The sequence below is a fragment of the bacterium genome, from assembly GCA_035281585.1.
In the GTDB taxonomy this organism is placed as follows: domain Bacteria; phylum UBA10199; class UBA10199; order DSSB01; family DSSB01; genus DATEDP01.
This window is the reverse complement of record DATEDP010000033.1, coordinates 1-53,653: the sequence shown is the minus strand read 5'-3', so window position 1 is coordinate 53,653 and position 53,653 is coordinate 1. Positions and strand designations below refer to the sequence as shown.

General features: G+C 62.5%; 45 protein-coding genes. 30 read left to right on the top strand and 15 right to left on the bottom strand.

Annotated elements, in window-relative coordinates:
* The coding region (locus tag VJR29_02410; GenBank protein ID HKY62245.1) for a hypothetical protein at positions 1-593 on the bottom strand (593 nt) is incomplete at its 3' end.
* A gap of 143 nt (positions 594-736) precedes the next feature.
* On the opposite strand from VJR29_02410, the gene lexA reads away from it, so the two are divergent.
* From lexA to VJR29_02390, 4 genes are all read left to right on the top strand, one after another.
* Positions 737-1,345 carry a transcriptional repressor LexA gene (gene lexA / locus VJR29_02405; protein ID HKY62244.1) on the top strand — a complete coding sequence of 203 codons (609 nt, stop codon included), beginning with the start codon at positions 737-739 and terminating at the stop codon, positions 1,343-1,345.
* Positions 1,346-1,430: 85 nt separating this feature from the next.
* Entirely contained in the window at positions 1,431-2,732 is a 1,302-nt protein-coding gene (locus VJR29_02400) for a hypothetical protein (protein ID HKY62243.1), read from the top strand.
* Positions 2,733-2,744: 12 nt separating this feature from the next.
* The gene (locus VJR29_02395) at positions 2,745-5,684 is read left to right on the top strand and encodes a DNA polymerase III subunit alpha (GenBank protein HKY62242.1); all 2,940 of its coding nucleotides are present in this window, start codon (positions 2,745-2,747) and stop codon (positions 5,682-5,684) included.
* Between the two features lie 42 nt (positions 5,685-5,726).
* The gene (locus tag VJR29_02390) at positions 5,727-8,873 is read left to right on the top strand and encodes a thioester reductase domain-containing protein (GenBank protein ID HKY62241.1); all 3,147 of its coding nucleotides are present in this window, start codon (positions 5,727-5,729) and stop codon (positions 8,871-8,873) included.
* A gap of 4 nt (positions 8,874-8,877) precedes the next feature.
* Here the strand turns inward: VJR29_02390 and VJR29_02385 are convergent, their stop codons facing one another.
* Together VJR29_02385 and VJR29_02380 are read right to left on the bottom strand one after the other, a co-directional pair.
* Entirely contained in the window at positions 8,878-9,351 is a 474-nt protein-coding gene (locus VJR29_02385; protein HKY62240.1) for a VOC family protein, read from the bottom strand.
* Between the two features lie 11 nt (positions 9,352-9,362).
* Positions 9,363-10,487, bottom strand: coding sequence for a PQQ-dependent sugar dehydrogenase (locus tag VJR29_02380; GenBank protein ID HKY62239.1), 1,125 nt, complete (start codon positions 10,485-10,487; stop codon positions 9,363-9,365).
* Between the two features lie 67 nt (positions 10,488-10,554).
* Between VJR29_02380 and VJR29_02375 the strand changes: the two genes are divergently transcribed.
* The gene (locus VJR29_02375) at positions 10,555-11,412 is read left to right on the top strand and encodes a neutral zinc metallopeptidase (protein HKY62238.1); all 858 of its coding nucleotides are present in this window, start codon (positions 10,555-10,557) and stop codon (positions 11,410-11,412) included.
* Positions 11,413-11,521: 109 nt separating this feature from the next.
* Here VJR29_02375 and VJR29_02370 read toward each other — a convergent pair whose 3' ends face one another.
* On the bottom strand, positions 11,522-12,181 hold the full coding sequence (locus tag VJR29_02370; protein HKY62237.1) for a TetR/AcrR family transcriptional regulator: 660 nt from the start codon (positions 12,179-12,181) through the stop codon (positions 11,522-11,524).
* A gap of 79 nt (positions 12,182-12,260) precedes the next feature.
* Here VJR29_02370 and VJR29_02365 point away from each other — a divergent pair, with 79 nt between their 5' ends.
* From VJR29_02365 to VJR29_02335, 7 genes are all read left to right on the top strand, one after another.
* A complete protein-coding gene (locus VJR29_02365; protein ID HKY62236.1) occupies positions 12,261-13,400 on the top strand; it encodes an ABC transporter permease in 1,140 nt (379 codons plus the stop codon).
* Positions 13,401-13,402: 2 nt separating this feature from the next.
* Entirely contained in the window at positions 13,403-14,140 is a 738-nt protein-coding gene (locus VJR29_02360; GenBank protein ID HKY62235.1) for an ABC transporter ATP-binding protein, read from the top strand.
* Complete coding sequence (locus tag VJR29_02355; protein HKY62234.1) at positions 14,118-15,044, top strand: efflux RND transporter periplasmic adaptor subunit; 927 nt, start codon at positions 14,118-14,120, stop codon at positions 15,042-15,044. Before VJR29_02360 ends, VJR29_02355 begins: the two co-directional genes overlap by 23 nt.
* Positions 15,041-16,444, top strand: coding sequence for an efflux transporter outer membrane subunit (locus VJR29_02350; GenBank protein HKY62233.1), 1,404 nt, complete (start codon positions 15,041-15,043; stop codon positions 16,442-16,444). Before VJR29_02355 ends, VJR29_02350 begins: the two co-directional genes overlap by 4 nt.
* Before the next feature lie 36 nt (positions 16,445-16,480).
* The gene (locus VJR29_02345) at positions 16,481-17,092 is read left to right on the top strand and encodes a type IV toxin-antitoxin system AbiEi family antitoxin domain-containing protein (GenBank protein HKY62232.1); all 612 of its coding nucleotides are present in this window, start codon (positions 16,481-16,483) and stop codon (positions 17,090-17,092) included.
* A complete protein-coding gene (locus VJR29_02340) occupies positions 17,089-17,820 on the top strand; it encodes a nucleotidyl transferase AbiEii/AbiGii toxin family protein (GenBank protein ID HKY62231.1) in 732 nt (243 codons plus the stop codon). Before VJR29_02345 ends, VJR29_02340 begins: the two co-directional genes overlap by 4 nt.
* Before the next feature lie 78 nt (positions 17,821-17,898).
* Positions 17,899-19,800, top strand: a complete 1,902-nt coding sequence (locus VJR29_02335) for a hypothetical protein (protein HKY62230.1) — start codon at positions 17,899-17,901, stop codon at positions 19,798-19,800.
* On the opposite strand, the gene VJR29_02330 is transcribed toward VJR29_02335, so the two are convergent.
* Entirely contained in the window at positions 19,749-21,065 is a 1,317-nt protein-coding gene (locus VJR29_02330; GenBank protein HKY62229.1) for a DEAD/DEAH box helicase, read from the bottom strand. The genes VJR29_02335 and VJR29_02330 overlap by 52 nt on opposite strands.
* 47 nt (positions 21,066-21,112) lie before the next feature.
* Here VJR29_02330 and VJR29_02325 point away from each other — a divergent pair, with 47 nt between their 5' ends.
* The 6 genes from VJR29_02325 (at position 21,113) to VJR29_02300 (ending at position 26,770) form a co-directional block, all read left to right on the top strand.
* Complete coding sequence (locus VJR29_02325; protein ID HKY62228.1) at positions 21,113-21,748, top strand: class I SAM-dependent methyltransferase; 636 nt, start codon at positions 21,113-21,115, stop codon at positions 21,746-21,748.
* Complete coding sequence (locus VJR29_02320) at positions 21,735-22,454, top strand: 2OG-Fe(II) oxygenase (GenBank protein ID HKY62227.1); 720 nt, start codon at positions 21,735-21,737, stop codon at positions 22,452-22,454. The genes VJR29_02325 and VJR29_02320 overlap by 14 nt, the downstream gene beginning before the upstream one ends.
* A gap of 34 nt (positions 22,455-22,488) precedes the next feature.
* Entirely contained in the window at positions 22,489-24,270 is a 1,782-nt protein-coding gene (locus VJR29_02315; protein ID HKY62226.1) for a DNA topoisomerase VI subunit B, read from the top strand.
* On the top strand, positions 24,270-25,412 hold the full coding sequence (locus tag VJR29_02310) for a DNA topoisomerase VI (GenBank protein ID HKY62225.1): 1,143 nt from the start codon (positions 24,270-24,272) through the stop codon (positions 25,410-25,412). Before VJR29_02315 ends, VJR29_02310 begins: the two co-directional genes overlap by 1 nt.
* A 122-nt stretch (positions 25,413-25,534) precedes the next feature.
* Positions 25,535-25,789 (top strand): hypothetical protein, encoded by a 255-nt coding sequence (locus tag VJR29_02305; protein ID HKY62224.1) that lies wholly within the window; start codon positions 25,535-25,537, stop codon positions 25,787-25,789.
* A 102-nt stretch (positions 25,790-25,891) separates the two neighbouring features.
* Complete coding sequence (locus VJR29_02300; GenBank protein HKY62223.1) at positions 25,892-26,770, top strand: pirin family protein; 879 nt, start codon at positions 25,892-25,894, stop codon at positions 26,768-26,770.
* On the opposite strand, the gene VJR29_02295 is transcribed toward VJR29_02300, so the two are convergent.
* The 3 genes from VJR29_02295 to VJR29_02285 are packed head-to-tail and all read right to left on the bottom strand — an operon-like array spanning position 26,767 to position 29,048.
* Complete coding sequence (locus VJR29_02295; GenBank protein ID HKY62222.1) at positions 26,767-27,588, bottom strand: hypothetical protein; 822 nt, start codon at positions 27,586-27,588, stop codon at positions 26,767-26,769. The genes VJR29_02300 and VJR29_02295 overlap by 4 nt on opposite strands.
* The gene (locus tag VJR29_02290; protein ID HKY62221.1) at positions 27,588-28,364 is read right to left on the bottom strand and encodes a hypothetical protein; all 777 of its coding nucleotides are present in this window, start codon (positions 28,362-28,364) and stop codon (positions 27,588-27,590) included. Before VJR29_02290 ends, VJR29_02295 begins: the two co-directional genes overlap by 1 nt.
* 60 nt (positions 28,365-28,424) lie before the next feature.
* The gene (locus VJR29_02285) at positions 28,425-29,048 is read right to left on the bottom strand and encodes a TetR/AcrR family transcriptional regulator (protein HKY62220.1); all 624 of its coding nucleotides are present in this window, start codon (positions 29,046-29,048) and stop codon (positions 28,425-28,427) included.
* Positions 29,049-29,219: 171 nt separating this feature from the next.
* On the opposite strand from VJR29_02285, the gene VJR29_02280 reads away from it, so the two are divergent.
* The 4 genes from VJR29_02280 to VJR29_02265 all read left to right on the top strand — a co-directional run bounded on the left by VJR29_02280 (position 29,220) and on the right by VJR29_02265 (position 32,261).
* On the top strand, positions 29,220-30,122 hold the full coding sequence (locus VJR29_02280; GenBank protein ID HKY62219.1) for a diiron oxygenase: 903 nt from the start codon (positions 29,220-29,222) through the stop codon (positions 30,120-30,122).
* A 31-nt stretch (positions 30,123-30,153) separates the two neighbouring features.
* On the top strand, positions 30,154-30,729 hold the full coding sequence (locus VJR29_02275; protein HKY62218.1) for an OsmC family protein: 576 nt from the start codon (positions 30,154-30,156) through the stop codon (positions 30,727-30,729).
* Between the two features lie 96 nt (positions 30,730-30,825).
* A complete protein-coding gene (locus tag VJR29_02270) occupies positions 30,826-31,236 on the top strand; it encodes a DUF5684 domain-containing protein (protein HKY62217.1) in 411 nt (136 codons plus the stop codon).
* Between the two features lie 32 nt (positions 31,237-31,268).
* Positions 31,269-32,261 (top strand): hypothetical protein, encoded by a 993-nt coding sequence (locus VJR29_02265; protein HKY62216.1) that lies wholly within the window; start codon positions 31,269-31,271, stop codon positions 32,259-32,261.
* Here VJR29_02265 and lnt read toward each other — a convergent pair.
* Positions 32,203-33,741, bottom strand: a complete 1,539-nt coding sequence (gene lnt / locus VJR29_02260; GenBank protein ID HKY62215.1) for an apolipoprotein N-acyltransferase — start codon at positions 33,739-33,741, stop codon at positions 32,203-32,205. The two genes, VJR29_02265 and lnt, sit on opposite strands and share 59 nt — an antisense overlap.
* Positions 33,742-33,841: 100 nt before the next feature.
* Here lnt and VJR29_02255 point away from each other — a divergent pair, with 100 nt between their 5' ends.
* The 4 genes from VJR29_02255 to VJR29_02240 all read left to right on the top strand — a co-directional run bounded on the left by VJR29_02255 (position 33,842) and on the right by VJR29_02240 (position 39,177).
* Complete coding sequence (locus VJR29_02255; protein HKY62214.1) at positions 33,842-35,389, top strand: choice-of-anchor Q domain-containing protein; 1,548 nt, start codon at positions 33,842-33,844, stop codon at positions 35,387-35,389.
* A gap of 36 nt (positions 35,390-35,425) precedes the next feature.
* Complete coding sequence (locus tag VJR29_02250) at positions 35,426-36,994, top strand: choice-of-anchor Q domain-containing protein (protein HKY62213.1); 1,569 nt, start codon at positions 35,426-35,428, stop codon at positions 36,992-36,994.
* 20 nt (positions 36,995-37,014) lie between these two features.
* Entirely contained in the window at positions 37,015-38,616 is a 1,602-nt protein-coding gene (locus VJR29_02245; protein HKY62212.1) for a choice-of-anchor Q domain-containing protein, read from the top strand.
* Between the two features lie 72 nt (positions 38,617-38,688).
* Positions 38,689-39,177: a hypothetical protein gene (locus VJR29_02240; GenBank protein HKY62211.1), complete on the top strand. Its 489-nt coding sequence runs from the start codon at positions 38,689-38,691 to the stop codon at positions 39,175-39,177.
* 64 nt (positions 39,178-39,241) lie between these two features.
* On the opposite strand, the gene VJR29_02235 is transcribed toward VJR29_02240, so the two are convergent.
* From VJR29_02235 to VJR29_02225, 3 genes are all read right to left on the bottom strand, one after another.
* On the bottom strand, positions 39,242-40,924 hold the full coding sequence (locus tag VJR29_02235) for a right-handed parallel beta-helix repeat-containing protein (GenBank protein HKY62210.1): 1,683 nt from the start codon (positions 40,922-40,924) through the stop codon (positions 39,242-39,244).
* Between the two features lie 37 nt (positions 40,925-40,961).
* Positions 40,962-42,662, bottom strand: coding sequence for a choice-of-anchor Q domain-containing protein (locus VJR29_02230; protein HKY62209.1), 1,701 nt, complete (start codon positions 42,660-42,662; stop codon positions 40,962-40,964).
* 75 nt (positions 42,663-42,737) lie between these two features.
* Entirely contained in the window at positions 42,738-44,726 is a 1,989-nt protein-coding gene (locus VJR29_02225) for a S8 family serine peptidase (protein ID HKY62208.1), read from the bottom strand.
* A 54-nt stretch (positions 44,727-44,780) separates the two neighbouring features.
* On the opposite strand from VJR29_02225, the gene VJR29_02220 reads away from it, so the two are divergent.
* Genes VJR29_02220 through VJR29_02210 form a run of 3 tightly spaced genes read left to right on the top strand, consistent with a single transcriptional unit; the run spans position 44,781 to position 48,894 of the window.
* The gene (locus VJR29_02220; GenBank protein ID HKY62207.1) at positions 44,781-45,881 is read left to right on the top strand and encodes a metallophosphoesterase; all 1,101 of its coding nucleotides are present in this window, start codon (positions 44,781-44,783) and stop codon (positions 45,879-45,881) included.
* A gap of 17 nt (positions 45,882-45,898) precedes the next feature.
* Positions 45,899-47,200 carry a hypothetical protein gene (locus VJR29_02215; GenBank protein ID HKY62206.1) on the top strand — a complete coding sequence of 434 codons (1,302 nt, stop codon included), beginning with the start codon at positions 45,899-45,901 and terminating at the stop codon, positions 47,198-47,200.
* Complete coding sequence (locus VJR29_02210) at positions 47,197-48,894, top strand: hypothetical protein (GenBank protein ID HKY62205.1); 1,698 nt, start codon at positions 47,197-47,199, stop codon at positions 48,892-48,894. Before VJR29_02215 ends, VJR29_02210 begins: the two co-directional genes overlap by 4 nt.
* Positions 48,895-49,004: 110 nt before the next feature.
* On the opposite strand, the gene VJR29_02205 is transcribed toward VJR29_02210, so the two are convergent.
* The 3 genes from VJR29_02205 to VJR29_02195 are packed head-to-tail and all read right to left on the bottom strand — an operon-like array spanning position 49,005 to position 53,128.
* On the bottom strand, positions 49,005-51,293 hold the full coding sequence (locus tag VJR29_02205) for an Npt1/Npt2 family nucleotide transporter (protein ID HKY62204.1): 2,289 nt from the start codon (positions 51,291-51,293) through the stop codon (positions 49,005-49,007).
* Between the two features lie 44 nt (positions 51,294-51,337).
* Positions 51,338-52,879 (bottom strand): protein kinase, encoded by a 1,542-nt coding sequence (locus VJR29_02200; GenBank protein HKY62203.1) that lies wholly within the window; start codon positions 52,877-52,879, stop codon positions 51,338-51,340.
* A gap of 21 nt (positions 52,880-52,900) precedes the next feature.
* Complete coding sequence (locus tag VJR29_02195; GenBank protein ID HKY62202.1) at positions 52,901-53,128, bottom strand: hypothetical protein; 228 nt, start codon at positions 53,126-53,128, stop codon at positions 52,901-52,903.
* 107 nt (positions 53,129-53,235) lie between these two features.
* On the opposite strand from VJR29_02195, the gene VJR29_02190 reads away from it, so the two are divergent.
* Complete coding sequence (locus tag VJR29_02190) at positions 53,236-53,418, top strand: hypothetical protein (GenBank protein ID HKY62201.1); 183 nt, start codon at positions 53,236-53,238, stop codon at positions 53,416-53,418.
* Positions 53,419-53,653 lie beyond the last annotated feature (235 nt).

Genomic DNA, 53,653 nt, shown 5'->3' with positions numbered 1-53,653 from the left:
GGCGGTTGAATCCGGGCGAAATTGCGGATCACCGTCGAGCGGGCCTCGCGGACCTGGCCGAGCTTCTCGACGACCAGCCGGGTGAATTGACGGAGGTCTCGGTCCATCATCAATAAATAGGAGCGCATCGCGCCGGGAATGTCGCCCATCAGGATCTGAGCCAAGACCATGTGGATCTTCATTTGGTGGTCTCTTTCCTTGGAGCGCATCTTGCGCAGCAATTCCTGAGTTTCGGGATCGGAGGAGCGGGCGAAGGCCGCCATGCCCTTGCGGGCATATTTCAAGTCGGCGTCGCTCGGAGTCCAGCCGTGCTCGGCTTGGATTTGGCGCCGGATCTCGGCGTCGCTCAGGCATTCGCCGCTGAGCTTCTTGAGCTTGGAAAACCCGGGAACCGAAGCGGGCGGAGCCAAGCCGGCGCCGCCGGCCATTGCCGGTCGGGAAGGGCGGGGCAGAGAGCCGGCCGGCTGAAAGGCGGCCGAGGCCTCGGGCGGAAGAGTCGAAATCTTGGCGGTCGGGAGGGTTCGGCGCAGGGCCAGGCCTTCGCCCAAGGGAATGGAGCGTTTCGATTTCTTCGAGGAAATGGCTTCGATCATGAGAGCCCCCTTTGAAGGGAATATCGGTTTTCCTCCCAGGAGAAGTTTTCACCCTTGTTTATTATATAATAATTTCAACAAGTTATAATGGCACTCGAAGCTCAGTCTTGACTTACGCAAAATGTACGCCATAGGATGGGCTTATGACGCTCACTCCCAAACAGCAGGATCTTCTCACTTTCGTGCAGACCTTCCTAGAGGACCGTGGCTTCGCGCCGAGCCAGCGGGAAATCGCCGAGCATTTCGGCTTTCGCTCGCTCGGCACGGTGCAAAACTACCTCAAGGCCCTTGAAGCCAAGGGCTATCTGGCCAAGGCCAAGCATCAGAGCCGGGCCTTGCGCTTGAGCGAGGTCACCGACATCGATCAGTCGGCGATCGCGATTCCCTTGCTCGGCCGGGTGGCGGCGGGCCAGCCGATCGAGGCTATCGAAAATCGGCGCACGGTCGAGGTTCCGCCGGCCCTGCTTCGGGGCGGCGAAAATTTCGCCCTCGAGGTCCGCGGCGACTCGATGATTGAAGAGGGAATTCGCGAGGGCGACTTGGTGGTGGTGCGGCGCCAGCAACACGCCGAGAACGGCCAAATCGTCATCGCGATGCTCGACGGCGAAGCCACCGTGAAAAAGTTCTTCTGGAAGAACGGCGAGGTCGAGCTGCGGCCGGCCAATGCGGCGCTGAAGCCGATCTACGTCAACAGCGGCCAAGGCTTCCAGATCCTGGGCTTGGTGGTGGGCTTGATTCGAAAATATCTGTAGGGGCGGCCCTTGCGGCCGCCCGATCTACGGGCAATGCGATGATGGCCTGGGCACCCGCAAGGGGAGCCCCTACGGCAATCCGGGTATGTCGATCTTATACGTCAATGCTCCTGCCTTCGCGGTGGCCGTCGAGCGGCTCCGCGATCCGGCCCTTCGCGCGGTTCCACTGGCGGTGGCGGCCCACGATTCTCCGCAGGCCCCGTTGGTTTCGGTCTCGGCCGAGGCCTATGCGCTGGGGCTCCGCCGGGGGTTGAAGGCCGGCGAGGCTCAGCGCTTCGAGCGCCGACTTCGCATCGTCCCGGCCGATCCGCCCCGCTACGAGCGGGCCCAGGCCAAAATCCAAGAAGTGGTGGGGCGCTACACGCCGCTTTACGAAGCCGAGCGGCTCGGCAGCTTTTTCCTCGATCTCGGCGGCACCGAAAGGCTCTTCGGCCCGGCCCTCGACGTCGCCGCCAAGGTCCAGGCCGAGATCGCCCGAGCCCTCGGCCTGCGGGCCACCCTCGGGGTCGGCGGCAGCAAGCTCGTTTCCCAGATCGCCGCCAACGTCGTGCGGCCCAAGGGGCTCTGCGACGTTTTTCCCGGCGGCGAGGCCGCCTTCCTGGCTCCGCTCGAGCTCGATTATTTGCCGGCCTTGCAGGAGTTCGCCGACCGCGCTTCCTTTCAAGAGCTGGCCTTGAACCGCATCGGCGACCTGGCCCAAGTGCCGCTGCCGGTTTTGCACCAGGTTTTCGGGGCCAAGGGCGAGCGCCTGCATCTCCAGGCCTGGGGTGTCGACCCGCGGCCGGTCGAGCCGCCGCTGGCCGAGGAAGTCCTGGCCCGCGAAGTCGACCTGCCGAGCGAGACCAACGACGACGCCGTCTTGCTCGCGGCTCTGTGGCGGGCGGTCGAGGTTTTGGGGCGGGAGCTGCGGCAACGCCGCCGGATGGCGGCCGAAGCCCGCATCGAAGGTTTGCAAGGCGACTTGAAGCGCTTGACCGAAAGGGTGGAGCTTCGGCCGCCCAGCGCCAGCGACTTCGTCCTCTTCGCGGCGCTGGAAGGGAAATGGCGGAAATTCCTCAAGCGCCGGGTGACGCTGAAATTCTTGAAGCTCAGCTTCGCCAAGCTTTGCCCGGCTTTTCGTCAAGCCGAGATGGGCGTTGAGCCGAGGGAAGAGCGCTTGCTCGTGGAGCTGGATCGGTTGCGGGCGAAATACGGCGTTGGAGTCGTGACCCACGGCTGCGGCATTTCGCTGCGCGGCCAAATCCCCCCTGGCCCCCCTTTTTCAAAGGGGGGCAACTGCAAGGCAAAGTCTTCTCCCCCCTTTGAAAAAGGTATGCAAGGTTCGGCTTTGCCGGACCGCGCAGCAAATTCGCAGAATTTGCGAAGTCTAACACCAGGGGGGATTTAAAGCGGCGGCAGTATGACGAAGTTCACTCATCTCCACTGTCACTCTTATTACTCCCTGCTCCGCGGCACGATGAATATCGAGACTCTCTGTTCCCATGCCCAGGCCTTGGGCATGAAATCCCTCGCCCTGACCGACGTCGATGGCCTCTACGGCTGGGTCGAGTTCGTCCAATGCTGCCGGGACTTCGGCCTCCGGCCGCTCTGCGGCGTCGATTTGCGGGCGCCGGACGGAAGGGCGGTGCTGCTGGCCAAGAACGGCCTCGGCTATTCCCGGATCTGCCGGCTCATCTCGGACAAGCACCTCGATCCGAGCTTCTCGCTGAAGAAAAGCTTGCGCGAGGACCGCGGCCAGCTCGCGGTCCTGAGCCGCGACCTTTCGCTGCTCGCCGAAGTCGCCGAATCGACCGGCTCCGCGGATCTCCACGTCGAGCTGCTTCCCTTGGAGGAAAACCTGCCCCAGCTTCGCTTCGCCCGCGAGCATGGCTTGAAGACCGTCGCCAGCAACGATGTTTATTTCCTGCGGCCGAGCGACCATCCCAACCACCGCTGGCTGCGGGCCATCGACAACAACACCAAGCTCTCGCGGCTGGGGCCGGCCGACGAGGTCGTCGCGGAGCGGCGCTTCCTCTGCGAAGAGGAATGGATGCGGGCCAAGCTGTCCTACGCTCCCGAAGCGGTGGAGAACGCCGGCCGCTTGGCCGAGGAGCTGGAGGGGAATTGGCGGCTGGGCGAGACCGTCTTTCCGCCTTATGAAAGATTTTCGGGGCCCGAAGCCTATTTCACCCTGCGCTGGAAGTGCTACCAAGGCGCCCGCCGGCGCTACGGCGAGCTCAGCGAGAAGGTCCGCCGACGGATCGAATACGAGCTCGAGATCATCCGCGGCAAGGGTTTCAGCCACTACTTCCTGGTCGTCGACGACATCGTGCGGCAGGCCCCGCGGACCTGCGGCCGGGGCTCGGTGGCGGCGAGCATCGTCTCCTACTGCCTCGGCATCACCCACGTCGATCCGATCAAGCACAACCTCTTCTTCGAGCGCTTCCTCAATCCCAGCCGGCGCGATCCGCCCGACGCCGACATCGATTTCCCCTGGGACGAGCGCGACGCCATCCTCGATTACATTTTCAAAAAATACGGGCCTTACCGGGCGGCGATGGTCTCGAATCACGTCCGGCTGCAGTTTCCCTCGGCGGTGCGGGAGCTGGCCAAGGTTTACGGTTTCTCCGACTCCCAAATCACCCAGGTGACCGAGAAATGGTTCCGTTTCCCGCCCCGGGCCTACCCCAAGCCTTGGGACGAAATTTTCGCCGCCGCCGGGGCCCTGACCGAGATCCCGCAATATCTCTCGGTGCATGCCGGCGGCGTCGTCATCGTGCCCGACGACCTGCGGAATTACGTGCCGCTTCAGCCGGCGCCCAAGGGCGTCAACATCCTGCAATGGGAAAAGGATCAGACCGAGGACTTCGGCTTGGTCAAGATCGATATCCTAGGAAATCGCTCGCTGGCCGTCGTGCGCGACGCCCTCGGCGCGGTCGAATCCAACACCGGGACCCGGATCGACTACGCCGAGCTCGATCCCACCGAGGACCCGGCGACTCAGGCCATGCTGGCCAAGGGCGACAGCATCGGCGTCTTCTACATCGAGTCGCCGGCGATGCGGCAGCTCCAGCAAAAGGCCGGAGTGGGGGACTACGAGCACATCGTCATCCACAGCTCGATCATCCGGCCGGCTTCTTACCGTTACATCAATGAATACGTCGAGCGGCTCCACGGCAAGCCCTGGGACCCGCTCCATCCCTTGCTGCAGGAGATCTTGGACGAGAGCTACGGCCTGATGGTCTATCAAGAGGACGTCACCAAGACCGCGATGGCCCTGGCCGGCTTCAATGCCGTCGACGGCGACGGCCTGCGCAAGGCCCTCTCCAAGAAGCGGCCCGAAAAATGGCTCGGCGCTTACCGGGTCAACTTTTACGCCGGCGCCCGGGAGCGCGGGGTCGGCGAGGCGGTGATCGAGGCCGCTTGGCGGATGATCGAGAGCTTCGCCGGTTACAGCTTCTGCAAGCCCCACAGCGCTTCCTACGCCCTGGTTTCCTTCCAAGCGGCCTACCTGCGGGCCCATTATCCGGCCGAGTTCATCGCGGCGGTGATCTCCAACGGCGGCGGTTTCTACTCGACCTCGGCCTATCTTTCGGAGGCGCGGCGTTTGGGGCTGACGATCCTGCCGCCGGACATCAATGCCTCCCAAAAGGAGTACCGGGGCCGGGACCGCGAGCTCCGGGTGGGCTTGATGCAGCTCAAGGGCGTGCCCGAAAAATTCATCGAAAGGCTGCTCGAAGAAAGAAAGGCCCGCGGGGCCTACGCTTCGCTCGAGGATTTCCTGCGCCGGGTTCCCGGTGATCTGTCGGATCTGAAGATTTTGATCCGAGCGGGCTGTTTCGATTCGCTGGCTCAGGGGCTGACCCGGCCGCAATTGATGTGGAAGCTCCTCCAGCTTTGGCGGCCGCTGCGTGAAGGCGGCGGCCATCTACCCTTTGCCCGGCCTGAAGCTTGGGTTCCGGCGGAAGCCGATTATTCGCCGGCTCGCAAGATCGAGGACGAGCTCGAGACCCTGGGCCTGATGGCCTCGCGCCATCCGATGAGCCTTTACCGCGAAGCGATCGACAAAGTTCCCCACGTCGCGGCCCGCTGCATGGCCGAGCACGTCGGAAAGAGGATTCGGATGGTCGGTTGGCTCATCACCGGCAAGGTGGTTTCGACCAAGCGCCAGGAGTTGATGGAGTTCATGACCTTCGAGGACCTGACCGGGATTTACGAGACCACCTTCTTCCCGGCCTCCTACCGCCGGAACGGCCCGCTGCTCAATCGCCGCGAGCCGTTCTGGGTCTTGGGACGGGTGGAGGACGACCATGGCGGGATCGCCCTCAACGTCGATAAGGTCGAGGCCCTGAGGATTTGACCTTGGCTCAGGGAAAGAGCAAAATTCCCCGGAGGGGGTGGCATGAAATACCGCAATTTGGCCGAGATGCTTCGGTCGCCGGCCGAGAAATCGCCGGAACGTCCCGCCTACATTTATCTGCCGGATGGGGAGACCACCGAGATCCCGCTTGGCTACGGCGAATTGGACCGCCGGGCCCGGGCGGTCGCCGTCGCCCTCCGCGCCATCGCCAAGCCCGGCGACCGGATCCTCTTGCTCTATCCGCCGGGGCCCGATTTCATCGTCGGGCTTTTCGCCTGCTTCTACGGCGGCTTCACTGCGGTGCCGCTCTTTCCGCCGGAGCCCGAGCGCCTGGCTCAGACCCTGGGCCGTTTCCTGGCCTGCGTCTCCGACTCCCAAGCCGGAGTGGTGCTGAGCAATCGCTTCGTCATGTCCATGAAGGAGATGTTTTTTCAATTCGCCCCCGCGCTCGGGGACCTGCACTGGCTCGGCAGCGACGAGGTCGATGAGGCTCTGGCCCGGGAGTGGCGAGATCCGGCGCCGGAACCCCGGGATTTGGCGCTGCTCATGTATACCTCGGGCTCCACCGGCGAGCCCAAGGGCGTGATGCTCGGCCACGGCAGCCTGCTGGCTCAGTTGGAGATCTTGGCCGGTCTCTACCAGGGGGAACATCGCGAGGAGAAGGGCGTCACCTGGGCGCCGCCCTATCATATCTCCGGCTTGACCTTGGGCCTGCTGATGCCGGTCTACCTCGAATCTTGCAACGTCTTCTTCTCGCCGCTGCTTTTCCTGGCCCAGCCGCTGCTTTGGCTCAAGGCCATCACGCGCCACCGGGCCCGCTCCAGCGGCGCGCCCAATTTCGCCTATGACCTTTGCGTGCAAAGGATCGGGCCCGAGGAGCGGGTTGGGCTGGATCTGAGCTGCTGGCAGATCGCTCTCAACGGCGGCGAGCCGGTGCGCGCTCAAACCCTGCGCCGTTTCGCCGAAGCCTTCGGACCGCGAGGCTTTCGCCCCGAAGCCTTTCTCCCGTCCTATGGGCTCACCGAATCGGGGCTGATGCTGACGGTGGGCGAGCCGGGAGTCGCGCCCTCGATCCGGGGGTCCTTGGTGAGCTGCGGCCGGCCCTTGCCCGAAGTCGATCTGCGCATCGTGGATCCGTCGACGGCGCTGGCGAAGGCTCCCGGCGAGGTCGGTGAGGTTTGGGCAGCCGGCCCTTGCATGGCCGACGGGTACTGGAAACGCGAGGCCGAAAGCGAAAAAGTCTTCGGGGCCCGGTTGGCCAACGGCGAGGGTCCTTTCCTCCGGACCGGCGACCTTGGGCTCTTGAAGGACGGCGAGCTTTTCCTCAACGGTCGGCTCAAGGAGCTGATCATCGTCCGGGGCGTCAACCATTATCCGCTCGATCTCGAGACGACGGCCGAGCGGGCCCATCCGGCGCTGCGGGGCCAAGCCGGTGCGGCATTTGCGATGGAAGGGCCCGAGGGCGAGGCGGTGGGTTTGGTCTTCGAATGCGCGAAGGAGCAAGCCTCGGTTCATGAGCAAATCCTCCGGAACGTTCGCGAGGCCATTTCGCTGGACCATCAACTGCGGGTGGCGGCCTTCGGGCTCGTCAAGCCCGGGACCTTGCCGCGCACCGTGACCAAAAAGGTTCAACGCCGCGCCGCCGGCCAGGCCTTCCTCAATGGCGGCCTCGAGCTGTTGGCGGAATCGCGCCTTCGGGCGGAAGAGGAGTCCTTGGCTTCGGCTCCGGCCGAGCGGATCGTTCCGGTCGATGAAGGCGAGTTGAAGGAGTGGGTGGCTCAGCAAATGGCCGCGATTCTGGGGGTTCGGGCTTGGGACCTGGACTTGGATCTGCCTTTGCCGGCTTATGGACTGGATTCACTGGCGGCGGTCGAGTTTTCCTCGCGAGTGGAGAAAGGCCTGGGAGTCCCTTTCACCGTCTCCGAGCTGTTCGAGGCGGCCAGTCTCCGCGAATTGCTGGAGGGGCTCGCCGCCAAATGGCGCGCCGGGTCCTCGGCGGCTTCGTCGCCGCCCGATTTGGCCGCCGAGGCCGTGCTGGACCCCGGCATCGCCGTCGCCCCCGGCTCGGCCAAAAGCTTCGCCGAAGCCAAGGAAATTTTCCTCACCGGCGCCACCGGATTTCTGGGAGCCTTTTTCTTGAGGGAATTGCTGGACCGGAGCCATGGCCGGATTCACTGCATGGTTCGGGCCCGCGATCCGGTCCAGGGATTGAAACGAATCCGGGAGAACCTGGAGTTTTTCCAGCTCTGGCGGCCGGAGTTCGTCGATCGCATCGTTCCGGTGGTGGGGGATCTCGCCAAGCCTCGGCTCGGGCTTTCGCCGGAAGGCTTCGACCGGCTCGCCGAGCAAATCGACCTGGTCTATCACAACGGGGCCTCGGTGAATTTCATTTATTCCTATCGCGACCTGAAGCCGACCAACGTCCTGGGGACCCAGGAGGTGATCCGTCTCGCCGCCAGCCGGCGTCCCAAGGCCTTGCATCACGTTTCGACCATCGGCATCTTTCCCCTGTCCGGCCGCCAGGGCAGCCGGGCCTTTTCGGAGCGGGACGAGCCCGAGGATCCCCGCGGGCTGCTCAACGGCTACGCCGAAAGCAAGTGGGTGGCCGAGAAGCTAGTCCGGCAGGCCGCGCTGCGCGGCTTGCCGGTGGCGATTTACCGGCCGGGCGAAGTTTTGGGCGAGAGCGAGGCCGGCATGTGCCGGGCCAAGAACGACGCCTACAGCCATATTCTCAAGGGCGGCTTGCTGCTGGGCAGCGCTCCCGTGATCCGAGCGAACTTTTACGCGGTGCCGGTGGATTTCGTGGTGAAAGCCGCGGTCTATCTCTCCAGCCAGGAAGGATCGCTGGGCCGCACCTTCCACCTCGTGGGCCAGCCGCTCACCGCCGAAGGAATTTTCTCCCTGCTGAAAGATTGCGGCGTTTTACTGCGGCGGCTGTCGTATGACGATTGGCTGCAGGAATTGCGGGCGCTTTCGGCCAAGCTGCCGAAGAATCCCTTGGCGCCGCTGTTTCCTTATTTGAGCAGCGATCCGATCCGGATCTTGGCCAACATTGAAACCGAGCTGGTGGTGGAATCCCAAGCGACCCACCGGGCCTTGGCCGGGATGACCTTCCGGCTGCCCTCGCCCGAGCGGACTCTCAGCTGCCACTTTCGCTTTCTGGAGCGCAGCGGCTTCCTTTACTCTTGATAGCTCAGGATTTGCCTTCCTTGGTCATTTGGCCCATGCGCTGGGCGATCTCTTCGGGGCTCAAGTCTTCCTTGTGAGTCGAGATCGACCAAGTGTGGCCGTAGGGATCCTCGAAGTGACCCGAGCGGTCGCCGTAAAATTGGTCGGCCACCGGCTTGAGGACTTTCAGGCCGGCCTCGACGGCCTTGGCGGCGAAGGAATCGACGTCCTCGACATAGAGCATGATCGAGACCGGGCTTCCGCCCAAGGTTTTGGGGCTGCGGAAGCCCATCTCGGGATATTCGTCGGCCATCATGATCGGCGAGTCTCCGATCTTGATCTCGGCATGGGCCAGCCGGCCGTCGGGCCCGTCCATTCGCATGATTTCCTTGGCGCCGAAGGCTTTCTTGTAGAAGGCCAGCGCCTCGGCGGCGCCCTTGATGCAAAGATAAGGAGTGGCGGTGTGATATCCTTCCGGGATGGGTTTAACGGGGCTCATGGTTTCCTCCTTCATGGTTTCGAATAAGTGATCCGGTAAATCGCGCCGCGTTGATCGTCGGAGACCAGCAGGGCGCCGTCGGGCATGACCAAGACGTCGACCGGCCGGCCCCGGACTTCGCCTTTGGGGCCGAGCCAGCCTTGAGCGAAGGGAGTGTATTCGACGGCCCGATCGCCGTCGAGCTTTACTCGCGTCACCCGGTAGCCGACCTTGGAGCTGCGATTCCAAGAGCCGTGCTCGGCGATGAAAATTTGCCCGCGGTATTCGGCCGGGAACATCGCTCCGTTGTAAAAGCGCATTCCCAGGGCGGCGACGTGGGCGCCGAGCTCGGCGACCGGCGGAACGAATCGGCCGCAGCCATCCTTGGGCCCGAATTCGGGATCGACGACCGATTTTCCGTGGCAGTGGGGAAAGCCGAAATTCAAGCCGGGTCGGGGCGCCCGGTTCAGCTCGTCGGGCGGGATGTCGTCGCCCATCCGGTCGCGGCCGTTGTCGGTGAACCAAAGCACGCCGTCCTGCGGCCGCCAGTCGAAGCCGACGGTGTTGCGCACGCCGTGAGCGAAAACCTCGAGGCCGGAGCCGTCGGGGTTCAGGCGGGTGATCGAGGCGAAGAGCGGGTCCTCCTTTTTGCAGACATTGCAGGGCGCGCCGATCGGCACGTAGAGCTTTCGGTCGGGGCCGAAGGCGACGAACTTCCAGCTATGCTGCCGCTCGGTCGGGAAATCGGCCTTCACCACCGCCGGCTTGGGCGGCGAATTCAACTTCGCTTCGATGCCGTCGAAGCGGAGCAGGCGGTGGGCTTCCATCACGTAGAGCGCTCCGTCCAGAAAGGCGACGCCGTTGGGCTGCTCCAAGCCCGAGGCCAAGGTGAAAACTTGCTCGGCGCGGCCGTCGCGGTCGAGATCGCGCAGGCCGTAGACCTTGCCCTCGTGCCGGGTGCCGACGAAGAGCGTTCCGCCGGGGCTCAAGGCCATCGAGCGGGCGCCCGGGACGTGAGGGGCGTAGTAATCCATTTGGAAACCCGGCGGGAGTTGGATGGCCGGCAAGTCCGAAGCCGGCGGGCGATCTTGGGCGCAAGCCGGAGCGATTGTCCCGAAGAGAAGAACGAACCAGGAGGCGATTTTCGAGCGCAGCATGTTCAGGTCTCCGGGGATCCATCTTTAAAGATACAACAGCCGAAAAATCTCGGCTATGATGACCGGCATGCGTTGGGAAAATCAAAGGGAAAGCCGGCATGTCGAGGATCGGCGGGGCCGGCCGGCGGTTCGCGGCGGCATCGCCATCGGCGGCACCGGGCTACTCTTGGTGCTGGTCTTGAGTCTTTTGACCGGACAAAATCCACTTCAATTGCTCGGCCAGCTCGGTGGCGGAGCTTACGAGACTTCCACCGTCGACTCGGGAGCGCCCCCGGGCTTGCCGCAGGATCAGCTGGGCCGCTTTGCCTCGGTCGTGCTGGCCAACACCGAAGACACCTGGAATGCTCAGCTTCCCCGGATGGGCCGGCGTTACCGCGAGCCGACGCTGGTTCTTTTCAGCGAGGCCGTGCAGTCGGCCTGCGGCCTGAGCTCGGCGGCGGTCGGCCCCTTTTATTGCCCGGCCGACCAAAAAGTTTATTTGGACCTCTCTTTCTTCGACGAGCTGAGCCGGCGCTTCGGCGCGCCCGGGGATTTCGCCCAAGCCTACGTCATCGCCCATGAGGTCGGCCACCATGTCCAGACCCTGCTCGGGATTTCGGAGCAGGTCTCGGGGCTTCGGCAAAGGGTTTCGCGGGCCGAGGCCAATGAGCTGTCGGTGCGGCAGGAGCTGCAGGCCGATTGCCTGGCCGGCGTTTGGGGTCATTGGGCCCAGAATCAAAGCGGCATGATCGAGCCCGGCGATTTCGAGGAGGGCTTGCGGGCCGCGGCCGCCATCGGCGACGACCGGCTGCAAAGGCTGGGTCGCGGCCAGGTCCAGCCCGAGAGCTTCACTCACGGGACTTCGGAGCAGCGGGTGAGCTGGCTCAAGCGCGGCCTCCAAAGCGGCGATCCCAAGGACTGCGACACTTTCGCCGGTCCGATTTAATTCGCCTCCTTAGCGCCAGTCATCCTGAGCAAAGCGAATGCCCTCAGCCGGGCACGAAGGATCTGCGACTGACCAAGAGGTGATGCGATTCAGAGCCCCTTCGCTGCGCTCAGGATGAGATGAGTTTCGATGCTGGCGAATAAGCTTTCAAGAAGACTTCGATGCAATCTTCGGCGTGCTCCTGGCATTCGACTGCAGTTGGTCGGGGCCGGAGGTTCATCGTAACCTTCATGTGGGTCTCGCCCTTGAGCATCGAAAAGAAGTGGTCAACGGCCCGCTCGACCTTGGCGATCTTTAGCTCGCCCCGACGGCAAAGGCCGTTCAGGTATTCGGTCATCGCGTCCTTGATGCGCTGGGGGCCGGCCTCGAAGAAGAGCCGTGCGATCTTGGGGTGCCTTTCCGACTCGGTCGAGATCACTTGGTGGATGGCCAGGGCCTCGGGGCTGTAGATCAAATCCAAGAAATTCCGGGCAATCTTCAGCAAGGTGTCGCGGGGGCTGAGGCCGACGCAATCGCCGAAGGTCTCGGCCGGTTCGTGTTGCTGGCACTTGGCTGAGATGACGGTCTTGAAGAGCTCATCCTTGCTGCCGAAATGGCCGTAGATCGTTGGCTTCGACACTCCGGCCGCGGCCGCGATCTGGTCCATATTTGCGGCCTCGAAGCCGTGCTTGAGAAAATGGCTCTGGGCTGCCTTCAGGATGGCATCCCGCTTCTCCAGGTCCTTGGGCCGGCCGAGGACCGGTTTGAGGCAATATTTGCTCCGAGTCATTTTTATACTTCCCAGTTTAGAAATAGCATGTTATCAAACTCATCAGTATAATAAATACTCTTTTGGGCGGATAAACCCTATGCTCGGCGTGGCCCTGAAAATGTTGACCGGAGATCGAGCGAAATACCTCGGGCTCGTTTTTGGCATCACCTTTGCCACGCTTTTAATGTCGCAACAAGTTTCGATTTTCGTCGGGCTGATGGCTCGAACCGCCTCCCAAATCCGCGACGTCGCCGAGGCCGACGTTTGGGTGATGGATCCGCAAGCCCAATACATGGAGGAAATCAAGCCCTTGCCCGACCGCGACCTGACCCGAGTCCGCGGTGTCTCGGGAGTTCAGTGGGCAGCGCCGCTCTTCAAGGGCTTGGCGGTGATCCGGGCGCCGGGTGGCGTCATGCAGCAGGCGATCCTGATGGGAATCGACGACGCGACGCTCACCGGCAAGCCGCCCAAGATGCTGGTCGGGGCTTGGGAGGACCTCAAGCTGCCCGACGCCATGATCATGGACAAGGCCGGCTATGAATTCCTTTGGCCTGGTCAGCCTTTCCAGCTGGGCCGCGAGGTCGAGATCAACGACCGCCGGGTGGTGATCGTCGGTCTCTGCGAGGCCTCGCCGCCCTTTTTGACTTTTCCGATCGTCTACTCGCGCTACAGCTTGGCGCTCAAGCTCTCGCCGGGCCAACGCAACCGCCTTTCCTACATCCTGGTCAAGGCTGCGCCGGGGGTTTCGGCCAGGGACTTGGCCACCGGCATCCATGCTCAAACCGGCCTCCAGGCCCTGACCTCCCATGACTTTCAGTGGCGCAGCATCCGCTATTATCTGCAAAGGACCGGTATCCCGGTGAACTTCGGGATCACCGTGGTCCTCGGATTCATCGTCGGCGCGGCGATCGCCGGCCAGACTTTCTACATCTTCGTGATCGAAAACTTGAAGCAGTTCGCGGCAATCAAGGCGATCGGAGTCCGCAACCGCCGCATCCTCTCGATGGTCCTGCTCCAGGCCGGGGTCGTCGCCTTCGTCGGCTTCGGCATCGGGATCGGCCTGGCCGCGCTTTTCTTTTTCTCAACCAAGGACGTACCGGCGCTCCGCGGTTTCACCCTCCACTGGCAAGTGATGGCGGGCACGGCGGTTGCCGTGCTCGCCATCATCACCCTTTCGAGCTTGGTGAGCATCCGCCGAGTAGTCACGGTCGATCCGGCAATCGTATTCCGAGGCTAAACATGAAACCGATGAATGAATTTTCAGACTATCTGATCACGGCTCGCGGGATCGTAAAGGATTTCCCCTCCGGCGACGACAAGGTTCGAGTGCTTCACGGCATCGACCTCGATCTCAATCCCGGCGAGCTCACGATGATGGTGGGCCCCAGCGGCTGTGGCAAGACGACCCTGCTCTCGATCCTCACCGGGATACTTACTCCCTCCGAGGGCGAGGTTGAAGTCGCTGGGGCCCCGCTTTTTCGCATGTCCGACGACGAGCTGGTGGATTTCCGGCGGCGCAACCTCGGCTTCATCTTCCAGCAGTTCAACCTTTTGCCTTCGCTGAACGCCGCCGAAAACGCCGCTATCCCGCTGGTCGCCGGCGGGATGTCGATGCGGTCGGCGATGCGGAAGTCTTCGGCGGTCCTGGCCCGGATCGGCATGGCCGATCATTTGGCCAAGCTGCCGGCCCATCTCTCGGGCGGCCAGCAGCAACGAGTGGCCATCGCCCGGGCCCTGGTCCACGAGCCGCGGATGATCGTCTGCGACGAGCCGACCTCGGCGCTCGACGCCCAGACCGGCCAAACGGTGATGGAAATTTTGCGCGACATCGCCCTCGAAGCCAGCCGGGCGGTGCTGGTCGTGACCCATGACAGCCGAATCTTCGATTTCGCCGACCGCATCGTCCACATGATGGACGGCCGGATCAGCAAGGAAGAGCGGAACGGAGGAGCCTATGAATCGAGAAAAGCTGTATAAGCTCGGCTTCCCGCTGCTCGCCGCCGGGATGCTGCTCTTCGCGCTGACCTTCGTCCTGGTCCGGCCCGAGCGCAAGCCCGAAGCGCCGGTGCTGGGGCCGGTCAACTCGGCCTTCGTCAATCGGGTGGCCGGCATCGGCCTGGTCGAGCCCCGCAGCGAGAACATCGCCATCGGAACCCAATTGCCCGGCGTCGTCTCCAAAGTTTCGGTGGCGGTCGGCCAGAAGGTGGCCGCCGGCGATTCGCTCTTCACCGTCGATAGCCGCGACGCCAAGGCCCAGCTCGCCCTGGCCCAGGCCCGGCTGGAGTCGGCACGGGTCGAGCGGGCCGACCTCAAGCACCAGCTCGGCATGTTCGAGCGGGTCTCGGACCGGCGGGCGATCAGCGAGGACGAGCTGAGTCGCCGGCGCTACGCCTCTCAATTGGCCAATGCCAAGGTCAAGGAGGCCGAAGCCCAGGTCGAGGTCTATCAAACCGAGCTTGACCGACTCGACGTCAAGGCGCCGATCGCCGGCACCGTCCTCAAAGTCGATGTCCGACCCGGCGAATACGTCAACGGCGGCAGCGCCGAGCGGCCTTACGTGGTCTTGGGCGACGTCGACGTGATGCACGTCCGGGTCGAAATCGACGAGACCGACATCCCGCGGGTCGATATCAAAGCCAAGGCCGTCGCCTCGCTGCGCGGCTATGGCGACAAAAAAGTCGCGCTGAATTTCGTCCGCAAAGAGCCCTTCATCTTGCCCAAGCGCTCCCTGACCAACGACGGCAACGAGCGGGTCGACACCCGGGTCCAGCAAATTCTCTACTCCTTCGACAACTCCAACCTGCAATCCTTCTCCGGCCAGCAGATGGACGTCTTCATCGAAACCGGCTCCTTGGTCTCGGGCTTCGGAGCCAAGCCATGAGGGCCCGGCGCCTCCTCGCCTTGGCTTTGGCGCTGACGACGCCGGCCTGCGCGGTCGGGCCGCGCTACGAGAAGCCGAAGGTGGCTTGGCCCCAAGGTTATTTGCAAAAGCAGGCTTTCGCCGTCGAGGACCGGGATCCGGACTATCGCATTTGGTGGAAGGCCTTCGGCGATCCGACTTTGGACTCGCTGGTCGAGCACGCCTTGCGGAATAACCGCGACCTCAAAATCGCCGCCGCTCGAGTCAAGGAAGCCCGGGCCGACTGGAAGGGGGCCAAAGCCGACCGCTGGCCCCGGGTCGATCTCTTCGCCAGCGCCGGCCGCTCCGACCGAGGCGTTTCGACCATCGGCGAGACGATCAACCTTTACGAGGGCGGCTTCGACGCCTCCTGGGAAGTCGACATCTTCGGCGGCAAGCGCCGCAAGTCCTGGGCCGCCAAGGCGCTGTTCGAGGCCAGCGCGGAGAGCCAGCGCCAAGTCCAGGTCAGCTTGATCGCCGAGCTGGTGCGCAATTACCTCGAAGCCCGTAAGCTCCAGCGCCAGATTCACTTCACCGAGGAGACGGCCAAGGCTTACCGGCAAACGCTCAGCCTGCTCGAGGTTCGGAACAAGGCGGGCTTAAGCAGCTATCTCGAAGTCTCGCAGCAGGAAACGGCCTATCAGACGAGCTTGGCCCAGATTCCGGGCCTGCGGGCCTTGCGTGACGCGGCCTTCAACCGGCTTTCGGCCTTGGCCGGCGAGAATCCCGGCTTCGCCGAAGCCCGCATGGGCGAGGGCGGGATTCCGCGGGCCGCCCCTCAATTCGTCCTGGCCACGCCGGCCCGGGCGGTGAGCCATCGGCCCGACATTCGGGCGGCCGAGAAGCGGCTGGAGGCTGCGACCAATTTGACCGGCGCGGCCATCGCCGAGCGCTATCCTAAGCTCGATTTGTCGGGTCTCTTCGGCGTCCAGCAGAACAGCTTCCTTGGCGCCGGGATTATCTGGTCGATCGCCTCCGGGCTCTTCATGCCGCTTTTCGACTTCGGCCGGATCAAGGCCCAGATCCAAGCAGCCGAGGCGAGGCAGGAGCAATCGCTTTACGAGTACGAGAAGGCGGTCTTGGAATCGCTGGAAGAGATCGAGACCGCGCTCTCGGCCTATCTCAACCAGGAGAATCGCTACGCGGCGCTGCTTAAGGCCCGGGACAGCGCCGAGCTGGCTTACCGGCTGGCCGAGGAGCGCTACCGCAAGGGCATCGCTTCTTTCCTCGACATCTTGGTCAGCGAGCGGGCTTATTTCCAGGCCGAGTTTGACAAGCTCGAGTCCGAGGCCGGCAGCGGCCAGCGGCTGGTGGCCCTGATGAAGGCCTTGGGTGGAGGCGGGGAAGGGGAGCCGAACTCCGCCGCCTTAAAAACATACTAGGTAGAAAAGATCAAAATAGGATACTTTCTACTTAGTATGAAAAGCCAGGTCTCTTGGCCCCAATGGATGGAAAGGATCAGCCGGCTCGGCCCCGACCAAGGCGGCGTGTTTTCCTACGCCGATCTCTTCAATTTGCTGGCTGCTGGCTCCGAGCTTCAGAACAAGCGCATCATCCGGCGGTTGGTTCGCGAAAAGGCCCTGCGCAAGGTGCAACGCGGATTCTATACCGCCGGCCAGGTCGACCTCTGGCTCCTGGCCGCCCGCCTCAAGCCCGGCGCCTACATCTCGATGGATTCGGTCTTGGCGAAGAACGGCTTGGTCGGAACGGTGCCGGCGCGCTCGGTCTCGGCGGTGCGGCCGGGTCGGCTCGGCACCAGCGTAGAGACCGCCGAAGGGAGCCTGCGCTACTTCGGCATCCAATTCAGCCTGGCCTTCGGATTCGTGCCACGCTCCGATGGGGTAGCGGTGGCCGACAACGAGAAGGCCTTTCTCGATCTGCTCTATTACTACCAAAAAGGCGCGCGCTTCGTCTTCGACCCGCGCTGCGAGATCAACGTCCGCAAGCTCGACGGCCAGCGCCTGCAGGACTATCTCAAGTTTTACCGCAATCCGAAATTCTTGAAATTCGTGGAGGGAGTGTTGCGATGAGATCGCCGGAAATGCTTTTGGCCAAGGTCATGAACCATCTCGCCGACCGGATGAAGGACAAGCTGGTGCTGAAAGGCGGGATGCTGCTCCGCCTCCACAACAGCCCCCGCTCGACCCAAGACGTCGACTACGTCTGGATCACCAAGGATTCCAAAAAGGGTTTGGCCCGGGAGATCGAGAAAGTCCTGACCAATATGGAAGGAATTGAAATCGAGTCGACCGACGTGAATCCACGGGGCGTCTTCGTCGACTTGGTGGATTCGGTCAGCGGAGAGCGGGCCCTGCTCGAGATGGAGGTCTCGACGTCGACCCAGCTCCCGGCCGAGCCGATGTCGACCGGCCCGCTCGGCGCCCGCTTCGCCTTGGGCGCCCGGATCATCGCGACGATGGCCCTGCCCGAGGCCTTTGCCCACAAAATCGTCGCCACCTTGGAGCGCGACGTGGCCCGCGATCTCTACGACTTAAGCCAGATGCAGGCGCTGAGCTCCTGGGACGAGGTCACTTTGAACGACCGGCTAGGCGAAGTCTCGATCAACCGGGCCAAGCCCAAGGCCCTCACGCCTCGGCAGGCCGCCGAGCTTCTCTCCAAAAAATTGGGGAGCCTCGATCAGAAGAGGGTGGAACAGGAGCTCCATCCCTTGTTGCCGGCCGAGTATCGGGCCGGAGTGCTCAGCCTGATCCGGGCCGGAGTGACCCGGATCATCGACAAGCTCTCGAGCGGCGGATAATCGTTCCATTTAGCATCAAATTTCAGCTTCGTCCGATTAGTGAAAGCTCCTACCTCGAAATCTCCTAAGGGCACAAAAATGGGATTATTCCTTCCGATTCTTCTTTTTGCGGGCGCGGCGGCCATCTCGGTCTTGGCCGAGGGCTGCGGCGGCTCGGGCCATTCTCCGGCCTCGGCTCCGCCGATGCCCCAAGGTTTCCCCAAAACTTTCCTGGATTACGGCGATGGGCCGGAGCCCCGCGCCAATGGCTACCATTATCTCCTCCAGAACCTCGAATCCCAGGCCCTGAGCTCGCCGACTCGGCGGCTCGACCTCCAGGCCTTGCTGAGGAACAGCGGAGCCGGCGCGAGCTGGCTTCAGGTTTTTCAGGACCCTCGCCAAGTCGGGAAAGCGAAGGAATTCATCCGCCACTTGGCGACCCACGATCAAAGCAAGGACGATGTCTCGCTCTTCGACGTCTATTTCGAGACCAAGCACCTGGGCGAGGAGTGGAAGGAAGAATGGCGGGATAAAATCCTGGGCTGGGATTTCCGGCTTTCCCAACCCGAAAGGATCCGGGTATTGGGCCAGCCGCTGCTCGGCGGCGGAATCGATCCCAAGCCGGCGCGGGAGCTGCTCGACTCCCTGGCCTTCTACATCGGCCTGATGAATCCGGCGACTCAGCCTGCCAGCCGCTTGACTCCGCTCGTGGATTTCTATTTGAAACAGAGCGAGCCGCCGATCTTCGCCCGATATTTGAACATGACTTACTCGGGCTTTTTGCAATTGGGGCCGATTCAGCAGAGCGAGGCTTTCGAGAAAGCGGTGAAGGCCAAGTTCCCCGACGCGGCCACGGCCGCTTCTCTTTTCTCTTACCTTAGCCCCGAGGAGGCCCAACGCTTCATTAAGGAGTGTTTGCGCCAAGATCCCAAGGCCAGCTTGGATCTTTTTGAAAAAGTGCCCAGCCCGATCGGGGCGGCCTTGAACAAGGTCTTCGATGAGTCCGATTATTTCCCCAACCTGGCCCAAGGCACGCCTTACGCGAAGCGCCAGCAGCAGATCGACGCCTTTCTGCCCCAGCCCGACAAGACCTGGATTCGAGGCCAAGTGACCTTGAAGAAGTATTTTTGGCCCGGCGACACCGAAGTTTTCTCGCTCGAGGCCAAGAAGCCCGGTCCGACCACGCTGGTGTTTTCGCCTCATTTCGACGAGCCCAACCCGCGCAAGGTCTTCCATTGGTTGAAGGATCTGCCGTTGCAGAGCGGGCGGATCCTGTTCCTGCCCGAGGCCAACCGGGCGATGGCGGCCGCCGGCCACACCACCCGCCTGATGAACAACGAGTTCAACAAGGCTTTCCAGGGCGACCGGATCGACCAAATCATCGTCCGCCGCACCGAATGGCTGCTGGGGCTATGCGATGGGATGATCGGTCTTCACGATTGGACCGAGCATTCGCCTTTCTTCATCTCCGATGTGGTGATCGATGCCGATGGCGTGGCCGATCCCAGCCTAGGGCCGGTGGCCTCGCTTTGGCTGCCGGCCCAGGTGCGGAAGATCCAGCGGCTGTCGCATCCCACGACCTTGGAGAAGGAGATGGGTCCGAGCGAGCAGCCGGCGGCGGTGGCCGCGGCTTTCAAGAACGGCCTCCAAGTGCCCTGGCAGATCGCGGATTATGCCGCGACCCGCTTGGCCAAGCTGAGCGGCGGCAGCTTCGAATTCAGCGCTTCGCCCCTGGCCCGGCGGGATTCGCGCCGGATCGACAATGCCACGGCCTACATGAATTTTTTTCTGAGGAAGCCGGCGATGACTTTCGAGGGAACCCGGGAAGAGGAGCACGGGCAGCTCGAGGCCCAGGCGGTTTATGCGCTGCTTCTGGGCTTCGGCCACAAGATCGATCCGGCTTTCGAGAAAAAATTGAAGGACCCCAACCCGACCGTCGAGCCCGATATTTACGTCGGCTTGCCGCCGGTCCCGCCGCCGGCGCCATCGCCGGCGCCTTGACGCCTTTTGAAGCGACCTCGGCGCGAGCGGCGCCGTTTCTTCCCCGGTTTTTTCGCTCCGCTGGGCATGGGCCCCAATTTGACATGGCCGCGGTGGCCTTGAGGCTTGGGAGCCGCCGGTGGCGTCGGTGCCGGGGCTTGCCGGCGGCGGGGCGGCGGCAGCTCCGGCAATTGCGAAATGGTCAGGCTTTTTTTGATCAGCCGCTCGATGAGGTGGATCTCTTTTTTCTGCTCGGGCGTGGCGAAGGAAATGGCCCGACCCTTGTTTCCGGCCCGGCCGGTGCGGCCGATGCGATGGACGTAATCTTCGGATTGATCGGGCAAGTCGAAATTCACCACCAATTCGATGTTGCTCACGTCGATGCCCCGGGCCGCGATGTCGGTCGCGACCAAGACCCGGTATTTGCCGGAGCGAAAGCCGGCCAGGGCTTCGCGCCGTTGGCTTTGCGAGCGGTTGGCGTGGATTTCGGCGGCGTGGTGGCCCATCATGTTGACCACCTTGGCGATCTTCTTCGCGCCGTGCTTGGTGCGCGAGAAGACCAGCACCGTGCCGTGATATTCTTGCAGCAGCTTCTCGAGCAGCGACAGTTTCGACTCCTGGCGGATGATGAAGATCTCCTGCTCGATGTCGGCCGAGGTCGTCCCGGCCGGGGCCACTTCGAGGCGCACCGGCATCGCCATATAGGTGGTCGCCAGCTTGACGATGGAGTTCGGCATGGTGGCCGAGAAGAGCAGGGTCTGGCGCTCCTTGGGGACCGTTTTCATGATCCGGTTGAGCTGGGGCGCGAAACCCATGTCGAGCATCCGGTCGGCTTCGTCGAGGACCAGGATTTTCACGTCGTCGAGGCGGAGCCGCCGCTCTTCGAGGTGATCGATCAGACGGCCGGGAGTGGCGATGAGGATCCGAGGCTGTTTGCGCAGGTCCTGGGCCTGGCGGTGGATCGATTCGCCGCCGATCAAGACCGTGGTTTTCAGGTGAAAGGCTTGGCCGATGCGGAGGAAGGTTTCCTCGGCCTGCAGGGCCAGCTCCCGGGTCGGCAATAAGATCAGGGCCCGGCCCGGCAAGTGGTCCAGCCGCTGAACCACCGGGATTCCGAAGGCCAAGGTCTTGCCGGTCCCGGTCTGGGCGATGCCCATGATGTCCTTGCCCTCCAGGCCCACCGGGATGCATTTATGCTGGATCGGCGTGGGAGCGACGATCTTCATCTTATGCAGGGCGCTCAAGATTCGCGAGGAGATGCCCAGGTTTTGAAATTCGGTGTTCAAGGGGAGGGCGGTGTAGCAGAATCCACGATTAATACAAGGTGCAAATCGTGAAGCGCTTAAATCCATCCGATCTCCGGCAAATCAGCCGCCAGACTCTCGACCACTATGAAAGGCGGGCCGAGGAATTTTGGGAGGGCACCAAGGGCCATGACGTCCGGCAAAACTATCAGGCTCTGCTGGCGGAGCTTCCCCAGGACCGGCCGCTCGACCTCCTCGACTTCGGCTGCGGTCCGGGCCGGGACCTGGCTTACTTCAAGAGCCTCGGTCACCGGGCGGTCGGCTTGGAGGGTTGCGCCAATTTTTGCCGGATGGCCCGGGAATATTCGGGTTGCGAGGTTTGGCAGCAAGACTTCTTGAGCTTGGAGCTTCCGGCCGGCGGTTTCGACGGCATCTTCGCCAATGCCTCGCTTTTTCACGTGCCTTCGCAGGAGCTGTCGCGGGTCTTGAAGGATTTGTGGTCGGCTCTGCGGCCGGGCGGTATCCTCTTCGCTTCCAACCCCCGAGGCAGCTTCGAGGGCTGGGACGGCCAGCGCTACGGCAACTTCATGGAGTTCGAGGAGTTCAAGCCCCACCTTGAAGCCGCCGGCTTCGAGGTGTTGCATCATTATTACCGCCCGGCCGGAAAGCGGCGCAGCGAGCAGCCCTGGCTGGCAGTGGTGAGCCGAAAACATGGCGGATCGTGACCAACAAGTGTGGAGCTGGGACTCTTTTCTTTCGGCCGAGGAAGCCGGCGATTGGCTGACTCGGATCGAGGCTTATCGCTCGAAGCATGAGCTGACCGAGATTCACCGGCCGATGCGCGGCCGCTCGCTGCGCTACTTCGTCATCGACGGCGAGGCGATCGACGCGGCCTTTCCGGAGCTGGCGATGCTCTATCGGCGAATCCAGGCGATCGCCGAAGAGAGCAGCGGGCTCCGCCTCGAGCCCATGCGCCAGCGCAAGGTCGCGATCAATATCAACATCACCCGGCCGGGCGGCGAATACCGCTGGCACTACGACCGCAATGCCTTGACCGCCATCCTCTATCTCAACGCCGTCGCCGGCGGGGTCACCGAGATGCATCCGGGCCACCGCTTCCTGCTCCGGGGCCGAAGCCACACGGCTTGGCAGAAAGCCTTGGATCGTTTGTGGATGAGCCCGGTCGGGCGTCGCTTCAGCTCCAAGCTCCACGTCGCCCCGGCGCCGGGCCGGCTTTTGTTGATGCGGGGCGACCGCTGTCTCCACAGCGTCAGTCCGGTCGAGGGCGCCGAGGAGCGGGTCAATTTCATTTTTTCCTACGACCAGGTCGGAGCGCGGCACCCTCAAGAAGAGGGCTTGAACGACTACCTTTATAGCTCCAAAAAGCTGAACGGGGCCGATCCCAATTACAGCCATCGAATAAGGACTTGAATTTCAATGAGAATTACCATTGTATGCCTCGGCCATGGCAAAAGCTCAGACCATTACCTCCGCCAGCAGCGCGGAATATTTCTCCAAGAATCTCCAGCAAGTAGGTTTTTCGTCCTACACCAAGGCGATCCTGACCACGATCAAGGAGGCGGTCGATAATTCGCTCGACGCCTGCGAGGATGCCGGCATCCTGCCCGAGGTTTCGGTCCTGATCGAGAAGGTCGGCGAAGGCACCGGCAAGGGCGCCGACGCGATTCGGGTCCGGGTCGAGGATAACGGCCCCGGCCTCGAGGTCGAGGACGTCGTCAAGGTTTTCGGCGAGTACTTGGCCAGCTCCAAGTTCGGCCGCGGCCGCTGCAGCCGGGGTCAGCAGGGCATCGGCATCTCGGCCGTCACCACCTGGGCCCAGCTCACCAACGCCCGCGGCGCGACCATCGTCACCAAGACCGCCAAGATGCGCAAGGCCGTCCAGTGCGTGGTCGAAGTCGACATCAAGCACAACAAGGGCACGATGAAGTCCAAGGAGACGGTGGAGTGGGGCAAGGACCACGGCGTCGCCTGCGAGTTCGTCATCGATGCCCGGGTTCAGCTCAACGGCGAAGGCGGAATCCTGGCCTATCTCAACGGCACGACCTTGGTGAATCCCCACCTGACCTTGCGCTACAAGGTGATGGATCAGGATGAGGTCGTCGTTCCGCGGGTCACCGATGAAATCCCGCAAATTCCCGACGCCACCGATCCCCATCCCCATACGATGAAGCTGGGGGAGTTCATCGCCCACTCCCATCTCTTCGGCCGGGTTTCGATCGGAGCTTGGCTCAAGAAGGGATTTTCCCGGGTTTCCGACGGCGTGCTCAAGGATCTGAAAAAAGAGGGGCTCCCTCAGTCCTTGCTCGACTTGAGCGTCGACAAGGCCAGCGAGGAGCAATTCAAGCGGGTCTTCGCGGCGATCCAGAAAGCCAAGCTGATGGCGCCTTCCACCAGCAGCGTTCTCAGCATCGGCGAGCCCGGATTGGCCAAGAGCATTCAGCGGGTCGGCGAGGTCGACTTCTTCTCGGTCGTGTCGCGCAAGCCGGCGATCTGCGATTTCAAGCCGGTCTTGGTCGAAACCGCGATCGCCCGGCTTTTGAACAAGCCGGGCGGCGAGGAGGATCAGGTCACCTTGCTGCGTTTCGCCAACCGGGTCCCGCTGCAATTCGACAAATCGGCCTGCGCCATGACCCAGGCCGCCGAGTCGGTCAATTGGCGGGCTTACGGGCTCAACCAGCCCAAGGGCAGCCTGCCGTCGGGTCCCTACATCATTGCGGTCAGCGTGGTTTCGCCCTTCATCAAGTTCAAGAACGCCTCCAAAGAGACGGTCGATGCCAGCGACGAGTTGGTCGAGGAAATCCGGCGCACCCTGATCCAAGCCGGCCAGCGCCTCTCCAAGCATATCCGGCGCGAGACCAAGGAGGCCGATCTCGAGAAGAAGCGCCAGCACATCGAGATGTTCGCGCCGATCTTGGTCGACGGCGCCTGCCGCATCACCAAGTCGCCGAAGGAGCGCCGGGCCAAGGCCCTCGAAGGACTGGCCAAGATCCTGGGCCGCGACGCCGCGCTGGCCGAGAAAGAATTGGCGGTCGCCATCGAGCATGCCGAGGAAGCGGTGATGAAGATGGAGCAGACCGTCGGGATCATTCCGGGCGCGGCCTCGGCCCAAGCCGATTCGCGGGAGGTCGATGAGCCGAGCGAGATCCTGACGCCGTCCGCCGCCCCGAAGAAGAAACCGGCCAAGAAGCCGGCGGCCAAAAAAGCGACCAAGGAGAGGAAGAAGTAATGGCAACCGATATCGACGTCAAAAAGCTCTCGGTCGAGATGTGCGAGAAGCTGCTCCGGGATTTGGAAAAGGCCCGCCGGCCGGTCCTCGAGGCCACCAAGTGCTCGCTCGACAACTCCAATTACAATCCCAAGGTCGGCTATCTGACGCCCGGCGAGAAGAAGGTGGCGACCGAGCTGAACGTCAGCTCGGTTCAGAAGATGTCGCGGGCCGTCTTCATGCTCGAGCTCATTCTGCGCAACCTCGACGTCGGCGCCACCAACACCAAGCGCGAGCTCTACTATATCTCCAAGGGCGAGATTAAGCACGACCCGGCGCTGAAGCCGCTGGATTTCGCCGATCAGGACGAGAGCGACGCCATCATCGACTTCATCTGCGAGATGATGGAGTGCTACCGCGAGGACCTGAACTGCTTCGCCAACGACCGCGGCGGCCAGACTTACAGCCAGCAATTGGTGGTGGTCGAGACCCTGCCCGACGGCGGCAAGGCGACGATCGACCTCTCGACCCTCGGCACTTCGCCCTTTCAGCCCAAGAACCGGCCCCAAAGCCTCAAGCTCAAGGCCAAGAAGAAGATCGATTTCTGCCTCATCGTCGAGTCGGAAGGCACCGCCAATACCTTGGTCAACAGCGGTTTCACCAAGCGTCACCCGGTCATCTTGCTCGGCGCCCAGGGCGTGCCCTCCAATGCCGTCCGCGGCTGGACCAAGCTGATCCAGGATGAGCTGAGGATTCCTTGCTACTTCTTCGGCGATTTGGACGCCTACACCATGCAGAACATCTTCCGGACCCTGAAGGCCGGGTCGGCGGCCAGCTTGATCCGCAATTCCGACTTCAGCGCGCCGGAGGTGAAGTTCCTCGGCGTCCTGCCCGAGGATATCCGCAAATACGACCTGCCGGACTATGGCGTGAAGGAGAACGACGCCGCCGAATCCCGGGCCTTGAAGAAGGCCCGCGACGCCCTGCAAAACGATCCCTTCTTCAAGGACAAGCGCAACAAGGGCGTGGCCGATATCCTGCGCTGGCTGATCCAGCACAAGCGGCGCTGCGAGCAACAGGCGCTCTTCTCGGTCAATCCCCGCGACCCGCTGATGCCGGAGAAGATCATCCTCGAGAAGATCAAGAAGGCCAATTACGTCTAAAAAAACGGCCAAAAGAGGCCGGGGATTCCCCCATCCTAAAACCGGGCCTTCACCCATTGTCCTCGCGTCGCGGCGGTGACAGTCTCCGTTCGAAACGAAATGAACTCGAACAGGAGACCAATATGAAAAAGACGATCTATCCTTTTCTGATCGCCGCGCTGGCTCTTTCAACAGCGGCTCTCGCCGCGGGCGAGGCCGGGAAGGCCGGCGAAACGAAGGCCCCGATGAGCGTCCAAGAGGCGACCGACGCCTGCAAGAACAAGGGCAAGACCGGGGCCGAGCTCCAGGCTTGCATCGACAAGAAGACCGCCCAGGCCCCGCAAGGCAGCGGCGATCTGCCGGCTTCGGCCCCCGCTCCGAAGGGCGGCGGGTACTAAGCCCATTTGGGTTTCGCTAGGAGGCCCGGGGTTTATTCCCCGGGCCTTGATTTTTTCCGAGGAAGCCCCATCTGGCTCTTCCACCTCAAAAAGGAGGCTGCCTTGAGCCAGAAAAATCTCCTCCAAATCCGCAAAAGCCCCGCCGGCCATTGGGTTGGCGACGGTTTTCCCGTGCGATCGATGTTTTCCTACAACGACGGTGATCCGGCGATCAGCCCTTTTCTGCTCTTGGACTACGCCGGGCCGGCCGAATTTCCGCCGACCGAGGAGCGACGCGGCGTCGGCGAGCATCCGCATCGCGGCTTCGAGACCGTCACCATCGTTTACCAGGGCGAAGTCGAGCATCGCGACTCCACCGGGACTCGCGGCAAAATCGGACCCGGCGACGTCCAATGGATGACCGCCGCCTCCGGCATCGTTCACGAGGAGATGCACGGGCGGGATTTTGCCCGAAACGGCGGAACGCTCGAGATGGTCCAGCTTTGGGTTAATCTCCCGAGCGAATTCAAGAAGAGCCCGCCCCGGTATCAAGATCTCCGCGCCGCTCAAATTCCGGCGGTCGCCCTGCCGGGCGGAGCCGGAACCTTGCGGGTCATTGCCGGCGATTTCCAAGGCCATCGAGGGCCGGCCCGGACCTTCACGCCGGTCAGCCTCTGGGACCTCCAGTTGGAGGCCGGAAAGTCGGTCGAGCTGAAACTGCCGGAAGGCCACTCGGCTTTCCTGCTGGTTCGGAGCGGCAAGGTCGAGCTGAACCGCGGGGAAGACGCCGGAGCCGCCATGCTGGCTTACTTCGATCGGCGAGGCGAGACCCTCTCGCTCTCGGCCAAGGAAGAGAGCCGGGTCTTGTTGATGAGCGGCGAGCCGATCGACGAGCCGCTGGTCGGCTACGGTCCCTTCGTCATGAATCGGGAGGAAGAAATCGATCAAGCGATCGAGGACTACCGCCGAGGCAAGATGGGCCACCTCGGGCCGCCGGCTTAAGGATGAACGCTGTAGACGGCGGGATTCCCGCCGGGCAATTCGCCGCCGGCACCCATCGTCAGGGTGCCGGTGAGCAGCCCGGGCTGGGCTTGGCCGAGGAACTCGACGCTGACGTCGGGGAAGCCGGCCACGGTGCCGCTGCCCGAGGCGCTGAAAGACCCGTCAGCTTGAATGGCGCCGCCGACCGTCACCCAAGGCGGATCGCCGAAGAACGATATCCGGTTGCCCTCGATGCTGTACTCGACCAAGGGCGGAAATTCGCCGATGAACTCGGAGTGGCCGTCGGGGTCGGAGCTGACTTCGGTGAGGATCTCGAAAATTCCGCCGTCGCCCAATCCGGCCGGGCCGCCGCATTCGAACTCCTCGATTTGAGGGTCGCTGATCAGGGCTTTAAAGCCGACATGGGCGAAGGTGTCGAAGTCGATGATCGTGACGGGAGCGGCGGCCGACAAGTCCTCGGCTTGCTGGAAGCGGGGGATGATCGCGATGCTCTGAGCGCTGAGCTCCTGGTAGAAATATTCCTGCTCCGGCGGCATCAGGTCTTGGATCAGGACCAGGACTTGGGCGGCGTTGAGCCCCAGCAGGATCGGGAGCCGCGGCGGGTCGGCGTCGAGCGAGGCTTGCAAGACCGGATCGACCGTGAAGGAAATTCCCGACAAGGCCGAGATGTCCTGGAAGACCGAGTTGAGGCTCTTGCCGGCCGGCACGTCGTAAGGCTGCCCCCTCCAATCGGAGCCCGTCGAGGAACCGCCACCGCCGCAGGCCGAGAAGGCGAGGGCGGCGAAGACCATCAGCCAGGTTTTCAGGGCTGCTTTCATTAGGGTCTCCCCGGTTGGATTTCGGTCCCATTCGCCGCGAACAGGTCCTTATAGGCGTCGTACTCGGCGTTGGTGATGCCGTTGTCGGCCGCGATCTTTTTGGCCGTTTTTTGGTCCTTCATCCGCAGCAAGGTTTTCATCAATTCGCGCCGGGCCTCTTCGTCGGCGTCGGGGTTGCCGACATGCTCGAAGAGGATCGTCGCCACGTGATAAAGCATGACCCGCTCGAAGTCCCCGCCTTGGCCTCGCCCCATCAAGTTTTCGCGGGTGCCGCCGTTGGGGTCGTACTCGTCCTCCAAACCCATTTTATGGCCGATCTCGTGGGCCACCGAGCGGGAGGTGTTCTCGAGCCAAAGATTTTCGGAGTCGGCGTTCTTGCCGGTCTCGGGCGGCGGCTTTCCGAGATGGACCATGAAGCGCTTCTTTTCGGGGTCCTTCGGCGTGTCGCAGTCCTCGATGACGCTGAAATTGAAGACGAAGCGGACGGTCTTGCGAGGCTCGCCGCGGCGAACCCGGAGGCGCCGCGGACAGGCGTTCCAAATGCGGGCGACCTCTTCTTGATGGGCCTCGATGAAATTCTGGAGGTCTTCGGGAGTCGGGCCTTCTTTTTCGGGAGTGTCGGGATCGTCTTTGGGCTTGGGGCAAAGCTCGACGTTCGTCGTGATGACGATTTCCTCGGCGCCGCTATCGTCGACCGTAATGCTCCGCGCCCAAAGCTGGGGAGCGGCGAAAAACAGCGACCAGGCAAGAAGGAGGGCGGGCAAGCGAAATTTCATGGATCGCCGTTTTTAACACGGTGAGGAAAAGGCGTCGAAGAAAAAAGGGGCGGGGATGGGTCATCCTGCTTCGGAGGCCGGGGGAAGCGCTTCGCCCCGCGGTTCGGCACTCAGGCTCCGGGTCAGCAGGTCGCGGAAGCTTTCCCAAATCTGGCGCTTCTCTTGGGGCGTGGGTCGAGTCGTGGCGTAGGTGACGATGCCGATGTCGAAGGTCACCACGAACTTCGCCAGGCCGGCCAGATCCCGGTCGGCCGGAATCTCGCCCCGGCCTTGGGCGGCTTCGAAGTTTCGGAGGATCAGGGCTTCGGTCTGGGCGATGTGATTTTGGACCCGCCGGCGGATCTTGGCGTCGAGCACCTCTTGCTGAGTGAGGGCGTTGGTCATGAAGCAGCCGTAGGGGAATTCAGTCTCGATCACCAGCTGGACCTCGTCCAGCACGTTCTGCAGGCCGAGCGGCTCCCGGTTCAGGATCGCGCCCAAGTGCTGGAGGCCGAGCAGGTAGTGTTCCACCGCCGCCTCGTAGAGCCCTTCCTTCCCGCCGAATTCCTTGTAAAGGCTGAAGCGGTTGAGCCCGGTGACGGCGACCAACTCCTGCAGGTGAGCTCCCTCGAAGCCCTTGCGCCAGAACAGGTGCATGGCTTTTTCCAGCACTTCGGTCCGGTCATAGCCCTTGTGTCTTCCCATTTTCGTCCTTCCTCTTCTTCTTTTTCGCCCAGTCGGACTTCTTTTTCAATATTTTTCACCTATCGTTCTGAAAAATCTTGACGGAAGCTGAAAAATCCTCCATAACCCTATTTAGCACCTATCGTTCTGAAATTAATCAGAATGATATCATGTATTTAAAAGGGGGACGCCATGCGCCGCTATTCTTATCAAGATTGTTTAGAGACTTCCTATCGGGTGAACTGGCGAATCGACGACGTTTTAGGGGCGGAAACCTTCGATTTCGCCCGCCCTTGGCTGCCGCCTTCGCTGTCGGCCGCCGGCCGCATTTCCTGCCTCAACGAGGAGGAGAAGCGCAAGCTGACCCATGTGGAGATGGGAGCCTACGCCCATCTCTTCGGCTTCGTGGAAGAATTCATCGCTCCCCAGATGACGAGCCTGGCCCAAGCCCAAGAGCAGGCCGATCGCGGCGCTTTCGAGGCCCTGGCCAATTTCGTCGCCGAAGAGGTGAAGCACATGCACCTGTTCCGCCGGATCCGGGACCGCGTCGACGCCCAGCTCGGCTTTCGGCTTCGCCTTCTCGATGGCGAGCAGCAGGTCGCGGACTACGTCCTGGGCAAGAACACCGGCGCGGTGTTGTTGCTCACGTCCTGCATCGAGTGGTTCACCCAACTGCACTATCTGGCGGCGATCCGCGAGGCCGCCGGTCTCGATCCGCTGACCAAGAAGATTTTCCGGGCCCATTGGCTGGAGGAGTCCCAGCACGCCAAGCTCGATCATTTGGAGACGCTGCGCGCCTTCGCGACGATGGGCGAGGGCGAGCGGGATCGGGCGGTGTCCGATCTCATCGAGCTGGTCGGCGCGGTCGACGGTCTGCTGCAAAAGCAAAGCGGATACGATCTCGAGAACCTTTCCCGCTACCTGGGGCGCGATTTCAAGCCGGCGGAGCGGGACGAGATCGGGCGCGAAGTGCTGGCGGTGAAGCGCTGGGTCTTCATCCTAAGCGGCGTCACCCATCCCAATTTCAACGAGCTGTTCTTGCAGGTCACCACCTCCCACCAACGCGAGCGGGTGGCCCTGGCCTTGGCCAGCTAAATTTCAACCGAAATTCCAAAAGGAGAAAATCATGAAAACCAACGTTGAAAGAAAAGCCGAAACCCAAACCGTCAACGGCATTGATGTCGAGGCCCTGGGTCAAGCCGCCGAGGAAATCGCGACGGACCCGATCAAGGGCCAGACCCGATGGCAGGTGCGCACCTCCTGGCTCGGCGGGACTCGCAGCGAGACCCGGGTCGAGGGCTATGAGATCGGGGGCCAGCGGGTGAAGAAGGATTTTCGGATCCAAACCGACGAGCCGCTGGAGCTCTTCGGCACCAACCAAGCGCCCAATCCCCAAGAGCTCCTGATGGCCGCGCTCAATGCCTGCATGACGGTGGGCTATGCCGCCCTCTGCGCCTTGGAGGGCATCGAGCTGGAGGAGCTGAGCATCGAATCCCAGGGCGATCTCGACCTCCGGGGCTTCTTCGCCCTCGATCCCTCGATCAAGCCGGGCTACGAGGAGATCGGGTATCGGATCCGGGTCAAGGGCAAGGGGACGCCGGAGCAGTTCCAAAAGATCCACGAGCGGGTCCAGGCCACCTCGCCCAACTATTTCAACATTTCCCAGCCGGTTCGCCTCAAGGGCGACCTAGTCATCGCTTAAACGCCGATAGCCGCGCGCCCCCGGGGGGCGCGCGGTTTTTTGGATAGGTCCACCCCTTGGGGCCGTGCTAGAACCGAGGCCTGGAAAGGGGGGATTATGACTCCAACCGAAATGCAAGCGCAGGTCGAGCAGGGACTTTACGCCGGGCTCGGATTCGGCACCCTCGTGGCCTTCTTGATCGCCTGGATCTGCATCGCTTTTTGCTTGGCCAAGATCGGCGAGAAGCTGGGCGTCTCCTTCGGCAAGGGCTTCGTGATGTCGCTGCTCCCGATCGTCAACTTGGTCTTCCTCCTGCAGCTGGCCAAGAAGCCGATGTGGTGGCTGATCCTTTTCCTCATCCCGATCGTCAACCTGGTGATCCTGGCTCTTTCCTGGGCGGGGATCGCCGAGCGCCGCGGCCGGCCCAACTGGTGGGGCCTGCTCATGCTGGTGCCGGTCGTGAACTTCGTCATCCTGCTGATGCTGGCCTTCGGCGAGCAGGGTCCGGCGGCGCCGGCGCCGGCTTGATCTGAGCTCGGCGAAGGGATATACCAGCGCCGGTGGAAACCGCCCTAGCCATCAGCCGGCCGGTCGCGTCGGTGCCTTTCGAGAAGCTCCTCTCGATGGCCTTGACCGCCTTGGCCCTCTTTCTGCTGAGCCCGCTGGAAATCCAAGAGGCCATCATCGTCTTCGGCCAAGGGCATTTCCTCGCCTGCTATTACTATCAATATAAGTACGGCCAGATCACCAAGGCCTACCTGATCAAGTACCTCCTCGCGATGGCGCTGATCTTCGGCGGCTACATCCTCTATCCCAACCTTTATCTCTTGGTGACGGCGGCCTCGGTTTACTTCGTGGTCCATCTTTCGGCCGACGAGCGCTTTCTTTGGAAGGATAAGCCCAACTTCCAACGAGGGCTGGCCCTTTTTCCCTTCGTGGCGCTTTACAGCGGCATGATCGTCGACAGCATCTTCGTCGGCACTTATCGCTTCGTCACCGGCATCCTGCCGCCGCAAACTTTCCAAGTGCCGCTGCTCGGGGCCTGGATCACTCCCTATTGCCTGGTCGCCGCCGGCCTCGGTCTGGTCGCCTACCTGGCCTACATCCGGCTGCGGCCCTCGCGGATGGAGGCTCACGACGTCTACTTCTTATTGGCCGCCGCCGTTCTCGCCGTGCTCTACGCGATCGGCCGGGTGCCGAACCACTTCTACCTGATGGGCGCGGTGATCCTCTTTCACTACTCCAGCTGGTATTTGCATTATTACTTTCGGTGGAAGGACGATAAGCCCCGGCGCAATCGCTACCTGCTCGACATGCTGGTGATCAATGCCATCGTTTTCGGCCTTTACGCCTTTTACCGCTTCATGCCGGCGGCCTTGAGCGTCGAGTACGTGCCGAGGCAGATCTTCCCCTTCAAGGACCTCGCCCAAGGCAATGCCTTGGCCTACCTCTTCTCACCGGGTTATTTCTACCTCTGGACCTTCATGCATTACGTCACGACGCTGCGGATTTCCGACCTCGGATACTTCCGGCGGTCGCCAGCCCGAGGGTAATCAAGCCGATCCAGAGCCCATCGCCGAATCGGACATAGACCGACAGCTCTTTCTCCAGCGGGATTTCGGCCAGCAGGATGCCGGCGATGAACTTGGGGATCTCGGCCCGGATCCGGCCGCTGGGGTCGATCGCCGCGGTGTAGCCGGTGTTGGTGCCCCGGACCAGGGCTCGGCGGTTTTCGACCGCCCGGAAAATCGAAAAGTGGAGGTGCTGATCGAGCTGGGAGACGTCGCCGTACCAGGCGTCGTTGGTGATGTTGACCAGGAAGGCGGCGCCCATCCGGGTATAGTGGCGCGCGATCTCGGGGAAAAGGTCCTCGTAGCAGATCACGACGCCGTAAGGGTGGCCGTCGACCTTCAGCAGCTCCTTGGGCTCGATGACTCGGAAATCGCCCATCTTGGCGGCCACCGGCTTCACGAACCAAAGCAGCTTTTTGAGGGGGACGTACTCGCCCAGCGGGACCAAATGCTGCTTGTGCATCCGGCCGGCGAATTGGCCGCCGGGATCGACTTGGAGGGCGCTGTTATAGAGCACCGGCTTCAAGAGGCCGATCGGCTGTTCGATCGAGAGGATGCCGAGCAAGATCGGCACCGAGAAGGAGCTCAGCGGGGCGAATTGGGTCAGACCCATCGGCAGGGCGGTCGGCAGGGCCGATTCCGGCCAGATCACGAACTGGGCCCCTTGCTCGGTCGCTTGCCGGGTCATCTGGAGCAAAAGTTTTTGGATATAGTCGTTCAGGTCCTTCTTCCATTTGAGCCGCTGGCCGATGTTGGGTTGGAGGAGGCCGACGGCCAGCTTGGGGCTTCCGGCGGTCCGCGCCTCGACTTGGCGCAGGCGGAGGGAGCCATAAGCCGCGAAAGCCACCGGCAGCACTAGGGCCGCGGCCAGTGAGACTTTGGGGAAAGGGCGCTGCCGTCGCCAGGCCTGGAGAGCCTCGGTGAGGGCCGCGTTCACCGCCACCAGGACGAAGCTGAGGCCGTAGACTCCGAAGAGGTCGGCTGATTGGAGCAGGTGGATCGAGGTGGCTTGGCTGTAGCCGAGATTGGCCCAAGGGTAGCCGCCGAAGGGCCAATAGTTCCGGACCCACTCGTAGAGCGCCCAAAGTCCGGCCATGGTCAGGACCCAAGGCAGGCGAAAGCGCCGAATCAGGAATAGGGTCAGCGGGATGAAGGCCGACTGGAGTCCGGCCAGCAGGACGGCCATCGTGGCCAGGACGCCAAGGCTGGCCGCGACCGAGAGCTGGCCGTTGAAATAAAGGGCGTTGAAGATCCAATAAGAGGTGAGGGCATTCCAGCTAAAGCTGAAGAGGAAGGTCAGGCCGGCGGCCCGGCCCAGCCGGGTCGGCTCCAAGGTCGATAAATAGGGGATCAGCGCCACCCACGCCAGCCAAGATAGGTCCGGAAAGTGATGGCCGGCCACGATGGTCGGAAAGGAAAGGGCGGCCAGAAGACCGGAGAGAAAGGCGGCGAAATAGGCCATAAGCCCCCCTTATTCCTTTATTTTTTGTTTTTCACCAACGGGATTTTCGTGTAAATCCAGAAAGCCGTTTTTCTTGGACCCATCTCTAGGAGGGCTGCCCGTGCTACGAAAATCCACCTTTTCGACGTGTGTCGGTATATTCGGCTTGCTCGTTTCCGCGGCTTCCCAATCGGCCGTCATCACTCCCAACATCACCACCGATCCGCCGCTGCCCGGCGTCAACACCGGGACCGATTGCTCGCTGCGAATGGCGATGCAGTCGATCAATAACGGCGGCACCGATTTCGAGGGTGGCTGCGGTGGCGTCGCCGTCGGCGCTCTGGGCGACAACGACGAGATCGTGCTCGGGGCCGATACCTATGTTCTGACGATTGCCGACGGCGGTAACGACAACGCCGACGGCGATCTGGTCGCCTTCAACGATTTCATCCTCACCGGCCAGGGAGTGGACACCACCATCATCGACGCCAGCGGCATTCCCGGCGGCGATCGAATCATCGAGATCCAAGACATCACCTCCGCCAGCATCAGCGGCGTCACCTTCACCGGCGGTTCCAGTAGCGACGGTGCGGGCGCCATTCTGAGTTTAGCGAGCCTTCTTCAAATGGACGACGTTCGCCTCACCGACAACGAGGCCCCCAACAGCGGCGGCGGTGCCTTGATCATCGGCGGCGGCGATGCCCTGATCAGCAATTCCACGATCGACGGCAATCGGGCCGAAGCTTGCGGCGGCTTGATCGCCTCGCCCGGCAACGCCGGCATCAGCAATTCGACCATCAGCGGCAATCAAGCCCTCACCGACGAAGGTGGCGGTATCTGCAGCGCGGGATTCTTATTCCTTACCAATTCGACCGTCAGCGGCAACACCGCCGCCGAAGACGGCGGCGGAATCATCGTCGCCACTTTCGGTTCCAGCAACGGCCTCAAGGGGGCCTATAACGTCACCATCGCCTTCAACCAAGCCGGCGGTTCCGGCGGCGGCATCGCCGGTGTCGTGGCGTCGAACGGGCAGGGCGACCCCTTTCCGGTCACCGTTTTCAATACGATCATCGCGCGCAACACCGCCGGCAACACCGGCAACGATTGCGCCAACGGCGATTTTCCCAGCGGCGGCTTCAACTTGATCGGGGAGATCGGGCCCAACGACAACTGCACCGACTTCGTCGACGGGACCAACGGCGACCAAGTCGGCGCACCCGGGTCGCCGATCGATCCCTTGCTCGGTCCCTTGGCCGACAACGGCGGCCCGACTCAGACCCACGCGTTGCTGGTCGGCAGCCCGGCCATCGACCGCGGCAACCCCGACGGCTGTGAGGCCCTGAATGCGCCGCTCTTCTTCGCCGACGACACGATCGAATTCAACGAGCTGACGATCGATCAGCGCGGCGAGACCCGGCCGGTGGCCATCCTCGATCCGGCGCTGGCGATCTGCGACATCGGAGCCTTCGAGTTCCAAGTGCCGGTGCCGACGCCCACGCCGAGCCCGACACCCACCCCGACGCCGCCGCCATTTCAGGGCTTCGTCGAGGGCAGCGGATGCTCGCTGGCTCATTCCGGCGCGTCGATGATTCAAGGTGCGGGTGCTTGGCCTATTTTGGCATTGTTTTCGACCTGGGCTTTCCGGCGGCTGCGCCGGCGAGCGAAATAATTTTCTCCGGAGGATAAAATGAAGCTAGGAAAGTCCTTGTTCTCGGCAGTCCTTGGTGTGTCCGGTTGGCTCGCGATTCCCTCGCTGCAGGCGGCGACGATCACTCCCAACATCCTGACCGACCCGGCGATCGGCTCCGACATGAGCAACTGCTCGCTGCGTTATGCCGTCGAGGCGATCAATTTGGCGGATAACAGCACCGTTCCGGGTTGCGCGGTCGTCGGGACCTTCGGCAACAACGACACAATCGTCCTCGGCGAAGGGACTTATGCCCTGACCGAAGGCGGTTCCAACGAGGATAACAACCTCGAAGGCGATTTGGACGTCCTGGTCAACCTCATCATCCAAGGCGCCGGATCGGGCCTGACGACCATCGATGCCTCGGGCATCGACGGCGGCGACCGCATCGTTCAGTACGATAGCGGCGACGGCGACATTATCGCCTCGGTGATCGGCCTCACCATGACCGGTGGCGATGTCACCAGCGACAGCGACGACGGCGGCGCCATCGACACCAATGAAGTGGACTTGACCCTCCAAGAGGTCGTCTTGACCGGCAACGACGCCGGTCGCGGCGGCGGTCTATACTACGACGGCAACGAGGGTGTGAATCTGGTCATCATCGATTCGACGATCGACGGCAACGTCGTCGAAGAGATCGCGCCGCAGGGCGGCGGCTTTTGTGGTGGCGGTGGCGGCATCTACATTCAACAGGGCAATGTTTCCATCGTCGGGACCACCATCAGCAACAACCAGGCCCTCAGCGACAGCGGCGGCGGTATCTGCGATGACTCCGAGTATCTTTTTCTCACTAACAGCACCGTCAGCTCCAACACGGCCTTGGGAGACGGCGGCGGAATTGTTTCGTCGGGCGGCCTCAAGGGTCTTTACAACGTGACCATCGCCTTCAACGAGGCCACCGAAGGAGCCGGCGGCGGCATGTTCAACGGCGGTAATAGTGACGACGAGCGATTCACCACCGAGATATTCAACACCATCGTTGCCCAGAACACCGCCGCTTCCAGCCCGGATTGCATCGGCGAGTTCCTCACCGGCGGCAACAACCTGATCGGCCAGATCGGGCCCAACGATCAATGCACCAATTTCGTGGACGGCAGCAACGGCGACCAAGTCGGCACCGACACCGCTCCGATCGATCCCTTGCTCGGGCCTTTGGCCGACAACGGCGGCCCGACCCAGACCCATGCCCTGCTGGTCGGCAGCCCGGCCATTGACCGCGGCAATCCCAATGGCTGCCAGGCCTTGGATTTCGACGCCTTCGTGCCCGACAGCAGCGATCCCTTGGTTTTCTTCACCCTGACCGACGACCAGCGTCATTTGACCCGGCCGGTGGCGATCCTCGATCCGGCGGTGCCGATCTGCGACATCGGCGCCTTTGAGGTTCAAGCCACGCCGACTCCGACGCCGACCCCGATCATCACGCCCACGCCGACTCCGACGCCGCCTTTTCAAGGCTTCCTCGAGGGCAGCGGTTGCACGCTGGCCTATGCCGGACCGGCTTCGGTTCAAGGTTTGGGGGCTTGGGCCCTGTTCGCGGCTTTCTCGACCTGGACTTTCCGCCGGCTGCGCCGGCGGGCAAAATAAACATGACTCGCGGAGGATCCATGAAGTTTCGTCAATCGCTATTCTCGGCGGCGCTGGGCCTTTCCAGCCTGCTCGGCCTTTCGTCGCCGCAAGCCGCGACGATCACACCCAACATTTTCACCGATCCGGCGATCGGGAGCGACAATGTCAATTGCTCGTTGCGCTACGCCGTCGAGGCGATCAATCTGGCCAGCAATGCCACGGTGCCCGGCTGCACGGTGGTAGGAAGCTTCGGCACCGATGACACCATCGTTCTCGGCGAAGGCATTTACGAGCTCACGCTCTCGGGCGAAGAGGACGATAACCAGACCGGCGACCTCGACATTCTTGACGGAAACGATACTCCGGTCACGATCCAGGGAGCCGGCGCCGATCTCACCACCATCGACGCTTCCGGCATCGACGGCGGCGATCGGGTCATCGACGTCGAAGGCATCGAATTCACCATCACCGACATGACCCTGACCGGCGGCAATGCCAACGGCAGCGACGGCGGCGCCCTCCAATTCGATGAGAGCATCGTCTTGGCCCAAAGGCTGATTGTCACCGGCAACGTGGCCGGAGAGGGCGGCGGTATCTCCTATGACGGCAACGATTTCGACGGCGACCAAATGATCCTTGAAGACTCGACGGTCGAAGACAACGAGGTGACCGGCTCCTTAGATAACGGTGTCGATGATTGCTTGGGCGGCGGTATCGAAAACGAAGACGGCTTGATGGCCATCGTCAATTCCACGGTCAACAACAACCGCTCGCCCAGCGGCTCCGGCGGCGGTATTTGTGACCTCGGCAATTATCTCTTCATGATCAATAGCACGGTCAGCGGAAACAGCGCCGAGACGGAAGGCGGCGGTATTTTCACCAGCGGCGGCTTGAAGGGCGTTTATAACGTCACCATCACCCTGAACAGCGCCGAAACCGGCGGCGGCCTGTTTAAGGTGCAACCGGCGGCGGTCCCGGCGGGCGGGAACTTCGACGACCCCCGCTTTGAAACTCAAATCTTCAATACCATCGTGGCCCAAAACACGGCCTCCGGCTCCGGTCCCGAATGCTTCGGTGCCTACGGAAGCGGCGGCAACAACCTGATCGGGCAGATCGGTCCCAACGACAATTGCACCGGTTTCGCCGACGGGGTTAACGACGACCAGGTCGGCACCGACACCGCCCCGATCGATGCCTTGCTCGGCCCCCTGGCCGACAACGGCGGGCCGACCCAGACTCACGCGCTCCTGACCGGCAGCCCGGCCATTGACCGCGGCAATCCCAATGGCTGCGAGGCTCTGGATGTCGAGGCCTTCAATCCCGACAATTTCGAAGACCCTCTGACCTTCTTCACCTTGACCGAAGACCAACGCGGCGAGACCCGGCCGGTGGCGATCCTCGATCCCAGCGTGCCGGTCTGCGACATCGGCGCCTACGAGCTTCAAGTGATTCAGCCTACGCCGACGCCCACTCCTACGCCGACGGCGACGCCGACCCCGACGCCGCCCTTCCAGGGCTTCATCGAAGGCAGCGGCTGCTCGCTGAATCGGGCGGCCGGCGCTCCGGCGGCGGCTTCGCTGTGGCTGGCTCTGGGCTTGGCGGCCGGCTTCCTCGGCCTCAAGAAGAAAGCCCGTGATTAAACCTAGCGTCTTTTGAACAAAGCCCGGCCGGAAGGCCGGGCTTTTTTTTGACGAACCCCAAAAGGAGCTTTCATGAAACGATCGATTTCCGCCCTATGGCTGACCGCGATTCTTGCCCTTTCCGCTTCCGGCGCCCTCGCCGGCGAAGCCAAGGGCACGCTCGTCCATCCCAAGGCCACGGTGACCCTGAAGTACGCCTATCTGGTGAAGGGCCCCGACGCCATCGACAACAAGAAGATCATTCGCCGGATCATCCTTTCCGGGACCGATCTCAGCGCCAAGCTCCAGGCCTGCGCCGCGATGAGCTGCTCCGATAGCGACCTGACCGAAGGCATGACGGTCGATTTGGACGGCGGCCCGCGCTTGAACTACTGGATGGTCCTGAACGGCGGCATGATCCAACATTCGGGCAGCAAGGAGGCCGCCGTGCTCAAGGTCAGCGCCGACGACGCCAAGCACCTTGCCGGCAAGCTCAGCTTCGACGACAGCGCGATGGGCGGACCCAAGGTCGACGTCGACTTCGACGCCAACTTCGTCAAGGCCTTCACCAAGGCCCGATAGCCATCCCTGGTCAAAAAAAAGCCCGGCTTGGCGGCCGGGCTTTTTTTTGAGCTCGAGCTTTGCCTTATTCCTGGACCTTCTTCCTCCAACCGAGGAGTCCGGCCAAGCCCAGGGCCAGCCACAGCGAAGCCGCCGCCGGAGCGCCGGCCGCCGGATTCAGCGAGCAGCCGCTGCCTTCGATGAAGCCCTGGAAGGGCGGGGGCGTCGGCGTCGCCGTTGGGGTCGGCGTGGGAGTCGGAACCGGCACTTGGAACTCGAAGGCGCCGATGTCGCAGATCGCCAGCGCCGGATCGAGGACCGCCACCGGCCGGGTGAAGGCGCGCTGATCCTCGGTCAGGGTTTCGAGCACGAAAGTGCCGCTGTCGATCAAGGGTTGGACTTGGGGGGCTTGGCAGCCGTCGACGTCATTGCCGCGGTCGATGGCCGGCGAGCCTTCGAGCAAGGCGTGGGTTTCGGTCGGTCCGCCATTGTTTTGGAGAGGGCCGATAACGGGGTCGGCCACGCCGGTCTGGTCGCCGGTCGCGGTGAAGCCGTCGCAACCGTCGATGTTTCCGATCAAGTTGTAGCCGCCCGAATCGAAGCTGCCGCCGCAATCCGGGAAGTTTTCGCTGTCGTTTTGGGCGATGAGGCTGTTGAAGACCCCGAAGCCGCCGACCGGGCCTTCACCGCCCGGAAGCACTTGGCAATCGACGCAAATCCCGCCGCCGAAGCCGCCGGCACCGGTGACCGAGTTCTGGACGACCGTCACGTTGAACAGCAGGCTGCTCAGCTCGGCCAAATCGCCGGTGGGTAGCGAAGCGTCCTCGGCCCAAATGCCGCCGCCGGCGCTGAGGGCCTCGTTGTTGCTGATGGTCACGTTGACCAGCATCATGTTGGCGCTGGTGTCGATGGCTCCGCCGAAGCCGTCCGAGATTCCAGCGCCCTCGATGCCGGCTTCCGAGATTCCGCCGACGGCCTGATTCCGGCTGAAAGTCGTGCGGGTCGCGACCAGGATGCCGCCGTTTTGAATGGCGCCGCCCGAGCCGGCGCACAAGTTGTTGTCGAAGGTGCTGTTGTCGATCACCAGCACGCCGCCTTCGTTGTCGATGGCGCCGGCGTCCTCGTTGGGAGCCTGGTTGTTGGTGATCCGGCTGTTGAGAATGGTGGTGCTGGCGTCGGTGTTCACCAAGGCGCCGGCGTCGTCCTCCTCGGCGAGATTCTGGGTGATGACGACGTCGTCCAAGGTTACCTCGGCCGCTTCCCGCTCCACCGCCACGCCGGCGCCTTCGCCGTCGGGCAGCGAGCCGTCCCGGACGGTCAGGCCCTGGAGCGTGACGACGATCGAGGGCTCGACCGGCCCATCGCCGACGATGAGCGGCGGCAAATGGAGGACCCGGTCGGTTTCGCCGTCGGGAAAGCCCGAAGCGCTGATCGCTGTTTGGGCCGAGCCGGCGCCGGTGATGGCAACCGAGTTGAGAATGTCGAGGTCGCCGAACTCGTTGTCGTCTTCGTCGCTTCCACCGACCGACAGGACGTAGGTTTGGGCGGTCAGGCTGATGGCGTCGTTGACGCCGTAGCCATCGGCGCTGGAGTTGATGCAGCCGCCGAAATCAGCGGCCACGTTGATCGATTCGACGGCGTTACGCAGCGAGCAGGCGCTGCCGTCGAAGGAGTCGGCTGTTTCGGTGACGTTGATCGTCGCCGCCACGGCCATGCCTGAGAATAAAAGGATCGTGAGCGATCCAAGGATCCTTGGGATGAAGGTCATTTCGCTTTCCCTTTCGAAAGATGGTTAAGAGTCTCGGCTAATCGCGGGCTTTTTTCCTCAGTCCGAGAAAGCCGGCCGCCAAGCCTAGAGCCAGCCACAGTGAAATCGCCGCCGGCGCCGCCGCCGGGTTCAACGAGCAGCCGCTGCCTTCGATGAAGCCCTGGAAGGGCGGAGTCGGGGTTGCCGTCGCCGTCGGCGTGGGAGTGGGCGTCGGCACCGGCACCTGGAACTCGTAAGCTCCGATGTCGCAGATCGCCAGCGCCGGGTCGAGGACCGCGACCGGCCGGAGGAAGGCCCGTTGGTCCTCGTCGAGCACCGCCAAGTTGATGGTGCCGCCGGTATTGATAAAGTCCTGGACGATCGGCCCCTGGCAGCCTTCGACGTCATTGGCCCGGTCGATGGCCGGCGAGCCCTCGAGCAGGGCATGGGTTTCGGTGGGACCGCCGTTGTTCTGGAGCGGCCCGATGCCGGCGTCGGCGACGCCGGTTTGGTCGCCGGTGGCGGTGAAGCCGTTGCAAGCCTCGATGTCGCCGACCAAGTTGTAGCCGTTGGAGATATAGTCGCCGCCGCAATCCGGCGAGTTGGCGGCATCGTTGCTCGCCACCAGGGTGTTGGTGAGCTCGAACTCGCTGCCGGTGGTGCCGCCGGGCAAGATCGTGCAGTCGTGGCAAAGGCCGCCGCCGAAGCCATCGACCGAGAGAACCGTGTTGTCCGCGACCGTGACATTGAAGAGAGCGACGAAGGACGGGCCGCCGCCATTCACATTGCTCGGCACGAAAATGCCGCCGCCTTGGAAGCCGGCTTCGTTGTTGCTGACGGTGGAATTGACCAAGAGCATGGTGCCGCTGATATTGATGATGCCGCCGCCATCGCCCTGGAAGTCGGATCCGCCCGCAATGACGAGCTCGGGGCTGTTTTCTTCCACACAGCTATTCCGGCTAATCGTCGAATTGCTGATCAGAACGAAGCCGCCGCTATTTTGAATGGCCCCGCCGTCGTCGGGCGCGAAATTGCCGTCGAGGGTTGAGTTTTGGATGACGGTCATGGCCGTGCTGTCGTTGTCCAGCGCGCCGCCGTCGGAGCTTGCGACGTTGGCACTGACCAAAGTGTTGTTAAGAATGAGCACGCCGTTGTTATTATAGAGCCCGCCGCCGTCGCAGTCGCATTCGTTGGCGGTCACGATAACGTCGGTCAAGTTAACGGCGGCTTGGGAAAATTCGATGGCCAGGCCGGCGCCGGCGGCGTTGTTAAAGGTCCCGTCGCCGTCGCGGATCGTCAATCCCTCGATATTGACCGTGATGCTGGGGGTGAAGCCGCCGCTGCCGTTGATCAGCTCGACGACGTGGAACACCCGGTCTTCTTCATCGGCCGGAAAGCCGGAGCCGCTGACCGTGGTTTGGTCGGGACCCGCGCCGATGATGTTGACCGTCGCCGAGATGTCGAGGTCGCCGTCGGCATTGTCGTCCTCGTTGGTGGTGCCCAAGGAAAGCACGTAGGTCTGGGCGGTCAAAGCGATGGTGTCGTTGGTGCCGTAACCGTCGGTGGTCGAATCGACGCAGCCGCCGAAGTCGCCGCCGTTGTTGATCGACTCGATGGCGTTGCGCAGGGAGCAAACCCCGCCGCCGAAGGCGTCGTTAGGATCGGTGACGTTGATCGTCGCCGCTTGGAGCGAGGAAAGGCTCCAGCTTGAAAGGAGTAGGATCGATAAGGACCCCAGTGACCTTGAAATGAGTTTCATGGCAATCCCCCCAATGAAAATGGTTTCCCGAAAGGGTAGGGAAGAGCATGAGAATTGTCAAATAATAACAGAGGTTTATCGTTGAGCTTGGAGTCCGCAGCCCCCTCCGCCGGCTGAGGCCGGACCGGCGGGATCTGGCGGGTCGGGGTCCGCGGGGCCGGAGGGTTCCAAGGCGGTGAAAGAAAGCTCGGCGAAGTTTTCGTTGTAGCCGTCCTCGACCCGAAGCCGGACGGTGTAGGTTCCGGGCTGGTCCGGATTGAGGCTGCTGCCGGACTTGTCCGTCGACGACAGCAGGGCCGTGCTGCCATCGGGTTTGGCGACGAGCTCCCATTCGAAGAGCAGCGGATCGGGGAAGAGGCTGGAGCTTTCCGAGCCGTCCAGCGAAACCACCGTTCCGATCGGCGCCGGCGAGCCGGCTCCCAAATCTTGGCGGAGGCCGTTCGTTCCCCGGAAATGGGCCCGGATCAGGACCTCGGGCAGGGGCAGGCTGCCTCCGGCCACCGTCACGGTCACGGTGTCGGGGATGCTGTCGCTCGCGCTGTCGCTGACGACGAGAGTGGCGATGTATTCGCCTTCCATGTCGGGGACGAAGGTGGGGCTCTGGGAGAAGAAGGAATCGAGACGGCTCCGCGAGCCCGGCGGAACGCTCAGCTCCCAATCGAAGCTCAGCGGGAAATCGCCGTCGCCGTCGTTGGCTGAGCCGTTCAAGCTCACGATTTGACCCAATTCGAGGCTTTGATCGGCGCCGGCGTTGGCCTCGGGAATTTGGTTGCTGGGGTCGAGGGCGATGGCGAGCGAATTGCCGACATCGAGCAAGCCTCCCATCACCGTCTTCCCGGCCAGATAGGAGCGGGGCGCGACCCCTTGGAGGATCAGGTTGCGGATTTGGCGGTGGCTCAGCCCCGGAAATTGGGTCCAGAGCAGGGCCGCGGCGCCGGCCGCATGGGGCGAAGCCATCGAGGTGCCGGAGATGTAGCCGTAGGCGTTGGCCGGCTTGGTGCTGAAGACCTCGCCGCCCGGAGCGCCGAAATCGACGTTTCGGAGACCGAAGTTGGAAAAGGAAGAAAGTTCGTCCGCGTCGTCGATCGAGGCCACGCTGACGATGTTGGGCAGATCGTGGCCGGCCGGATAGAAGGGGCTGGAGTCGATGTCGCGGCCCTGATTGCCGGCGGCGGCGAAGACCAGGGCCCCTTGGGAATCGGCTTCGAGGATGGCGCTTTCCAAGGCCTTGTTGAAGCTCGAGGAGCCCCAGCTGTTGTTGAGGATCTTGGCGCCGTTGGCCAGGGCGTATTCGATAGCCAGGACTCCGCCGCTGGCCGACCCGCCGGCGCTCTCGTCCAAGAACTTGAGGGCCATGATCTTGGCGCTCCAGGCGACGCCGGCGACACCGACGCCGTTGTTGCCGACCGCGCCCAGGATTCCGGCAACGTGGGTGCCGTGCTGATGATCGTCCATCGGATCGCCGTCGTTGTTGACGAAGTCATAGCCGTGGATGTCGTCGATAAAGCCGTTTCCGTCGTCGTCGATCCCGTTGGCCGGAATTTCCCCGGCGTTGACCCACATATTGGCCGCCAAGTCGGGGTGAAGGTGATCGACTCCGGTGTCGATGACCGCCACCACCACGCCGCTGCCGTCTTGGAAGCTGTCCCAGACTTGCTCGACCGCGATGTCGGCGCCGGCCAGGCCGCCGGTTTGGCCGGTATTGTTCAAGCCCCAGAGCAAATTGAAAGAGGGGTCGTCGGGCAGGGCTTGGGCTGAGACGTAATCGTTGGTTTCGGCCACCAAGACCCCGGGCTCTTGGCGAAAGGCGGCGATCCATTCCCGGGTTTCCCGGGTCGCGGGGAAGGAGATCAGGTGGAGCCGGGTCAGGGGGAAGCGCCGCAGGACCGAGGCTCCGTGGGATTCGAGCAGGCGCTCGATATCGGCCGGGCCGAGCCGCCGTGAAAATTTCACCAAAGCCTCTTGGCAGCGATAGCTTTCGCCGCAGTCGCCGGCCGGCAGGGCCTTGGGCAAAAGCCAGCCGAGGATCAAGGCTGAAAATAAGATTATCCGGCTTCGGCTCATTCGACTAAGCTCATGCGATCCACCCGATTTTGTCAATCGGGCGTTGGCAATATTATGTTAATTCGCGGATCTGCCGTCGTTATTTTTTTCACCCTTTGGCTCGGGCTGATCGGTCCGAAGGCCGCCGGGGCCGCCGATTTGAAGGTGAAAAAAGGCCCCATCCTCCATCGGGTCGAAAACAAGCAAATCGTCCGGCTGCAAGCCGCCTCCCTCACCAAGCCGGCCGTCGAATGGCGAAAGGAGCCGGCCGAATCCCCCCACCGGGCGGAGTTGAAGCCGGCGGGCTCGGAGTTTTGGCAGGCCGAGCTTTCCGACGATGCCGGGGAATACCGCGTCGTCGACGGCGAAAATGCGACGCCTTGGTATCCGGTGGTCAACGGCGGCAAATCCAAGGACCGCTTCACTTTCATCGCCTACGGCGACAACCGCTCGGGCTGGGGCAGCCCCCGGGTTCATCAATCGTTGGTCGATCACATGGAAGCGGAGAAGGCCGCCTTCGTCCTCAACACCGGCGACCTCGTCTTCAACGGCGAGAAGCAAGCTTTCTGGGATCTACTTTTCCGCCAAATTCAGCGAATGTCGGCTTCGGTGCCCTACCAGCCTTCGATGGGCAACCACGATTATTCCAAGGAGGGCAATTACCGGCGCTACTTCGGCCTGGGACCCGAGGGCGCCAGCTATTATTATTTTTCCTACGGCAAGGCTCATTTCATCGCCCTCGACACCACCATTAATTTTTCTCCCAATTGCCCGCAGTATCGCTTTTTGGAGGATCGCCTCAAATCCCTCCAAGCCTCGGACCCGATCGTGGTCTTCTTCCATCACCCGGCCTATAGCTGGTCGAACCACAGCAGCGATCCCCGGGTTCAGGCCTATTTGGTGCCGCTTTTCGAGAAGCACGGGGTGGATTTGGTCCTCACCGGCCACGACCATAATTACCAGCGGGTTGGGCCGATCAAGGGCGTCACTTATATTGTCACCGGCGGAGGCGGCGGGCCTCTCTACCGGGTCCGAGAGAATTCGCTCCTTAAAAACTATAAAGTGGTTTATCACTACATTACCCTCGAGGTGGATGACGAAAAGATCGTCGGCACCATGAAATACAGCCCGACCGTCAGCGACGACCGCTTCGAGATCTTTTATCGTCCTAAATAGAGAAAGCCGGGGAGCCTTTGAAACGAGCCTTTTTCTATCTATGGATGGTCTTGGCCTTCGTCCCTTCGGTTTGGGGTGAAGAGGCGACTCCAGCGCCGAGTCCACAGGTTTCGCCGACTCCGGACCCCGAAGTCGATATCCGGGCGCCTGGCTCCTATAAGGCCAAGAAGTATTACCTTTTTCCGCTGGAGATTCCGGCCTACGTCCTGCGCGGCGCAACCTATCCCCTCCACGAGCTGACCAAGATAGCCGAGCGGCATAAGGTCATCGAGCGGGCCGCCGATTATTTCCTGCGGAACGATTTCATCATCTTTCCGATTTTCCAAGTCGGGGGCGGCGATGGTCTGGGGGGCGGTTTGGGCTTACGGGCTCGGGACGTCTTCCACTCCGGTTACAACATCGGCGCTGATTTCACGGTTTTCACCGATTTCGACATGCGGGCCGGGCTGAAGCTCTCCAGCCCCGATTACTATGTGGCCAACCGGCCCTTTCGCTATAATTTCAGCGCCCGCTTTCGAGAGAAGAACGACCAGAATTTCTTCGGCATCGGCGACGACACCAGCAGGGCCGATGAGTCGGATTACGGCTTCAACCGGGTCCGGACCGGAATGGAATTCGAATACCAAGTGCTGCCCAGCCTGACCCTGTCGATGCCGGCCCAATTTCTCACCGCCCGGGCCCGGGCCGACGACGACGGCGACAAGCCCAGCGTCGAGCAGGTTTTCCCTCCCAGCGAGCTGGTCGCCTTCCGGGACCGAACCAACTATCTCGTATTCGGCCTCCAGGTCGCCCATGACACCCGCGATTCGGAGGACGTTCCTTCCCGCGGCGGCTATCGCTCCATCAGCTTCAGCCGCTTCCAAGGCCTGGGGGGGACCAACGAGTTCAGCTTCAATGAAATCGAGCTCGACATCCGGCAGTATTTCCGGCTCTGGACGCCGCGCCACGTTCTGGTGGTTCGCAACGACTGGGTCTTCCAGTTCGATCCGGGCAGCGGCGGCATTCCCTTCAATTTGGTGAACACCCTCGATTACCAGTCGCCCCTGCGCGGCTTCCGATCCGGCCGTTGGAAGGACAGCGCCAGCGTGCTCTTCAACTTCGAATATCGCTTCCCGATTTGGGATTACATCGACGGCGGAGTCTTCGTCGACACCGGTAAAGTCTTCAACGGCCTGACCGATTTCTCCTTCGACCATTGGCGCTATTCGGTGGGCGGCGGAATTCGGATCATCGCCCGCGACCACGTGCTCTTGCGCTTCGGGGTAGGCTATGGCGGTGAAGGCGCCCTGATCTTCTTCCGCTTCGGGGAGGTGCTATGAGGCGCTGGCTGGCCCTGGCCTTGGCTCTCAGCATGACGGCTTGCGCCGCCACCTCCCAGGTTCGCTATCCACCGGCGCGCTGGCTCGTCGACCGCGACCGCAAGCCGGTCAAGCTGCCCCAGACCCGGGAGGAGTACGACGTCGCCGACGTCGTCAATTATCAATTCTTCTACCAGCTGGAGCGGGCCACCAATTTGGGCCTGCGGGGCGAGCGGGCCCTCTATAATATGGGCTTCAACACCAAGCAGGAGTCCCTCAACACCAACAATTTCGACGAGGTCGCCGATTCTTCCTGGTTCACGAACCGGCTCGGCCGCCGCCCGATGACGGTCGAGGAGCTGCGCCGCGGCCCCAATACCGGGACCGGGCCCGATCCCCAGGGGCCTTGGACCGTGGTCCGGGCCAAGACCGAGGGCAAGACCCCGGGGATCATGATCGAGGATAGCCGGGGCGACAAATACTTGCTCAAATTCGATCCGCCGGGCTCGCCCGAGCTGGTGTCGGCGGCCGAGACGATCGCGACCAAGATCGTCTACGCGATGGGCTACAACCTCGCCGAAAATTACATCGTCGAATTCCACCCCGACATCCTGCGAATCTCGCCCCGAGCCACCACCAAAACTCGCTACGGCAAGACCATTCCCTTCGCCCAAGCCGACCTCGAGGCCCTGTTCCGCCGGATCGCCGAGAAGGGCGACGGCCGCTATCGGGCCCTGGCCAGCAAGATCATCGAGGGCAAAATCCTGGGGCCTACGACTTGGCGCGGCCGGCGTTGGAGCGACAAAAACGACCACATGCCCCACGAACACCGCCGCGAGCTCCGCGGCTACGCCGTGGTCTCGGCCCTGCTCAACAATTCCGACACCAAAGAAGCCAACACCCTCGACACCTTCATCAAGACCGGGCCGGGCGAGAAGGGCTATGTTCGGCACTACATGCTGGACCTCGGCAACAGCCTGGGCAGCGCCAGCCAAAAGCCCAAGGCCAAGGAGCACTTGGACGACTACCGCTTCAATCTCAAGAAAGTCGGCGCCTCCTTTTTCTCCTTCGGCGCTTACCAGCCGGATTGGGAGCGAGTCGAGGATCCGGGGATGGAATCGGTCGGCATCTACGAATCCAAATACTTCGAACCGGCGAAATGGCGGCCGGCCTATCCTCATCCCGGCTTCCAGAATATGACTTATCGCGATGCTTTTTGGGCGGCCAAGATTTTGACCAAGCTGAGCGACGAGGACATCCGGGCCATCGTGGCCGAAGGCCGCTACTCCGACCCCGAGGCCGCCGATTACATCGCCAAGACCTTGATCGAGCGTCGGAACAAGATCGGCAGCTATTGGCTCAGCCGGGTCAATCCGCTGGATAATTTTCGGCTGGAGCCGGCGGCCGAGGGCCAGGCCTTGGCCTTCGACGACCTACTGGTCCAGGCGGGGCTGGCGCCGGCCGGCTCGGCGACTTATCGCTACCGGGTGATCCAAGACCGCGGGGCCTACGATTTGCTCGATTGGACCGAGACCCAAGCGCCGAGCGCGAGCCTGCCAGCCGATCTATTGGGACGGATGAAGCCGGAGAAGACCTATTTGCTTCAGCTGGAGACCCGGCGGAGCGGCGAGGAATTCTGGGGACCGGCGGTCGACGTCATCCTGGAGAAATCGGGCGAGCTGCGGATTTTGGGGCTGAATCGGCGGTATCGGTAGAACGTCATCCTGAGCGCAGCGAAGGATCTGCGACTACCCAATGTAGACCATCTGCCTTGGGCAGTCGCGGATCCTTCGTCGCTTTGCTCCTCAGGATGACAGAACGCCACCTACTCCTTCTGAGCCTTCTCCAGCGCGACCTTGAGCTTTTCCCGGTCTTGCTTGTCGATGAACAGGGTGGCGCCGGTTTCCATCAACTCCCGGGCCACTTCCTCCAGCGGCCGCTGGGCCTTGCGTTTCTTCGATTCGCTGACGTCACCGATGAAGAGCCAGAGCTTCTCCTGGACGTCGTCGGGCAGGATCTGCTCGAGGTATTCCAGGGCGAAGCTTCGCAGCTTGGGGTCCTCGACCTGAAGGCCTTGAAAGGCGGTCCGGATCAGCCGGGGATCGAAAATAAGGGCCAGCATCCGGAAAACGTGCTCGAGGCTCAGCTCGCCCCGGGCTTCGAGATGCTGGGGAAAATCGTCGCGCTCCTCCTCGTCCAGCTCGTCGAGGATCTGCTGCATCTCCCAGACCGGCTTCTCGTGGTTGACCTCGTAGCGGATCGCCTTCCACAGGAGCTCTTTTTTCTCTTCCTTCGGCAAGTGCTTCAGCTCCGATTGGCAGCGCTTCATCAGGGCGACGGCGGCGCGGTAGCGGATCTCGAAACGCTCGACGAACAGGGCATCGAGCAGGGCCGCTTCGGCCTTTTCCGAATCGAGCCGGGCCAGGATCTGGGGAATGCGCCGGCGGATGACGAAGTCGTTGCTCTCGTCGCCCAGGTATTGAATCAAGGGTTCGAGGCAGGGCTCGCCCATCTTGGCCAGGGCTTGGCCGGCTTGATGGTAGAGGTTGTCGCGGACCAGCAGCCGAACCAAGGCGGGGACCTGGGCCGGCTCCCAAGTCGACTCGCTTTCCAGGAGCCGGCGAATTTTTTCGGAGTCGTTCGAGCCCAAGATCGCCTGCCGGTCTTCGGATTCATTCGCGCCTTTGGTCTCGGCCGGTTTCGATTCCGGCTCCGGCGGCCGGTGGCTGGAGCGGTCTTCGAAGACGATCCCTTTCTTCTCCAGGCTCTTCCGCAGGTCGATCGAGCTGAAGGAGGCATCGAGCAGATCTTGGCCATAGCGGCTTTCCTCGGCGAAGACCGCCGCGGCTTCTTCCTCGCCTTCTTTCAGGCGTTGGACCAAGGTTTTGTAATAGCGGCGGTCCATCCGCAGGGTTTGAAGAAAGAAGAGACTGGCTGAAACCAGGATGAAGATCGAAAGATAGCGCGAAGGGATATTGCCCCAGGTGACGGTGAAGAAGATCAAGAGGGCGCCGAAGCCCTCGGCCAGCGAATCGAGGACCGAATCGATGAAGGTCTTGGTCTTGCGCCGGAGCAGCGAGGGGACCGGCACGTAGAGGACTTCGATGGCCGAGCGGTGCAGCGACTTGCGCAAGGAATTGTCGAGTCCGCGGAAACCGGTGACCAAGTAGAGGCTGGGGATGAAGAGGAGGCTGCCGCCGGCTGCCAGCAGGATGACCGGCAGGATCGACATCGTCCATCCGACGCCCAGCTTGGAGAGCAGCCGCGAGGTCAGGACGATCTGGATGAGCAAGGCGACGCCGCCGGTCCAGCCGTAGAAGGCCCCGAAGAAGCCGGCCATCGCCTGCTTGTCTTGCAGGCCTTCCTTGACGAATTCCTTGAATTGAAAATCCAGCAGGGTCGAGGCCAAGGTTGCCGTGATGACGACGACCGCGATGGCCGAGAGGTGGGGCGAATTCCACACCAAGCGGATTTGCTGGCCCAGGGAAGGCTTTTGGGCGGACGCTTCTTCGCGGGACTCGGAAACCTTGGGCAGAAAAACGATCGTCAGCCAGAAAAGGAAGAGCAATCCGATCACCATCGGCAAAAGGCCAAAGACCGGGATGCTCTTGGTCAAGGGGCGCAGCGCGGTCCCGACGACCAAGGCTCCGGCGGTGCCACCCCCGCTGATCAAGCCGTAGAGCCGCTTGGCGCCGCGAATCGGAAAATGCTCGCTGACCACGATCCAAAACCCGGCCGTCAGGACCAAGGTCGCCAGCGCCGTCCAAAGGTAGAAGAAAATCACGGTGATCCGGTGCAGGTGGGCGATCGGCCAAAGCAAGGCCAAGCCGCCGAGCACGATCAGCACGATGATGTTGAGCACCCGCTGGGTCGAATGTCGCGAGAGGAAGAAAGAGAACAACGACGCGGTGGGAAAGCCCAAGACCACGACGGTCAGGGTGATGTAAGGCAGGGACTTGACGTCGAAGGCGTCGAGGTAGAGGGCTTCGCGGATCGAGCGGGCCAGGATCATGAAGCCGACGATCAGGAAGGCGCCGGCGAAGGAAAGCCAAAGGGCCCGAGCCTCTTCGGGGCGGAAGTCCAGCCAATCGTAAAAGCGGCGCCACATCGCCATTTGGGGAGCTTAAATCCCGCCGGCCGGCGGCCAAAGCGAAATCTCTAGCCGGCCCGGCGGGGGCAGAGGGTGCGGAGGCCGGGAGCCGGAGGGGCCTTGGGACCGGCCGCGGCCGGGCTCTCGGTCGGCGCGAAGTGCAGTTTCCACCATTCCTGGGCCTTTTCCTGGTCCCAGGTCTCTTCCAGGGCGAGGTTTTGGAGGGCCCGCGACAACTCGCCGACGTTCTGGAAGCGGTCTTGCTTCCGCTTCTCGAGGCAGCGCATCACGATCTTTTCCAGCTCCGGCGGGATGGGAAGCTCGGTGACCTGGGAGGGCGGCCGCGGAGCCTCGGTCAGGTGCTTGACGATGACGTCGACGCCGGAGGCATCCTCAAAGGGCGCCTTGCCGGTCAGCATCCAGTAAGCGACCGAGCCCAGCATATAGATGTCGGTGCGGGCGTCGACGGTCCCTTTTTCGCCCACGCTCTCCGGCGCGATGTAGCGCGGGGTGCCGAGCAGCTCGCCGGACTGGGTCAGCTCGGCGGTATTTTTGCTCCGCAGCTCCTTGGCCAGGCCGAAGTCCAGGACCTTGACGAAGTCGGCCATGCCGCCGTGGCGGCACAGGAAAATATTCGAGGGCTTGATGTCGCGGTGGATGATCCCCTTGCTGTGAGCTTCGCTCAAGGCGGCGCTGGCCTGGAGCAGGATCGGGACCACCCGCGCCGCCGGCAAGGGGCCGAAGCGCTCGACCAGCCTTTGGAGATCCATCCCATCGAGCAGCTCCATCGCGTAGAAGAAGCCGCCGGCCTCGGAGTTGCCGTAGTCGAAGATCGTGATCGTGTTGGGATGGGTCAGGGTGGCCGACAGGCGGACCTCCTTTTCGAAGCGGGCGATGGCGCTGTCGAGATCTTGGCCGTTTTTCGGCTCCATCACCTTGATGGCGGTGGGCCGGCAGAGCGAGGAGTGGGCGGCCGCGTAGACCCGGCCCATGCCGCCGGTGCCCAGCTCCTTCAGCAGGCGATAGTTCCCGTAGGATTGGGCCTCGAAGAGGCTGCGCTGCGAGCGCTCGGTGGTCCGGCTGATGGCCAGCGAGATTCCGAGCAGGAGGCCCAGCTCCAGCCCGTCGAAGCCGAGCCGGGTTTCGCCCCATTGGCCGAGCACGAAGGCGGCCAAGGCCGCGAGCGCCAGGGCCGCCTGTAGGGCGAATCGGCAGGGAACGACGGTGGCGTGCCAGAGCAGCAAGCCGCCGTAGAGCAGCGGGATGGAATAGCGGCCCTCGATCCGGAGGTTGGACAGGGCTAGGCTGAGCAGAACCAGCAGCAGCACCGCCACGTCGAGGGCTTTCAGCGCTTGCAGCGAGGGCCGCATCAGCAGGGCGGCCAAGATTCCGAGAACCAGGATCACCGGCACCAAGAAGAGCGGGAGCCCGGAATGAAGGGCGGAGTCGATCGGGCCGCTTGGACGAAATGCGTAAATATAGCCGAGGAAGCCCAGCAGAAAAGCGGCGCAGGCGGCGCCGAAAAACACCAATAGTCTCTTGCGGAAAGCCTTGGCGGCCAAGCGCTGGGTGATTTCCGGCCCGGTTTCGGTGGACAGCTTGGGCTTCACATCGCCAAGCCTACCACGATTTTAATAGCCCGATTTCTTTTTCTCGGGCGGCTTGGGCAGGGGCGAAGCCGTCGGCACTGGCGCGGCCGGCGGTTTCTTGTTCAAGGCCGGAGCGGTGGCGTCGATATTGCCGGGGCCCTGATTTTTCTGCAGGACATCGGGCGGATCGAGGTTGTCGTCGGCCCGGGCGATCGAGCCGCCGGCCAGGATCAAGCTCAACGCGGCAAACAATGGGAGAATGGCTTTCATGGGAGCTCCTATCTTGGGTGGCTCATTTTACTCTGGCCAATCCGGCCCGTTAAGGTAAATCTGCGGTCTCTTGACCCTGCCATTCCAAGCGCCCACAATGAGCCGAGATGAAGAAGGCTCTGCTGATGGTGGTTCTCGTATTGGCCGGCCTTTTGGCCTTTGAGCCCGCGCCGGTCTTCTGCGTCTACTGCGCCGGCGGCACGCCGTGCTTCTCCAACGTCGACTGCTCCGCCGGCTGCCGCTGCCAAGCCCCGCCCTATTTCCAGGGCGTCTGCGTCCCACAATACTAAAAGTGGAACCCCCCTTTGAAAAAGGGGGCAGGGGGGATTTAAAAACCGCCGCACAACAACGAGCTTCTCGAATCGAAAAAGCCGCCGCAAAATCCCCCTCGATCCCCCTTTTTCAAAGGGGGAAGGTTTCTTCAGAATCAAAAATCAGCTGATGAAGCTTCTCCCGAATCTTGGCAACATGGGTCGCCTCCCAATAAACCCGATGGCAATCGGGACAGGTCGTGAAGCGCTCCTG

Coding starts and splice junctions, on each gene's coding strand:
- lexA (HKY62244.1), top strand. CDS start 737: ATGACGCTCACTCCCAAACAGCAGGATCTTCTCACTTTCGTGCAGACC.
- VJR29_02400 (HKY62243.1), top strand. CDS start 1,431: ATGTCGATCTTATACGTCAATGCTCCTGCCTTCGCGGTGGCCGTCGAG.
- VJR29_02395 (HKY62242.1), top strand. CDS start 2,745: ATGACGAAGTTCACTCATCTCCACTGTCACTCTTATTACTCCCTGCTC.
- VJR29_02390 (HKY62241.1), top strand. CDS start 5,727: ATGAAATACCGCAATTTGGCCGAGATGCTTCGGTCGCCGGCCGAGAAA.
- VJR29_02385 (HKY62240.1), bottom strand. CDS start 9,351: ATGAGCCCCGTTAAACCCATCCCGGAAGGATATCACACCGCCACTCCT.
- VJR29_02380 (HKY62239.1), bottom strand. CDS start 10,487: ATGCTGCGCTCGAAAATCGCCTCCTGGTTCGTTCTTCTCTTCGGGACA.
- VJR29_02375 (HKY62238.1), top strand. CDS start 10,555: ATGCGTTGGGAAAATCAAAGGGAAAGCCGGCATGTCGAGGATCGGCGG.
- VJR29_02370 (HKY62237.1), bottom strand. CDS start 12,181: ATGACTCGGAGCAAATATTGCCTCAAACCGGTCCTCGGCCGGCCCAAG.
- VJR29_02365 (HKY62236.1), top strand. CDS start 12,261: ATGCTCGGCGTGGCCCTGAAAATGTTGACCGGAGATCGAGCGAAATAC.
- VJR29_02360 (HKY62235.1), top strand. CDS start 13,403: ATGAAACCGATGAATGAATTTTCAGACTATCTGATCACGGCTCGCGGG.
- VJR29_02355 (HKY62234.1), top strand. CDS start 14,118: ATGAATCGAGAAAAGCTGTATAAGCTCGGCTTCCCGCTGCTCGCCGCC.
- VJR29_02350 (HKY62233.1), top strand. CDS start 15,041: ATGAGGGCCCGGCGCCTCCTCGCCTTGGCTTTGGCGCTGACGACGCCG.
- VJR29_02345 (HKY62232.1), top strand. CDS start 16,481: ATGAAAAGCCAGGTCTCTTGGCCCCAATGGATGGAAAGGATCAGCCGG.
- VJR29_02340 (HKY62231.1), top strand. CDS start 17,089: ATGAGATCGCCGGAAATGCTTTTGGCCAAGGTCATGAACCATCTCGCC.
- VJR29_02335 (HKY62230.1), top strand. CDS start 17,899: ATGGGATTATTCCTTCCGATTCTTCTTTTTGCGGGCGCGGCGGCCATC.
- VJR29_02320 (HKY62227.1), top strand. CDS start 21,735: ATGGCGGATCGTGACCAACAAGTGTGGAGCTGGGACTCTTTTCTTTCG.
- VJR29_02315 (HKY62226.1), top strand. CDS start 22,489: ATGGCAAAAGCTCAGACCATTACCTCCGCCAGCAGCGCGGAATATTTC.
- VJR29_02310 (HKY62225.1), top strand. CDS start 24,270: ATGGCAACCGATATCGACGTCAAAAAGCTCTCGGTCGAGATGTGCGAG.
- VJR29_02305 (HKY62224.1), top strand. CDS start 25,535: ATGAAAAAGACGATCTATCCTTTTCTGATCGCCGCGCTGGCTCTTTCA.
- VJR29_02295 (HKY62222.1), bottom strand. CDS start 27,588: ATGAAAGCAGCCCTGAAAACCTGGCTGATGGTCTTCGCCGCCCTCGCC.
- VJR29_02290 (HKY62221.1), bottom strand. CDS start 28,364: ATGAAATTTCGCTTGCCCGCCCTCCTTCTTGCCTGGTCGCTGTTTTTC.
- VJR29_02285 (HKY62220.1), bottom strand. CDS start 29,048: ATGGGAAGACACAAGGGCTATGACCGGACCGAAGTGCTGGAAAAAGCC.
- VJR29_02280 (HKY62219.1), top strand. CDS start 29,220: ATGCGCCGCTATTCTTATCAAGATTGTTTAGAGACTTCCTATCGGGTG.
- VJR29_02275 (HKY62218.1), top strand. CDS start 30,154: ATGAAAACCAACGTTGAAAGAAAAGCCGAAACCCAAACCGTCAACGGC.
- VJR29_02270 (HKY62217.1), top strand. CDS start 30,826: ATGACTCCAACCGAAATGCAAGCGCAGGTCGAGCAGGGACTTTACGCC.
- lnt (HKY62215.1), bottom strand. CDS start 33,741: ATGGCCTATTTCGCCGCCTTTCTCTCCGGTCTTCTGGCCGCCCTTTCC.
- VJR29_02245 (HKY62212.1), top strand. CDS start 37,015: ATGAAGTTTCGTCAATCGCTATTCTCGGCGGCGCTGGGCCTTTCCAGC.
- VJR29_02240 (HKY62211.1), top strand. CDS start 38,689: ATGAAACGATCGATTTCCGCCCTATGGCTGACCGCGATTCTTGCCCTT.
- VJR29_02235 (HKY62210.1), bottom strand. CDS start 40,924: ATGACCTTCATCCCAAGGATCCTTGGATCGCTCACGATCCTTTTATTC.
- VJR29_02230 (HKY62209.1), bottom strand. CDS start 42,662: ATGAAACTCATTTCAAGGTCACTGGGGTCCTTATCGATCCTACTCCTT.
- VJR29_02225 (HKY62208.1), bottom strand. CDS start 44,726: ATGAGCCGAAGCCGGATAATCTTATTTTCAGCCTTGATCCTCGGCTGG.
- VJR29_02220 (HKY62207.1), top strand. CDS start 44,781: ATGTTAATTCGCGGATCTGCCGTCGTTATTTTTTTCACCCTTTGGCTC.
- VJR29_02210 (HKY62205.1), top strand. CDS start 47,197: ATGAGGCGCTGGCTGGCCCTGGCCTTGGCTCTCAGCATGACGGCTTGC.
- VJR29_02205 (HKY62204.1), bottom strand. CDS start 51,293: ATGGCGATGTGGCGCCGCTTTTACGATTGGCTGGACTTCCGCCCCGAA.
- VJR29_02195 (HKY62202.1), bottom strand. CDS start 53,128: ATGAAAGCCATTCTCCCATTGTTTGCCGCGTTGAGCTTGATCCTGGCC.
- VJR29_02190 (HKY62201.1), top strand. CDS start 53,236: ATGAAGAAGGCTCTGCTGATGGTGGTTCTCGTATTGGCCGGCCTTTTG.